General features: G+C 51.1%; 47 protein-coding genes and 1 riboswitch (1 of these 48 cut by a window edge). Of the genes, 12 read left to right on the top strand and 35 right to left on the bottom strand.

Going from position 1 to position 57671, the window contains the following annotated elements; genetic code table 11:
• The 5 genes from uvrA to gpr all read right to left on the bottom strand — a co-directional run.
• Positions 1-2686, bottom strand: the 5' portion of a protein-coding gene (uvrA, locus tag DWZ44_RS02205) for an excinuclease ABC subunit UvrA (RefSeq protein WP_117509506.1). The gene continues 143 nt to the left of window position 1, outside the view; the window shows 2686 of its 2829 coding nt (coding positions 1-2686); it begins with the start codon at positions 2684-2686; the stop codon falls past the left edge of the window.
• A gap of 124 nt (positions 2687-2810) precedes the next feature.
• The gene (hemW, locus tag DWZ44_RS02200; protein WP_117804123.1) at positions 2811-3944 is read right to left on the bottom strand and encodes a radical SAM family heme chaperone HemW; all 1134 of its coding nucleotides are present in this window, start codon (positions 3942-3944) and stop codon (positions 2811-2813) included.
• Positions 3945-4032: 88 nt separating this feature from the next.
• Positions 4033-5847 carry a translation elongation factor 4 gene (gene lepA, locus DWZ44_RS02195; protein WP_022462217.1) on the bottom strand — a complete coding sequence of 605 codons (1815 nt, stop codon included), beginning with the start codon at positions 5845-5847 and terminating at the stop codon, positions 4033-4035.
• Positions 5848-5958: 111 nt separating this feature from the next.
• Complete coding sequence (locus DWZ44_RS02190; RefSeq protein WP_243002019.1) at positions 5959-7365, bottom strand: stage II sporulation protein P; 1407 nt, start codon at positions 7363-7365, stop codon at positions 5959-5961.
• A 23-nt stretch (positions 7366-7388) separates the two neighbouring features.
• Positions 7389-8276, bottom strand: coding sequence for a GPR endopeptidase (gpr, locus tag DWZ44_RS02185; RefSeq protein ID WP_055218620.1), 888 nt, complete (start codon positions 8274-8276; stop codon positions 7389-7391).
• Positions 8277-8457: 181 nt separating this feature from the next.
• Here gpr and rpsT point away from each other — a divergent pair, with 181 nt between their 5' ends.
• The gene (gene rpsT, locus DWZ44_RS02180) at positions 8458-8721 is read left to right on the top strand and encodes a 30S ribosomal protein S20 (protein ID WP_022462214.1); all 264 of its coding nucleotides are present in this window, start codon (positions 8458-8460) and stop codon (positions 8719-8721) included.
• Positions 8722-9048: 327 nt separating this feature from the next.
• Here rpsT and holA read toward each other — a convergent pair whose 3' ends face one another.
• From holA to argC, 11 genes are all read right to left on the bottom strand, one after another.
• Positions 9049-10032 carry a DNA polymerase III subunit delta gene (holA, locus tag DWZ44_RS02175; RefSeq protein WP_055227342.1) on the bottom strand — a complete coding sequence of 328 codons (984 nt, stop codon included), beginning with the start codon at positions 10030-10032 and terminating at the stop codon, positions 9049-9051.
• Positions 10033-10103: 71 nt separating this feature from the next.
• Positions 10104-12377 carry a DNA internalization-related competence protein ComEC/Rec2 gene (locus tag DWZ44_RS02170; protein ID WP_117804122.1) on the bottom strand — a complete coding sequence of 758 codons (2274 nt, stop codon included), beginning with the start codon at positions 12375-12377 and terminating at the stop codon, positions 10104-10106.
• On the bottom strand, positions 12374-13297 hold the full coding sequence (locus DWZ44_RS02165) for a GerMN domain-containing protein (RefSeq protein WP_117804121.1): 924 nt from the start codon (positions 13295-13297) through the stop codon (positions 12374-12376). Before DWZ44_RS02165 ends, DWZ44_RS02170 begins: the two co-directional genes overlap by 4 nt.
• A gap of 12 nt (positions 13298-13309) precedes the next feature.
• A complete protein-coding gene (locus DWZ44_RS02160) occupies positions 13310-14788 on the bottom strand; it encodes a sensor histidine kinase (RefSeq protein WP_242998406.1) in 1479 nt (492 codons plus the stop codon).
• Positions 14733-15422 (bottom strand): response regulator transcription factor, encoded by a 690-nt coding sequence (locus tag DWZ44_RS02155; protein ID WP_022462209.1) that lies wholly within the window; start codon positions 15420-15422, stop codon positions 14733-14735. Before DWZ44_RS02155 ends, DWZ44_RS02160 begins: the two co-directional genes overlap by 56 nt.
• Positions 15423-15439: 17 nt before the next feature.
• A complete protein-coding gene (locus tag DWZ44_RS02150; RefSeq protein ID WP_117804119.1) occupies positions 15440-16144 on the bottom strand; it encodes a helix-hairpin-helix domain-containing protein in 705 nt (234 codons plus the stop codon).
• Between the two features lie 113 nt (positions 16145-16257).
• Positions 16258-16689 (bottom strand): DMT family transporter, encoded by a 432-nt coding sequence (locus DWZ44_RS02145; protein WP_117804173.1) that lies wholly within the window; start codon positions 16687-16689, stop codon positions 16258-16260.
• A 292-nt stretch (positions 16690-16981) separates the two neighbouring features.
• Entirely contained in the window at positions 16982-18172 is a 1191-nt protein-coding gene (locus DWZ44_RS02140; RefSeq protein ID WP_022462205.1) for an aspartate aminotransferase family protein, read from the bottom strand.
• On the bottom strand, positions 18159-19055 hold the full coding sequence (gene argB / locus DWZ44_RS02135) for an acetylglutamate kinase (protein ID WP_022462204.1): 897 nt from the start codon (positions 19053-19055) through the stop codon (positions 18159-18161). Before argB ends, DWZ44_RS02140 begins: the two co-directional genes overlap by 14 nt.
• 48 nt (positions 19056-19103) lie before the next feature.
• Positions 19104-20327 carry a bifunctional glutamate N-acetyltransferase/amino-acid acetyltransferase ArgJ gene (argJ, locus tag DWZ44_RS02130; protein ID WP_022462203.1) on the bottom strand — a complete coding sequence of 408 codons (1224 nt, stop codon included), beginning with the start codon at positions 20325-20327 and terminating at the stop codon, positions 19104-19106.
• 52 nt (positions 20328-20379) lie between these two features.
• A complete protein-coding gene (gene argC / locus DWZ44_RS02125) occupies positions 20380-21420 on the bottom strand; it encodes an N-acetyl-gamma-glutamyl-phosphate reductase (RefSeq protein WP_022462202.1) in 1041 nt (346 codons plus the stop codon).
• Between the two features lie 282 nt (positions 21421-21702).
• Between argC and DWZ44_RS02120 the strand changes: the two genes are divergently transcribed.
• On the top strand, positions 21703-22935 hold the full coding sequence (locus DWZ44_RS02120; protein WP_055218598.1) for an argininosuccinate synthase: 1233 nt from the start codon (positions 21703-21705) through the stop codon (positions 22933-22935).
• A 97-nt stretch (positions 22936-23032) separates the two neighbouring features.
• Here the strand turns inward: DWZ44_RS02120 and DWZ44_RS02115 are convergent, their stop codons facing one another.
• The 3 genes from DWZ44_RS02115 to DWZ44_RS02105 are packed head-to-tail and all read right to left on the bottom strand — an operon-like array spanning position 23033 to position 26913.
• Positions 23033-24850 carry an N-acetylmuramoyl-L-alanine amidase gene (locus DWZ44_RS02115; protein ID WP_117804118.1) on the bottom strand — a complete coding sequence of 606 codons (1818 nt, stop codon included), beginning with the start codon at positions 24848-24850 and terminating at the stop codon, positions 23033-23035.
• Between the two features lie 15 nt (positions 24851-24865).
• On the bottom strand, positions 24866-26050 hold the full coding sequence (locus DWZ44_RS02110; RefSeq protein ID WP_117804172.1) for an iron-containing alcohol dehydrogenase: 1185 nt from the start codon (positions 26048-26050) through the stop codon (positions 24866-24868).
• Positions 26051-26073: 23 nt separating this feature from the next.
• Positions 26074-26913 carry a carbon-nitrogen hydrolase family protein gene (locus tag DWZ44_RS02105; RefSeq protein WP_117804117.1) on the bottom strand — a complete coding sequence of 280 codons (840 nt, stop codon included), beginning with the start codon at positions 26911-26913 and terminating at the stop codon, positions 26074-26076.
• 794 nt (positions 26914-27707) lie between these two features.
• On the opposite strand from DWZ44_RS02105, the gene DWZ44_RS02100 reads away from it, so the two are divergent.
• Positions 27708-29471 carry an ABC transporter ATP-binding protein gene (locus DWZ44_RS02100; RefSeq protein ID WP_117804116.1) on the top strand — a complete coding sequence of 588 codons (1764 nt, stop codon included), beginning with the start codon at positions 27708-27710 and terminating at the stop codon, positions 29469-29471.
• Between the two features lie 67 nt (positions 29472-29538).
• A complete protein-coding gene (locus tag DWZ44_RS02095) occupies positions 29539-31323 on the top strand; it encodes an ABC transporter ATP-binding protein (RefSeq protein WP_117804115.1) in 1785 nt (594 codons plus the stop codon).
• Positions 31324-31325: 2 nt separating this feature from the next.
• Here DWZ44_RS02095 and DWZ44_RS18365 read toward each other — a convergent pair whose 3' ends face one another.
• Positions 31326-31679 (bottom strand): hypothetical protein, encoded by a 354-nt coding sequence (locus DWZ44_RS18365; RefSeq protein WP_173815799.1) that lies wholly within the window; start codon positions 31677-31679, stop codon positions 31326-31328.
• Between the two features lie 13 nt (positions 31680-31692).
• Between DWZ44_RS18365 and DWZ44_RS02085 the strand changes: the two genes are divergently transcribed.
• The 4 genes from DWZ44_RS02085 to DWZ44_RS02070 are packed head-to-tail and all read left to right on the top strand — an operon-like array spanning position 31693 to position 34743.
• The gene (locus DWZ44_RS02085; protein WP_242856691.1) at positions 31693-32646 is read left to right on the top strand and encodes a metal ABC transporter substrate-binding protein; all 954 of its coding nucleotides are present in this window, start codon (positions 31693-31695) and stop codon (positions 32644-32646) included.
• Entirely contained in the window at positions 32647-33354 is a 708-nt protein-coding gene (locus DWZ44_RS02080; RefSeq protein ID WP_117804114.1) for a metal ABC transporter ATP-binding protein, read from the top strand.
• Positions 33351-34175: a metal ABC transporter permease gene (locus DWZ44_RS02075; RefSeq protein ID WP_117804113.1), complete on the top strand. Its 825-nt coding sequence runs from the start codon at positions 33351-33353 to the stop codon at positions 34173-34175. Before DWZ44_RS02080 ends, DWZ44_RS02075 begins: the two co-directional genes overlap by 4 nt.
• A gap of 43 nt (positions 34176-34218) precedes the next feature.
• Complete coding sequence (locus DWZ44_RS02070) at positions 34219-34743, top strand: VanZ family protein (RefSeq protein ID WP_117509519.1); 525 nt, start codon at positions 34219-34221, stop codon at positions 34741-34743.
• 97 nt (positions 34744-34840) lie between these two features.
• Here DWZ44_RS02070 and DWZ44_RS02065 read toward each other — a convergent pair whose 3' ends face one another.
• The 11 genes from DWZ44_RS02065 to sigK form a co-directional block, all read right to left on the bottom strand.
• Positions 34841-35551 (bottom strand): peptidoglycan recognition protein family protein, encoded by a 711-nt coding sequence (locus tag DWZ44_RS02065; RefSeq protein ID WP_117761020.1) that lies wholly within the window; start codon positions 35549-35551, stop codon positions 34841-34843.
• A gap of 101 nt (positions 35552-35652) precedes the next feature.
• Positions 35653-37110 carry an IMP dehydrogenase gene (gene guaB, locus DWZ44_RS02060; RefSeq protein WP_117509520.1) on the bottom strand — a complete coding sequence of 486 codons (1458 nt, stop codon included), beginning with the start codon at positions 37108-37110 and terminating at the stop codon, positions 35653-35655.
• 69 nt (positions 37111-37179) lie between these two features.
• Positions 37180-37689, bottom strand: a complete 510-nt coding sequence (locus tag DWZ44_RS02055; protein WP_022462188.1) for a DUF6106 family protein — start codon at positions 37687-37689, stop codon at positions 37180-37182.
• Entirely contained in the window at positions 37682-38353 is a 672-nt protein-coding gene (locus DWZ44_RS02050) for a hypothetical protein (RefSeq protein ID WP_022462187.1), read from the bottom strand. The genes DWZ44_RS02055 and DWZ44_RS02050 overlap by 8 nt, the downstream gene beginning before the upstream one ends.
• A 268-nt stretch (positions 38354-38621) precedes the next feature.
• Positions 38622-40247: a chaperonin GroEL gene (gene groL / locus DWZ44_RS02045; RefSeq protein WP_022462186.1), complete on the bottom strand. Its 1626-nt coding sequence runs from the start codon at positions 40245-40247 to the stop codon at positions 38622-38624.
• A 36-nt stretch (positions 40248-40283) separates the two neighbouring features.
• Complete coding sequence (groES, locus tag DWZ44_RS02040; RefSeq protein WP_022462185.1) at positions 40284-40568, bottom strand: co-chaperone GroES; 285 nt, start codon at positions 40566-40568, stop codon at positions 40284-40286.
• 346 nt (positions 40569-40914) lie between these two features.
• A complete protein-coding gene (gene codY / locus DWZ44_RS02035) occupies positions 40915-41736 on the bottom strand; it encodes a GTP-sensing pleiotropic transcriptional regulator CodY (protein WP_022462184.1) in 822 nt (273 codons plus the stop codon).
• Between the two features lie 258 nt (positions 41737-41994).
• Entirely contained in the window at positions 41995-44076 is a 2082-nt protein-coding gene (gene topA, locus DWZ44_RS02030; protein WP_117804112.1) for a type I DNA topoisomerase, read from the bottom strand.
• Positions 44077-44443: 367 nt separating this feature from the next.
• Positions 44444-45313: a DNA-processing protein DprA gene (gene dprA, locus DWZ44_RS02025; protein WP_022462182.1), complete on the bottom strand. Its 870-nt coding sequence runs from the start codon at positions 45311-45313 to the stop codon at positions 44444-44446.
• Positions 45314-45316: 3 nt separating this feature from the next.
• Entirely contained in the window at positions 45317-46840 is a 1524-nt protein-coding gene (locus tag DWZ44_RS02020) for a YifB family Mg chelatase-like AAA ATPase (protein WP_117804111.1), read from the bottom strand.
• 195 nt (positions 46841-47035) lie between these two features.
• Positions 47036-47662, bottom strand: a complete 627-nt coding sequence (sigK, locus tag DWZ44_RS02015) for an RNA polymerase sporulation sigma factor SigK (protein WP_022462180.1) — start codon at positions 47660-47662, stop codon at positions 47036-47038.
• Positions 47663-47798: 136 nt separating this feature from the next.
• Here sigK and DWZ44_RS02010 point away from each other — a divergent pair, with 136 nt between their 5' ends.
• Entirely contained in the window at positions 47799-49850 is a 2052-nt protein-coding gene (locus DWZ44_RS02010) for a HelD family protein (protein ID WP_117804110.1), read from the top strand.
• Between the two features lie 58 nt (positions 49851-49908).
• Here the strand turns inward: DWZ44_RS02010 and DWZ44_RS02005 are convergent, their stop codons facing one another.
• Positions 49909-51453: an alpha-amylase family glycosyl hydrolase gene (locus tag DWZ44_RS02005; protein WP_117804109.1), complete on the bottom strand. Its 1545-nt coding sequence runs from the start codon at positions 51451-51453 to the stop codon at positions 49909-49911.
• Between the two features lie 350 nt (positions 51454-51803).
• Between DWZ44_RS02005 and DWZ44_RS02000 the strand changes: the two genes are divergently transcribed.
• Positions 51804-52271: an AraC family ligand binding domain-containing protein gene (locus DWZ44_RS02000; protein WP_158565813.1), complete on the top strand. Its 468-nt coding sequence runs from the start codon at positions 51804-51806 to the stop codon at positions 52269-52271.
• Complete coding sequence (locus DWZ44_RS01995) at positions 52198-52704, top strand: helix-turn-helix domain-containing protein (protein ID WP_158565812.1); 507 nt, start codon at positions 52198-52200, stop codon at positions 52702-52704. The genes DWZ44_RS02000 and DWZ44_RS01995 overlap by 74 nt, the downstream gene beginning before the upstream one ends.
• Positions 52705-52795: 91 nt before the next feature.
• Here DWZ44_RS01995 and DWZ44_RS01990 read toward each other — a convergent pair whose 3' ends face one another.
• Positions 52796-53620, bottom strand: a complete 825-nt coding sequence (locus DWZ44_RS01990; RefSeq protein ID WP_117804171.1) for a TrmH family RNA methyltransferase — start codon at positions 53618-53620, stop codon at positions 52796-52798.
• A 360-nt stretch (positions 53621-53980) separates the two neighbouring features.
• Between DWZ44_RS01990 and DWZ44_RS01985 the strand changes: the two genes are divergently transcribed.
• A complete protein-coding gene (locus DWZ44_RS01985; protein WP_055218568.1) occupies positions 53981-54439 on the top strand; it encodes a DUF2798 domain-containing protein in 459 nt (152 codons plus the stop codon).
• 111 nt (positions 54440-54550) lie between these two features.
• Here DWZ44_RS01985 and DWZ44_RS01980 read toward each other — a convergent pair whose 3' ends face one another.
• Together DWZ44_RS01980 and DWZ44_RS01975 are read right to left on the bottom strand one after the other, a co-directional pair.
• The gene (locus tag DWZ44_RS01980; RefSeq protein ID WP_022462174.1) at positions 54551-55162 is read right to left on the bottom strand and encodes a hypothetical protein; all 612 of its coding nucleotides are present in this window, start codon (positions 55160-55162) and stop codon (positions 54551-54553) included.
• 139 nt (positions 55163-55301) lie between these two features.
• Positions 55302-56606, bottom strand: coding sequence for a sirohydrochlorin cobaltochelatase (locus DWZ44_RS01975; RefSeq protein WP_117804106.1), 1305 nt, complete (start codon positions 56604-56606; stop codon positions 55302-55304).
• A gap of 294 nt (positions 56607-56900) precedes the next feature.
• A riboswitch (cobalamin riboswitch) is annotated at positions 56901-57094 on the bottom strand.
• Positions 57095-57671: the final 577 nt, after the last annotated feature.

The following is a 57671-nucleotide window of genomic DNA, read 5'->3' as shown; positions in this document are numbered from 1 at the left end:
CATCCAGATTGTGTTCGATAACAACGACGGTATTTCCGCCCTCGGACAGGCGGTGCAGAATCTCCACCAGTTTGTGGACATCCGCAAAATGAAGTCCCGTCGTCGGCTCGTCGAGAATGTAGATCGTTTTTCCCGTGCCGCGGCGGCTCAGCTCTGCTGCGAGCTTGATACGCTGCGCTTCTCCACCGGACAGCGTGGTGGACGGCTGGCCGAGTCGGATGTAGGAAAGGCCGACATCGTACAGGGTCTGTAATTTCCGGAAAATCGACGGTACCGGCCTGAAGAATTCCAGTGCCTCCTCGACCGTCATATTCAGCACATCGTAGATGCTCTTTCCTTTGTATTTGACTTCCAGTGTCTCACGGTTGTACCGTTTTCCATGGCAGACCTCACACGGCACATAGACATCCGGCAGGAAGTGCATTTCGATCTTCAGGATACCGTCGCCGCCGCAGGCCTCGCATCGGCCGCCCTTCACATTAAAACTGAATCTTCCCTTCTTGTAGCCGCGCGCCTTGGCATCCTGCGTTGCCGCAAACAGGTCGCGGATCTGATCGAACAGACCTGTGTACGTTGCCGGATTGGAACGCGGTGTTCTTCCGATCGGGGACTGGTCGATGTCGATGACCTTATCGAGCTGTTCCATACCGATGATGTCTTTGTGTGCACCCGGAATCGTCCGCGCACGGTTCAGATCTCTTGCCAGCCGTTTGTACAGAATTTCATTGACAAGGGAACTCTTTCCCGATCCGGAGACTCCGGTCACGCAGGTCATGACACCGAGCGGGAAATTCACGTTGATATTTTTCAGATTGTGCTCTTTTGCTCCGACTACCTTCAGCCAGCCCGTCGGCTTTCTGCGCTCGGACGGAACCGGAATTTTCAGCTCTCCGCTTAAGTATTTTCCGGTGATGGAATTCGGATTTTTCATCAGATCTTCCGCCGTTCCGATCGCCACCAGCTCTCCGCCGTGCTCACCGGCTCCCGGGCCGATATCGACAACGCAGTCAGCGGCGCGCATCGTATCCTCGTCGTGCTCCACGACGATCAGGCTGTTTCCGAGGTCACGCAGATGTTTCAGCGTCGCGAGAAGTTTGTCGTTGTCTCTCTGGTGAAGACCGATGCTCGGCTCGTCGAGAATATAGGCGACACCGACAAGGCCGGAGCCGATCTGCGTTGCCAGACGGATTCTCTGCGCCTCACCGCCGGACAGCGATGCCGTTCCACGCGCCAGGGTCAGATAGTTTAATCCGACATCCGCAAGGAAGCTCACACGCGCACGGATCTCTTTTAAAATCTGCTTTCCGATCAGCAGCTGCTGTTCGGAGAGTTCGAGGTTCTGCATAAACTTCTGCAGATTGTCGATGGAAAGGGATGTTACTTCAAAAATATTTTTATCTCCGACCGTCACACCAAGCGACGTCGGTTTCAGACGCTGGCCATGGCACGCCTGGCACGGGGTCACACGCATGAAGGTTTCGTATTCCTGTTTTGTAGAATCCGATCCGGTCTCACGGTAGCGGCGCTCTACATTTTTGATCAGCCCCTCAAAAGCCACATCGTACACACCGACGCCGCGCTGACCGCGGTAATGCACCTTGACGGATTTTCCGTTCGTTCCGTAAATCAGGATATCGTGGATTTTTTTCGGATATTCACAGAACGGAGTGGAAAGGGAAAAATCGTACTCCTCTGCGAGCGCATCGAGAATGGCTCTCGTATAGCTCGATTTGTCCGTGCAGGACTGCCAGCCGAGCACGGTGATGGCTCCGTCTGCGATGGATACGGTCTTGTCCGGAATCATCAGATCCTCGTCGAACTCCATCTTGTAGCCAAGGCCGGCACAGCTCGGGCAGGCGCCGAACGGGTTGTTGAAGGAAAAGCTTCTCGGCTCAATCTCCTCCATGCTGATGCCGCAGTCCGGGCAGGAAAAGCTCTGGCTGAAGTTGAGCTGATTTCCGTCCATCGTGTCGACCACCAGAAGGCCGTCCGCCAGATCCAGTACGTTCTCGACGGAATCCGTCAGACGTTTCTCAATGTCCGGTTTGACTACAAGACGGTCCACAATAATGGAAATGTTGTGTTTCAGGTTCTTATCCAGCGTGATCTCCTCGGACAGCTCATACTGGCTGCCGTCGATCATCACGCGGACATAGCCGCTGCGTTTTGCCTGTTCGAGCACCTTTTCGTGTCTTCCCTTGCGGCCGCGCACAACCGGCGCGAGAAGCTGGATTTTCGTCCGCTCCGGGAGTGCCATGATCTGATCGACCATCTGGTCCACCGACTGGCGGCTGATGACTTTTCCGCACTTCGGGCAGTGCGGAATACCGATTCTCGCGTACAGAAGACGGAAGTAATCGTAAATCTCCGTCACGGTTCCGACGGTGGAACGCGGGTTCCGGTTCGTCGATTTCTGATCGATCGAAATAGCAGGCGGCAGGCCTTCGATGCTGTCCACATTCGGTTTTTCCATCTGTCCTAAGAACTGGCGCGCGTAGGAGGAAAGGCTCTCCATGTACCGCCGCTGGCCCTCCGCATAGATCGTGTCAAACGCAAGCGAACTCTTTCCTGAACCGCTGAGGCCCGTAAATACAACAAACTGGTTTCTGGGGATATCGACATTCAGTGCTTTCAGGTTGTTCTCCCTGGCTCCCCGTATTCTGATAAACTCTTTTTTCTCTGCCATAACTGTTCCTCTTATTAATTGGAATCCCTGTCCGGACAGGGACAGGAATCTTGTCTCGTTTTCTCCCATTATAGCACACCGCCGTGCGTTGTGCAAACATTTGTTCTATTTCTTTATCATCTTTTTACAGCAGAAAATCTGCCAGAATCACATTGCTGACGGAAATCCCATCGCGTGTCAGAGCCAGGCGCCCGCTGTGTTCCTGTAAAAGATGCATCGCTTCGTATTTCTTCAGAACCCCGCCGTATACGGCATGGATCTCCTTTCCAAACTTCTCCTCAAACTCCGTCGTCGAGATCCCTTGTGTCATTCGAAGGCCGAGAAACATAAATTCTTCCATGGCATCCTGCCGGGAAAGAATTTCCTCATCCTCACGGATCTTTTCCAGTGCTCCGCACGCTTTCAGATACAAAGATCGATCTGCCGTGTTCGTCCACCGGCGGTTTCCGAATAACGATGCCGCGGAAGGCCCGAACCCCAGATAATCCGTCCTTTTCCAGTAGCCGATATTGTGGCGGCATGCGAAGCCCGGCTTTGCATAATTGGAAATCTCATACTGGAAAAAGCCGTATTCTGCGAGGATTTCCGCCGTTCTGGCATACATTTCGCGTTCTGTGTCCTCATCCGGCAGATCCAGTTTCTGCTCCGCAAACGGGGTTCCCGGCTCCACGATCAGGCTGTAGGCGGAAATGTGCTCCGGAGAAAGCTCCGCGATCGTCCGAAGACTCTCTTCCCATTTCTCTTCACTCTGCTCCGGCAGACCTGACATCAGATCCACGTTGATATTCGCAAACCCGGCATCCCGTGCCAGTGCAAAACTCTCCTGAAATTCCGCAAACGTGTGGATTCTTCCCAGCCGTTTCAGCTCCTCATCGTGAACCGACTGACAGCCGATACTGATCCGGTTGAAGCCGCTCTTCCTGTAACATTTCAGTTTTTCCGCATCCAGCGTTCCCGGATTGGCCTCCAGCGTAATCTCAGCATCCTCTGAAAAAATGTACTTGCTCCGCAGTTTTTCCATCACACGGGCGAGCATTCCGGCATCCACTGCGGATGGTGTTCCGCCGCCGAAAAAGGCGGAAATCACTTCACTTTCTGCCGTCTCTTCCGCTGCATCGATTTCTGCCAGCAGAGCCTCTTCATACTCCTTCTGCATTGCTTTCGTGCCCGGTCCCGAGACAAAATCACAGTAGGCGCATTTCCGGATGCAGAACGGGATATGCACATAGAGTTCCAGTGGTTTTCTTTTTTTATTCATTCTGCTTTTCCTCCGTACGATCGAAAGACCGGCCCCTGCGCTCCCGCAACAGCAGGCGGCGCCGACAGGCCGGTCTCATTTTTATTTCTTAATTTTCATCCAGTTTCAGTACGCTCATAAAGGCTTTCTGCGGAATCTCCACGTTTCCTACCTGGCGCATCCGCTTCTTACCTTCCTTCTGCTTCTCCAGCAGCTTCTTCTTTCGGGAAATATCGCCGCCGTAGCACTTGGCGAGGACGTCTTTGCGCATCGCGCGGACGGTTTCTCTGGCGATAATCTTCGATCCGACAGCCGCCTGGATCGGGATTTCGAAGAGCTGCCGCGGAATCTCTTCTTTGAGCTTCTCGCACATCTTTCTTCCGCGCTCGTAGGCAGATCCCTCGAATACGATGAAGGACAGCGCATCCACTTCTTCTTTATTGACGAGGATATCGAGTTTTACAAGCTCGCTTCTCTCATAGCCGAGCAGCTCGTAGTCGAATGACGCGTAACCTTTGGAGCGGGATTTTAAAGCATCAAAGAAATCGTAGATAATCTCATTCAGCGGGAGATGGTAATGAAGCATCGCACGCGTCGTCTCCATGTATTCCATTCCCTGATACTGGCCTCGTCTCTGCTGGCAGAGCTCCATGATCGGTCCGATGTAGTCGGTCGTCACCATAATCTCTGCTTTTACCAGCGGCTCTTCCATATAATCAATCTCGGACGGGTCCGGCAGATTCGACGGGTTGGTCAGGTCAATGACGGTTCCGTCGGTTTTGTGAACCTTATAGATAACGCTCGGTGCGGTCGTCACGAGATCCAGATTGTACTCACGCTCCAGGCGCTCCTGAATAATTTCCAGGTGAAGCAGTCCAAGGAAACCGCAGCGGAAGCCAAAGCCCAGTGCTGCCGATGTCTCCGGCTCGTAGAAGAGGGATGCATCGTTTAACTGCAGTTTTTCCAGCGCGTCGCGCAGATCGCCGTACTGTGCGCCGTCGGCCGGGTACATGCCGCAGTATACCATCGGGTTGACTTTTTTGTAGCCCGGCAGTGCTTCTGCACACGGACGGTCGGCATCGGTTACGGTATCACCCACGCGGGTGTCGCGCACGTTTTTGATGCTGGCGGTGATATAGCCTACCATTCCGGCGGAGAGCTCGTCGCACGGGATCAGACGGCCTGCGCCGAAGTAGCCGACCTCGACAACTTCCTCGACAGCGCCTGTCGCCATCATGCGGATTCTCGTTCCTTTTTTCACGCTTCCTTCCATCACACGGCAGGAAATGATGACGCCGCGGTATGCATCGTAGACGGAGTCGAAAATCAGTGCTTTTAACGGTTCCGTCGGATCACCTTCCGGTGCCGGAATTTTCTGTACGATCTGTTCGAGCACCTCGTCCACGTTCAGGCCGGTTTTTGCGGAAATCCGCGGAGCATCCTGCGCTTCCAGTCCGATGACATCCTCGATCTCTGCAATTACACGGTCCGGCTCGGCGCTTGGAAGGTCTACTTTGTTGATGACCGGGAACACATCCAGGTCATGGTCAAGGGCGAGGTAGACGTTGGCAAGGGTCTGCGCCTCGATACCCTGCGATGCATCGACAACGAGCAGCGCGCCGTCGCATGCGGCAAGGCTTCGGGAAACCTCATAGTTGAAGTCAACATGGCCCGGGGTGTCAATCATGTTTAAAATGTACTCCTCGCCGTCGGCCGCTTTGTATACGGTACGGACTGCCTGTGCCTTGATCGTGATGCCGCGCTCACGCTCCAGATCCATATTGTCCAGCACCTGATCCTGCATCTCACGCTCGGTCAAAAGGCCTGTTTTCTGAATAATACGGTCCGCAAGGGTTGATTTTCCATGGTCGATATGGGCAATAATACAAAAATTACGAATTTTACTCTGATCTATTCCTGACAAGTTTTTTCCTCCTGCTTTTTCCCTACGATACCAGATTGCTCCATATTTCGTACTCCCGCAATCTGTCTATTTTGTATGATACGAAATTCCACTCAAAAAAGCAAGATAAATTTATCCGCCTGATGCCGGACTTTTGCCCGACAGAACCTTATGCAGGATATCCGCAAACGGCCCCATTGCATTTTTCACCTCCTCGACCGTATTCGTCTGCGCACCAACCTCGAGAAGAACAGATCTCGGGCGGAGATGGAGGTTGTAGCGGTAGCCTTTTAAATAGATACAGCGCGAAAAGCCGGGATAATACTGTTTTGCCTCATACTCCATCTGAAAGGAAAATGCAAGGTTTTCCGCCTGATACGGATTGGGCAGGCTTGTCAGTTCGCCGCTTTCTTTCGTGCGGGAAAGGCCGTTGAAAAACATGATCTGCGCGGTCGGCTTTCCGTTGATTTCTGTCACAAGACGTTTTGAACCATTGACCCCGTCCCGGTGCAGGTCGATCACGACCTGAATGGACGGGTGTTCTTCCAGCGCCGCTGCGATGACCGGCTCCGCGTAGTTGTAGGCGCGGCTCCGCTCGAGACAGCCTTCTTTCATGTCAAATGCCTCTGTAATATGAAGCACTTCGTATCCGTACTGCTTTTCCAGAAGCTCCTGCAGATCATCACCGAGGCCGATTACCGTGTCCGCTCTTTCTCCCGGACGGGAATCGGCGAAGGTTTCCTGCGAATGGGTATGATAGATCAGAATCTGCGGGCCTTCGGCATTTTCCGGCAGGGTCAGGTCTTTTCCGAGCAGGGTGCTGCCGTCGATCTCGCCCGGCAGGACCGAAGTGTTGGGATCGACAACGAAGAAGCGGTTCAGGAGCGCCTGCGGGTCAGCAAGAAGGTCAGGTGAAATTGTCTCCTGAATCGTGTCGGCCTCCGGGTAGAGAATCTCACGCGGTGCGCCGCCGGTTTCGATGGTCTCCTCCGGGACAGACTGCGGCGCTTCGGGTTCTGCCGTTGATGCCGACTCTCCGGCTGCCGGTTCTGTGATTCCTGTTTCCGTCTGCTCCGGCTCCGTGATTTCCATTCCATCTTTTTGAGTTTCATCTTTTTGAGTTCCATCCTTTTGATCTTCCTCAGTTCCCTGCTCCTTCGATTCTGTCTGCCCTCTTTCTGCTCCCGGTCCCGGATTCGAATCCTGCTTCGCCGTATCCGTTTCCGCTGCTTCTGTCCCGGCAGACAGCGTATTTTCTGCCGTGCTTCCCTCCCGAAGCGCCGGTATCTGATCCCGCACTGCCGCGAGGAGATTTTCCATCCATCCCCTTCCGTCCTCTTTTCCGTCATAAAAAAGAAGCGGCATCATCACATCCACGGATAACTGCTCCGCCTGTGCTGCCGCCCGCTGCAGCAGAACTTTCCCCTCTAAGAAATGATTTTTCCGGAGAACCGCTGCACTGCGGAACAGCAGTATACTGCAGGACAGGAAAAGACATCCCCATCCGAACCATCGTCCATTTCGCCTGGCATTCCACATATTATCACCATATTCATGATATGTTACAGTTCCCCGGAAAATGCCTGATTCATACCTGCCGCAAGAACCCCGGCCAGGCGGCGGACCATCTCGTCGATCTCTTTTGTCGTCACGTAAAGGCTTTCGAGCGCCGGTGAAATGACTTCTCCCAGAAATTCATCCATCTCGGACTCCTCCAGCGATTCCAGAACGCCTGCGACGGCATCGTGGACGATCGTTCCTGCCCCTACAACGGTCGGCACACCGATTCCGATGACCGGCACGCCGAGCGTCTCCTGATTTAAGGCATTGCGGTGGTTTCCGACGCCCGAGCCCGGCCAGATTCCGGTGTCGGCAAGCTGGATCGTACAGTTCAGCCGGTGAATACTGCATGCGGCAAGGGCATCCACGGCGAGAATCACATCTGGATGGGTCTGTTCTGCCGTTCCGCGCAGGATTTCCACTGCCTCCATGCCCGTCTGTGCCATAACGCCGGGAGCAAGGGCACTCACTTCCCGGCCCTTCTTTCCGTAGGTGCGCACCAGATGGCGCGTAACGTTAAGCTGCTCCACCGTCTCCGGCCCGAGCGCATCCGGCGTGATGCCGCGGTTGCCGAGACCGGCCACAAGAACGGATCCGCACGCTTCCGGCACCATTTCCATCAGACAGTGGGAAAACTCCTCCGCCGCTTTCCGGCTCTCCTCCTCGTCTGCCGTCAAAAGCAGCGGCGCTTCGATCGTCACATACGTCCCTTTCGGCTTTCCCATCATTTTTGCACCCTGCTCCGATGTGATTTTCACAATGGTTGTCTGAATTTCCGCCTTTCTTTTCTTCTTCTCAATCTCGACCCCGGAGATCTCCACATGGTCCCTCTCAAATTTTTCCTGATTCTCCATCGCCAGGTCTGTCCGCATCCTATACTTTCCTATCATACTTTTCTCCTTCTCCTGTATTTTTGTTGTAGTTTTTGCAATTTTTTCAAAAATATGTATTGACAAAACATGCGAAATATTATAGGATAATAAAGCATGTTTCAGTGGAGCGCCCGTGTCTGTTCCATTGAATAACATCCCTTAAATCACATTAATTTTAAAAATATTGGAGGTGTACAGTTTGGCTAACATTAAATCCGCAAAGAAAAGAATCCTGGTAAATCAGACAAAGGCAGACCGCAACAAAGCAATCCGTTCTGCAGTTAAGACTTCTATGAAAAAAGTAGATGCTGCTGTTGCTGCAAACGATAAAGAGGCTGCTGCTGCTGCATTAGTAAATGCGATCTCTACCATCGACAAGGCTGCTTCTAAGGGCGTTTATCATAAAAACAACGCTGCCAGAAAAGTATCCAATCTGAGCAAAGCTGTAAACTCAATCGCATAATAAAGATATAAACCAAAGAGAACTTAGTCATACCGTCATGTGGCTGGGTTCTTTTTTTATGCTTACCAAAAGAGTGCGCCGCGACAGATCTTTTGATAAACACAGAACAAGGCGTATCGGCCAGTTTTCCTGTACCGGTACGCCTTGTTCTTTTTATAGCAATCCCCGAAAATAATGCAAAAAATTCAGCACCGCAGAGCGTGAATTACTGCGTCACAGATTTTCGTCGTACCCCGGTACGCCTTCAAATCTGTTCCTTGCAATTCGCGCTCAGCAGCACTGCCTTTTTTGCATTATTTTCGGGTCTTGCTATAGAAAACTCTGCTCTTACGCCGCCCTGCTGTATTTCGTAATCAGCAGCTCCACGCTCAGCAGATCGGAAATTTTTCCCGTCTTCACGTCCTCTTCCATCTGCACGCAGTCATTGACCGCCGCTTTTAATTCCTCCGCCGCATACTGGCGCGACATGGGAATATAGTTCCGCACAACGAAGCTCTGCAGTCCCGTCCGTTTTGCGATCGTCGCCTGATCGCAATGCTCTGCCAGCAGCTCTTTGACCTGCAGCAGCAGATTGAACTGGCGTGCCAGCAGAAAGAGAATCCGCATCGGCGGCTCCTTTAAAGCCAGCAGATCCTGATACAGATCGAGCGCTTTCCGCTGCTTCTTCTCCGTTACCGCGCGGATCATCTCGAAAATCCGGTTCGTAATCTGCGTTGTGCAGACTGCCTCGATATCCGCCCGCGTGATCACATCTCTTCCCATCGTATAGCTGAGCAGTTTTTCCAGCTCCTGCGAGATATTTCCCATATCCGTGCCCGTCTTTTCCAGAAAATCTTCCATATCCTGGCGCGTGATCTTTTTTCCCTCTTTTTTCATCATGCCGAGTACCCAGGTCATCAGCGTCTTTTCGTCCTGACGAGCAAATTCCACTGCTCTTCCCTGCTTCTGCACCGCCTTGTACATACGGTTCCGCTTATCGACTTCCTCCTCCACGAAGATCAGCACCAGATAATCCGGCAGGGATCCCATGTAGTCTGCCAGCGCGTCGGCTTTGTTTTTGAAAAATCCTGTATTTTCCAGCAGAATCACACGGCGGTCCGCAAAAAACGGCATCGTCTCCGCAAGGTCAATCACTTTGGGAATCTCGGTTCCTTTTCCCTCAAAGCGGGAGAAATTCATCGTGTCGTCCTCCGGCAGCAGTGCGTTTTTCAGCTTGTTTTTATACTGATGCTTCAGATAGGCTTCTTCTCCGTAGAGCAGGTAGGCCTGCTTAAAATTCTGCGTTTTGATATCTTCTAAAATGCTTTTCATTCCATCCTCTTTCTTTTGTTCCGGCAGAAGCACGTTTGCGCAGTGCCGCAGCAGCCGGAGCTTTTGACCATTCAGGAGACGGGAAATTCCACATCCGACCGGTATCCGTGAACCGCCAGGCGGTCACGCTTCAGCTGTACTGTCACGGCTCCATCCACCGGTGTTCCGTAGATATGGCTTTTGCAGGCACGAAGCCGCTCCAGCAGCTCCCGGTGCGGATGGCCGTACCGTCCCGGCCACGCGCAGGAAATCAGGCTGATCTGCGGCTGTATGCGGTTCAGAAATGCCTCGCTCGTTGAATTTCTCGAGCCGTGGTGCGCCACCTTTAAAATCTGGCACCGCTCTGCCGCCCCCAGGACCTCTTCTTCTCCGCTTCCCTCCAGATCTCCCGTCAGAAGTGCGCGGCAGGCACCGCAGGAAAGCTGTAATACAACACTTCCGGCGTTTTCCTCTCCCGTATAGTCTTCGCCCGCTCCCGGATGAAGTACCGATACGGTGAGTTCTCCTGCACGGATCTCGTCTCCCTTTTTTAGATATTCTACCATAATTCCCGCTTTTTGTGCGGCTAAAATAAAAGGATTTTCTTTTTCGCTTCCTTTCATCCACACAGGCAGGAACAGATGGCGGATGCGAAGCGCCGTTTTCTGCTCCCCGATCAGCTCCAGCAGTTCGAGGATTCCGTTCGTGTGATCTGCGTCCGGGTGCGTGACAACAACGGCATCAAGAGCGGCAATGCCGCGCTGTTTCAGATATGGGAGAATCCTTTTTTCCCCGACCGCAGACGCACTGCTGCTCCCGCCGTCATTCAGCATCACAAAACGGCCGCTCTCCACCACCAGCGAATCGCCCTGGCCGACGTCCAGCGCTGTAATGGAAAACGTTTCCCGGGGACGGTAAAAAAGCAGAACACAGGCAAAAAACATGGTAATACCAAAGAGCATCCGCTCCCGCTTTCGTGCCTGCGCACCTTTTCGTTTTGCCCCATCCGGATTCATCTCCCGTTTTCGTTTTCGCACATACAGTATCACCAGCAGACCGGTCAGAATGATTCCATATCCTGCCATCTGCCATTTTTCCGGCTGACCGCAGATCCACACATTTCCCGGAATCTGTGCGACCGCCGCTGTCATCTGCCGCAGAAGTGTGAGCAGGAACCGCGTCGGAAGCAGAACAACACTTCCCGCTTTCACGCTTGCCAGTCCCGCCAGAAGCCCCGCAGCACCCGTCAGCAGCACCGCCGTCATGACAGCTCCTGCAAACAGATTCGGCAGAAACGCAAAGAGCGGAATCTCATAAAAATACCACGCCTGCAGCGGGATCATGACAAGCTGCAGGGAAAGGTACACCATCGCAGCCTCTTTTCCTTTCGCCGCAAGCTTTTCCAACCCCGTTTTTTCCCCGCGTCTCTTCCGTTCCGCCTTCTCCCCCGCCAGAACCGGATAAACCCCGGAAATGGCTGTTACTGCTCCAAACGAAAGCCAGAACCCGCTCTGCTCCAGATACGAGGGGTTTTCCGCCAGCATCAGAATTGCCGCAAGAGAGAGCGCACTTAAGGAATCATACGTCCTTCCCACTGCGACAGCTCCCATCCGCACCGCAAACATCACCACTGCACGCACGGTCGCCGTTCCGCTGCCGGTAAACATGCCATACAGCACCATACCGGCGGCCGCTGCCAGAGATGCGGGAGTTTTCGGCAGATGCAGTGCCATCAGCAGCCGTCGGAGTGCCATGCCGAGCAGCATCAGATGCATGCCGGAAACGGAAATCAGGTGCAGCAGACCGCTCTGCTGATACGCCAGATACGTCTCCTCCGTGAGTTCCGACCGTTCCCCGAGCAGCATCGCAGAAAGCACACCTGCCTCCTCCTCCGGCATCATTTCTTTTAAAACGGCACAGCACCGCTCCCGCTCCAGCCGGAGCGCTTCGCCGAGATTCCACCGCCCGACATCCACAACTTCCTCCCGTTCCGAAATCACGTAGAACGCACAGCCTTTTCCCTCATAATATGTTTTCTCATCAAACATCCCCGGATTGCGCGGGCTTTCCGGCTTTTTTACAGTTCCGTACACCCGCACAGCGGCTCCGACCGGCAGATCTCCCCGCTTTGCGAGCAGATAAATTTTCCCTTTGCTTCCCTCCCCGCGCAGCACATACCCGTTGTTGCTGCTCTTTTTCTCATACGTTTCAATTGTCCCTGCAATCCACACCTTCCTGCCCTGCTGCGCTTTGTTTTCGTATTTGGGGTCAGAAAAAGGCGTGCCAAGAGGCACGCCCGCAATCCGCAGCAGCACAAGCACCAGCATGAATCCAAGACACGCCAGGCACATGGGCCGTTTTCTCATGTATCTTTTTCCTCCAGATAAGACAGGTCTTCCTCGTAGAACTGATTGAGTTTCATCGTTTCACGGAAGGTTACATCGCTCTCTCCGTTGATGGAAAACTGCACCTTATCCACCTTACAGTTCGCCGTGATGGAATCCACCACCGCGTAAATCGGAATCTGCTCCGCCACACTCGAAAGCGCAGAATCCTTAAAAGATTTGTCAAAATTCACATAGGCAATTCGATCGGATGTCGTGACACTTAAGACATTCATCGTATCCGGCAGCACTGCATAATGGCCGTCTTCTTTCGGTCCCTTCATCAGCTGCTCCACCACGACCCGCTCCAGCGGAATGTTCGTGCTGTACGGCACCCGCCGCGTCTCCTTCACAAGATGATCGCCTGCTTCATTTGCAAAATACAGTGTCAGCGTCGCATACTGATACTGATAAATTTCCCTTCCGGAATTTTCCAGAAAGCTGTCCGCCGTCATCGTTCCGATCTCGCGTCCTTTGGAATCCTTTAACGGATCCCCGTCAATCAGAAGCGTCACGCGCTCCACCTCCGGAACCTGCACAAAGGTACGCACCAGTCCTGCACGCACCAAAACCTCCTGCGGCCGCGCAAGCTCTCCGTACTCTCCACTTAAGTTCAGCGTAAGGAGCCCGTTCTCCAGCGTATACGTCTTGATGGAAATCCCATTGGAAAGAAGTGCCTGGTTTCCGTCCCTGGCAGGTTTCTCCTGCAGCGCGTCAACCAGCTCCTTGATCAGTTTCTGATCCGTTCCTTCTTTTGGTTCATACGGCTCCTGCACCAGTGTTGTGCCGGTTTTGTCCAGGCAGTACAGGTGATACGCCGACTCCTTCTGGCTCTTCTGCCACTGCCCGCAGCCGCTAAGAAGCAGCACGCCAGCCAGCAGTACGCCAAGTATCCGTTTCATGTGCGCCACCTCCTACATCACGTAATTCAGAGGAATCCGCACGGAAAATGTCGTTCCCTCGTTTTCTTTGCTGTATACACGGATCGCTCCCCGGTGCATGACAATCGCGCTCCGCGCAATCGCAAGGCCAAGGCCGGTTCCGCCGATTTCCCGCGAGTGGGACTTGTCCACGCGGTAGAAACGCTCGAAGATATGCGCAATCGACTCCTCCGGGATGCCGATGCCGGAGTCTGCCACCGTCACGTAGAAATATTTGTGATCCGCATTTAAGGATACACGCACCCATCCATTCTCGTTGTTGTACTTGATGCCGTTTTCGATCAGGTTCGAGAACGCCAGCGAGAGCTTCGTCGCATCCACCTCCGCATTGACCGGGCGGAAGCTGTCGAGAATGAGCTCCACATTTTTCTGTGCGGCAATCGGATGAAGCCGCTTCAGCAGCTGCTCTAACAGCTCGTTGATATTGACCTGGGTGATATTGAGGTCTGCCACCTTTTTATCCATCTTGACCAGCGACAAAAGGTCGGTAATAATCTGGTTTTCGCGGTCGATCTCCGAGGTAATATCCTGCATGAACTCCTGATAAAGTTCCACCGGAACGCCCTCCTGCCCGTTCAGCGAATCCGCCAGAACCTTCATGGACGCAAGCGGCGTCTTTAACTCATGCGAGACGTTCGAAACAAATTCCTGGCGGGAATCGTCGAGCGTACGGACGCGGGTCAGCATCTTGTTGAATGCGTCCGTGATCAGCTCTGTCTCGAGGTAATCCGGAACAGAAATGCTTTCGTCGAGATAGCCGTCGGTGATGTCCTCGATGGAACGGGTGACCTTCTGGAACGGCTTCATCAGAATGCCCGCGAGCAGATAGCCAAAGACCAGCACGAGAAGCGTAATGATCGAAAGAATCGTCATTCCCTTCGTCTCCAGAATTTTCATATTCGCACGGATCTCATCCGTCGAAATGCTGACGAGCATAACGCCGAGCGTCTCCTTCGTCTCGGTATTCTGAATCCGCACCGTCATTTCCAGATAGTTGTTTTTCCGGTCGTACTGGCTCGTCTCCTTGCCCTGAAAGCTCTGGATGACCTCCTGCGAGATAATCGTCTTTCCGCGGTCCATATCGTACGTATCTTTGATGACGCGGAAATCCTGGTCGATAATCAGGATTCTGCCGCCGTAGATATTCGTCAGCATACTGAGCTGTCCGTTGATGACATCCGATCCAGGATCTTCCATGTAATTCTGCTGGATGAGCTGGTTGCAGATAATATCGCACTGATTTTTTACGGTAATGCTGCGCACCGATACCGCACGGTCCTCATAGCTGTTTACGATGCTCTTCTCAAGGATCACACACGGTACAATGCCGATGATCACAAGAATCACCGTGATGCGGAAGCGCAGACTCCGCAGAAACTTCCATTTTTCTTTGTTTTTAAGCCTGGAAATAGTAACCAACTCCCCACTTTGTGTGAACGTACTTCGGTTCACTTGGATTTTTCTCAATCTTTTCGCGCAGACGGCGGATATGTACATCTACGGTGCGCACGTCGCCCGGGTACTCATAGCCCCAGACAATATTCAGCAGGTTCTCTCTGCTGTACACCTTGTTCGGATTGAAGACGAGAAGCTCGAGCACATCGAACTCCTTCGCAGTCAGATTGATCTCGCGGTCTCCGATGAAGACTCTTCTGCTCTCGCAGTCGATCCGCAGGTCTTTCACCTGTACGACTTTTGCTTTCTCTTCTTTTGGCTCCTGGCGGGCCGCACGGCGCATGATGGCCTTGATGCGTGCTTTTACTTCCAGAATGTTGAACGGCTTTGTGATGTAATCATCTGCGCCGTATTCCAGTCCCAGGATTTTGTCCATGTCCTCGCCCTTTGCGGTCAGCATGACGATCGGAACGTTGGAAAATTCACGGATCTGCTGGCAGACGGACAATCCGTCCAGCTTTGGCAACATCAGATCCAGAAGGATCATATCGTATTCTTTTTCTTTTGCCATGGAGAGTGCTTCCTCGCCGTCGTATGCGCAGTCAACCTCCATGCCGTCCTGCTCCAGGCTGAAGCGGATTCCTTTTACGATCAGTTTTTCATCATCAACTACAAGAACTTTCTTTGCCATTTCTTCTCCTTCTTGTTCTAAACCTCGATAGAACCCCTTATCTTTTCAAACATCTTTCCCTTGATGCCCTCAATGTTCATAATCTCCTCAATCGAACCAAACGGGCCGTTTGCTTCGCGGTAGGCGATGATGGCATCCGCACGGCTCTCTCCGATGCCGGAGAGTGTCATCAGTTCTTCTTTTCCGGCCGTGTTCAGGTTGACTTTGCCGGAACCGGAAGCCTGCTCCGTGCCGCCCGTATTCTGCTGCGGCGTTTCCGTGATTTCCATGTTTTCTGCCTCCTCGCGCGTCCAGACGGTGATCTGCTCTCCGTCTTCGATTTTCCGTGCAAGATTGAGGATTTTTTCTTCAGCATCCGGCAGAAATCCGCCTGCCGCTTCCACAGCCTGCACTACGCGGCTTCCGCCCGGCAGCGTGTAGACACCGGGGGAAGCGACCGCACCGCAGATATAAACCTGCACCGTTTCTTCCGGTGCTGCCTCCTGTGCCTCACGTTTTTCCGGAATGCCTGTGGTTTCTCCGGCGCTTTTTCCGGAAACCGTCTGCTCCTCATCCACTTCCTTCTGATTCCCGAAAACGTTTTCCGCCGTGCTCCCGCCTGTGCTATCTGACAGTTTGTATTCTGTATCCCTGTGGTTGCATCCGCAGAGCAAAAAAACCAGCATCGCCGCCAGTATTTTTGTATGTTTTCTGCCTCTGTCCTGCTGTTTTTTCAATTTCATGCTGTGTACTCCCTTCCGCTTCGCATCTGACGCGCAAGGGTCCCTTGTGTACGCATAACTACGTTTCTATTGTATCGAAGAAACCATAAAAATACAAGTAGAAATCTTAATCGTTATTCCCACTGAAACACTACAATTCCCACAACTGCCACTGCCATGCCGAGCAGCTTGCGCACGGTGAAATCCGTTTTTTCCATACCGAAAAGGCCGAACAGTTCAATCAGCCACGCCGCTGCGAGCTGGGAAATGACGATCAGCATCGCCGCCTTCGCCGGGCCGAGCCCTGCCATACTCCAGATAACCGTGATCGTGATAAACGCGCCAATTGCCCCGCCGAGCAGCAGATACCACGGCTTTACGCGGAACAGATCCCCGATCGGCTCCCTCCCGGTGATGCACCATACCGCAAGACAGACGGCAAACGCACTAATCTGCACCCAGCCGGCCGCCAGCCATGTACTCGTCTGTTTCGTCACCTCTGTGTTGAAAACGCCCTGAATACTCATCAGTGCGCCGGAAAGCAGCGCTGTTAAAATTCCCGCCATTGATTTTTCCTCCTGCTGTTTTTTTATGTACTCTCGGAGTCTTTCTGCGCTTGATTTTACGAGAAGATTTTTTGTCAGTTGTGCCCAAATTTCTGAGGCGTACGCGGTGCGTACGTTGATGAAATTTGGGTGCAGCTGGCGGAAAATCGGCCGTAAAAGCAAGTGCAGAAAGGCTCCGAGAGTACATTTTATACTATTCCTTTTTTCCCCGTTTTTATACAGAACTCAGGGACAGCAGGAAAACAGCCGACCGGTCTCCTGCCTAGGAAACCAGACGGCTGTCTATTTCACATTACTGTAATGCTTTCTCCAGTTTTTCAATCATCTCATCGATGTCATCTTTCGTAATCACAAGCGGCGGTACCATACGAAGAACGTCGCTTCCGGCGGAAATCACAAGAAGTCCGTTCTCAATCGCGCGGTTGATGACTTCTCCGACCGGACGTCCCGTTACGACAAGGCCCTGCATAAAGCCTTTTCCACGGCGTGCTGCGAGGCAGTCATATTTTTCCACCAGCTCGTCCAGCTTTTTCTCCAGATACGGAGCCGTCTCTGCTACATGCTCTACGACATGCTGTTTCTCATAGCATTCAAATACAGCATTGACAGCCGCGCAGGCCAGCGGGTTTCCGCCGTATGTCGTTCCGTGGTCTCCCGGAACGAGCGAATGCTCTGCCGTCTTTTTATTCAGCACGAAGGCGCCGACCGGAACGCCGCAGCCAAGTGCTTTTGCACACGTCATGACATCCGGCTGTACGCCGTAATCCTGCCATGCGAACAGCTTTCCTGTTCTTCCCATGCCGCACTGGATCTCATCGAGGATCAGCAGAATGTCGTGCTCGTCACACAGATCGCGCACGCCCTGTAAAAATTCTTTCGTTGCCGGATAGATACCGCCCTCGCCCTGTACAGTCTCCATGATGATCGCACATGTCTTGTCGGTAATCTGTGCCTTTACGCTCTCCAGATCATTAAAATCCGCAAATTTAATGCCGCCGATCAGCGGTTTGAACGGATCCTGATAATGCGTATTTCCTGTTACAGAAAGCGCTCCAAGGCTTCTTCCATGGAAAGAATGGTTCATCGCGATGATCTCGTGATCGTTGCTGCCGTCTTTTAAGTAAGCGTATTTTCTCGCTACTTTGATGGCTCCCTCGATCGACTCCGTACCGCTGTTCGTAAAGAATACTTTATCCATGCCGGATGCCTTCGCCAGCTTTTCTGCCGCGGAGCCCATCGGAACATTGTAGAACAGGTTGGAAACATGGATGACTTTGTCCACCTGGTCTTTCACTGCTTTTTTATAATCGTCATTGCTGTAGCCGAGCGCATATACCGCGATACCTGCCGCAAAGTCCAGATATGCTTTTCCGTCGGTGTCATACAGATGAACGCCCTCGCCGTGGTCGATCACAAGCGGGAACCGGTTATAGGTGTGGAGCACGTACTGCTCGGTCTGTTCCATATACTCATTCGTCTTCATGATTGAATTTCTCCTTGTTTTCCCCTAAAATAGCCGTACCAATTCCTTTGTTCGTAAAGATCTCAAGCAGCAGGCAGTGCGGGATTCTTCCGTCCATGATGTGGACTCTCGATACGCCGTTCTCGATCGCATCGATGCAGCCCTGCAGTTTTGGAATCATGCCGCCGCCGACATTTCCATTTGTGATGAGATCTCTTGCTTCCTGTACGTGGAGCTCGGAAATCAGGCTCTCCGGATCCTTCGGATCTTTGTAGACACCCTCGATATCGGTCAGGAATGCCAGTTTTTCCGCATTTAACGCCTCAGCGATGGCGCATGCCGCGTCGTCTGCGTTGATATTGTAAGTATTGAAATCATCATCCATGCCTACCGGGCAGACAACCGGAAGGAAGTCGTTCTCCAGAAGATCGTACAGCACCTTCGGGTTTACGTTCTTGATATTTCCAACGAAGCCGATATCCTCGCCCTTGGACAGCTTCTTCTCTACATTTAAGAGTCCGCCGTCTTTTCCGCTGATGCCGACAGCATTAACTCCGAGTGACTGAATCATGGTGACAAGCTCTTTGTTGACCTTATTCAGCACCATCTCTGCCACTTCCATCGTATCGGCATCCGTTACACGAAGGCCGTTGACGAATTTCGGTTCCATGCCGACTTTTCCGACCCAGCGGCTGATTTCCTTTCCGCCGCCGTGTACGATGATCGGTTTGAAGCCGACCAGTTTCAGAAGAACTACGTCCTGGATGACGTTTCTCTTTAACTCTTCATCCACCATTGCGCTTCCGCCGTATTTGATGACAATGATTTTGCGGTTGAACCGCTGAATATAAGGAAGTGCCTCGATCAGCACATTTGCTTTGTCCAGATACATCTGATTTACCATGATTTTTTCTCCTCTTATGCTCTTTTCCCGTGCCTGTTCCGGATCCGGTCAGGAACGATAATCTGCGTTGATTTTTACGTAATCGTAGGTCAGGTCGCAGCCCCATGCCGTTGCTGTCGCCTCTCCCATGTGGATGTCGGCGGTCGCAGTTACTTTCGGCTCGGAGAGGATCTTCGTTGCCTCCTCCTCGCTGTAGTCAACGGCAACACCTTTCGTGATAATCTGCAGTTTTCCGGCTGCGCTCTCAAAGTAGAGATCTACATTTTCCGGATCGAATTTTGCTCCGGAGTAACCCATCGCGCAGAGGATTCTTCCCCAGTTGGCGTCATGGCCGAAGATTGCCGCTTTCGTCAGACTCGATGTGATGACGGATTTTGCCAGTGTCACGGCCTGCTCTTTGCTCTCGGCTCCCTGAATCGTCACTTCGAACAGTGCGGTTGCGCCCTCGCCGTCGCCTGCGATGTGCATCGCCTGTGTTTTATTGACTTCAAAGAGTGCTTCTTTGAAAATCTTGTAATCCTCGTTTTCTTCCGTAATTTCCGGGTTTCCGGCAAGACCGTTTGCCAGAAGGAGAACGGTATCGTTTGTGGAAGTATCACCGTCTACGGAAACCATGTTGTAGGTGTCCGGTACGACTTCGCTCAGTGCTTTCTGCAGCATCTCTTTCGAAATATTGGCATCGGTTGCCACAAAGCTCAGCATGGTGCACATATTCGGATGGATCATGCCGGAGCCCTTGCACATGCTGCCGATCGTTACGGTTTTTCCGCCGATTTCGATCTGAACAGCAACTTCCTTCGGCTCGGTGTCGGTTGTCATGATCGCCTGTGCTGCTGTAGCTGCGGCTTCTCTTGTAGCTGCAAGCTGCGGTTTCAGCATTTCCACGCCGGCTGCGATCTTATCGATCGGAATCTGTTTTCCGATAACACCGGTCGATGCAACGAGAACGGAGTCCTCTGGAATGGAAAGTGCAGCCGATGCTGCCTCTGCGGTTTTTCTGCAGTAGCCATAGCCCTCCTCGCCGGTGCATGCATTGGCGATTCCGCTGTTGCAGACGATTGCCTGTGCGGTTGGATGGTTGTATACAATCTCCTGGTCCCATTTGACCGGAGCTGCTTTTACGATGTTTGTAGTAAAGGTTCCTGCTGCTACGCACGGTACCTCGCTGTAGACAAGTGCCATATCCTTTACGCCCTGTTTTTTAATTCCTGCTGCGCCGCCTGCTGCCTGAAAACCTTTTGCAGCAGTGATGCCTCCTTCAATCTTTTTCATTCTTTTATCCTCACTTTTCGTAAATTCCGTCTGTTGTCTGCTTCTGTCTTTTTTACGGGAACATCGGCGGCATGCACAGGCCTTCGTTTTCCGGCAGGCCGAACATCAGGTTCATATTCTGTACCGCCTGTCCTGCTGCGCCTTTGACCAGGTTGTCCATCGCACCCATCATGATGATTCGTTTCGTTCTCGGATCAATCTTGAAGTTGACATCCACATAGTTGCTTCCCTCGACCCATTTCGTCTGCGGGCAGACATCCTTATCGAGAACACGTACAAACTGCTCGTTGGCATAATACTTATCATAAACGGCTTTAACCTCTTCGTAAGTCACATCTTTTTTCAGGGATGCATATGCCGTTACGAGAATGCCGCGGTTCATCGGAACAAGATGCGGGGTGAAGTTCAGGGTGATCGGGTAGCCAGCTGCATAGGAAAGCTGCTCCTCGATCTCCGGTGTGTGGCGGTGGCCGGCAACGCCGTATGCCTTGATGTTTTCATTAACCTCGCAGTAGAGGTTGTCCACTTTCGCTCCTCTTCCTGCTCCGGAAGTTCCTGATTTTGCATCAATAATGATGGTGTTTCCATCAATCAGATCTTCCTTTAATAAAGGATAAATCGAAAGAGTTGAGCAGGTCGGATAGCATCCCGGGTTTGCCACGATGCGCGCTTGTTTTACTTTCTCACGGTTGATCTCGCACAGTCCGTAAACCGCCTCGTCGATATACTGCGGGGATTTATGCTCGATCTTGTACCACTCTTCATACGTTTTTACATCTTTAATACGGAAATCGGCGCTCAGGTCGATGACCTTTACTTTCGAAAGAATTTCATCATTTACCAGGGAAGCACAGAGGCCCTGCGGAGTTGCTGTAAAAATGACGTCTACTTCCTTTGCAAGCTGCTCCATGTTGTCGTCCTTGCAGACATCGTCTACTAACTGAAACATATTCTGGTAAACCGACGCATATTTCTTATCGATATAGCTTCTGGAACCATACCATTTAATCTCCACATCTTTGTGTCCCAGGAGAATACGCACCAGCTCGCCTCCTGCATATCCTGTAGAACCGATAATTCCTGCTCTGATCATACCTTTTTCTCCTTTTTTCTTTCGCCCGTTTTCTTGTCTTGCCGGACATTTTTTCTTTTCTCTTTATGATAGCTCAATTATTTTCTTTTTTCAATGAAAAATCTTTGTTTTCTGCTGTCATATACCGTCGACTGCATAAGTATACACCTCAAATGTATATTATGCAAGTTTTTTTTGAATTTCTGAAAAAAAGCTTGCATAATCCTGTCGTATGATGTATATTTTAGTCATTGACGATGCACCGCGCATATAGGTGCACGAGAAATCCAAGGAGGATCTTACATTATGAAAGAAAAAGTTGTACTTGCCTATTCCGGCGGACTTGATACTACTGCCATTATTCCGTGGCTGAAAGAGACCTTTGACTACGAAGTAATCTGCTGCTGCATCGACTGCGGCCAGGGAAACGAGCTGGTTGGCCTCGATGAGAGAGCAAAACTTTCCGGCGCTTCCAAATTATATATCGAAAACGTTATCGACGAGTTCAGTGAAGACTTCATCATGCCGTGCGTAAAAGCAGGCGCTGTTTATGAGAACAAATACCTGCTCGGTACTTCCATGGCACGTCCGGTTATCGCAAAGAAACTCGTTGAGATCGCAAGAAAAGAAGGTGCTGTTGCCATCTGCCACGGCGCTACCGGTAAAGGAAATGACCAGATCCGTTTCGAGCTCGGCATCAAAGCCCTTGCTCCGGATATCAAAGTAATCGCTCCTTGGAGAATGACCGATGTATGGACCATGCAGTCCCGTGAAGACGAGCTGGCTTACTGTAAAGCACACGGCATCGACCTTCCGTTTGATGCAAACCACAGCTACAGCCGTGACCGTAACCTGTGGCACATCAGCCATGAGGGACTTGAGCTTGAGGATCCGTCCAACGAGCCGAACTACGACGATCTTCTCGTACTGACCACTCCTCCGGAAAAAGCTCCGGACGAAGGCGAGTACGTAACCATGACCTTTGAGGCCGGCGTTCCGAAGACCTTAAACGGAAAAGAAATGAAAGTTTCTGAAATCATCACCGAGCTGAACAAGCTGGGCGGAAAACACGGCATCGGTATTGTTGATATCGTTGAGAACCGTGTTGTCGGCATGAAATCCCGCGGTGTTTATGAGACTCCTGGCGGAACCATCCTGATGGCTGCACATGAGCAGTTAGAGGAGCTGATTCTCGACCGTGAGACCCTGAAAACAAAGAAAGATCTCGGAAACCTGCTTGCTGAGGTTGTTTACGAAGGAAAATGGTACACTCCTCTGCGCGAGGCAATCCAGGCATTCGTTGATGTAACCCAGAAATACGTAACAGGCGAAGTAAAATTCAAACTGTTCAAAGGCAACATCATCAAAGCCGGCGAGTCTTCTCCGTACAGCCTGTACAATGAGTCTCTTGCTTCCTTCACCACCGGCGATCTCTACGATCACCACGATGCAGACGGATTCATCACACTGTTCGGTCTGCCGCTGAAGGTTCGTGCGATGAAAATGCAGGAGCTGGAGAAAAACAACAACAAATAAGATCTGATCCTATGGATTCCCAAAAGAAAGCGGACTCGCTCCGCTTTCTTTTTTTGCATGCAAAAAGGACCCGCCCATTTCAGGCAGGTCCCTTTGTTTATTCGTAATATGCGTCGATTCCGTCCGCAATTCCCTGTGCCATCTTGTTTCGGTAATCCTCGGTTGCCATCAAACGGTCCTCGGAAGGATTGCTCATGAAGCCAAGCTCAATGATCGTGACCGGAATGGTACTCCAGTTGATGCCGCTCATGGAATCGGTGTAAATCACATCGCGGTTCTTCGCACCGGTGTCTTTGCAGAATGCTGCGATCATCTTCTGGGAGAGCTTCTGGCTCTTGCTGACCACATCACCGGAAAGATACGTATTTCTGCTGCTCGGTGCCATCGTGAGTGCTCCGTAAACCGACTGGTTCGAATCTCCGTTCGCGTGTACACGCACGAGAATGTCTGCTCCGTTCTGCGCGGCAAGTTTTGCACGCTCGGAGTTGCTGATATTGACGTCGTGCGTCTCGCGGATCATGTAAACATCGTAGCCGCGCTCCTCAAGGATATCGCGTACCTTTAAAGATACCGCAAGGTTCAGCTCATACTCATTGATGCCGGTTGCCACACCGCATGTTCCGGAAGCAACCTTCGCCTTATAGGTCGATGATCCCGGTCCGATCGGCTCTTTCTCGCTGTTTCCTCTTCTCTGGTGTCCTGCGTCGATTGCCACGCAGATATTTTTGCTGTTCCGGCGGACACCGTTTTTATCAACGTAATAGCCGTCGATGTAGGTATCCTTATAGATGCCGCCCCAGCTTCGGAAGTAATACGTTTTTCCGTCCACTTCCTGCCAGCCGTTCTTGTAAATACCGCCCCAGCTCCGGAAGTAATACGTTGCGCCTTTGATCGTTACCCACTGGCTCTTATACATGCCGCCCCAGCTCTGCAGGTAATACCAGTTATTATCATACCACAGCCATTCACTGTGCATCATTTTGCCGTCCTGCCTCAGATAATACCAGTTCTTGTCATACAGCAGCCAGCCTTCCCCTTTGGGGGTTCCGTTGCTGTCCATGTAATACCAGTCACTGCCCTTGGCCGCCCAGGCGTTCACGCGCATGCCGCCCCAGCTTTCAAAGTAATAATCAACGCCGTCAATCGTCTGCCAGCCGGTACTCATCACACCGTCTGCGTCTACATGGTACGTTCTTTTATCATGCACAAACCACTGATTCGTTCTGAGGCTTCCGTCCTCATTCAGATAGTACCATGTTCCGCCGACTTTTTTCCAGCCCTGGAATCCGGCTCCGCCCCAGCTCTCGAAGTAGTAGAGCGTTCCGTCAATCTTCTGCAGTCCGGTGCTCATCACACCGTTTTCATCTACATGGTATGTTCTCTTGTCGTGAACGAACCATTCATTCGTTTTGACGCTTCCGTCCTCGTTCAGATAGTACCATGCCCCGCCGACTTTTTTCCAGCCTTTGTATCCGGCTCCGCCCCAGCTCTCAAAATAATAGAGCTTTCCGTTGACCATCGAAAGACCCGTGCACATGATTTCGTCTGCATTCAGATAATATCTCCGGTTCAGATGGGTGATCCACTCGCTGGCGGCCATCGTGCCGTCCTCTTTTCTGTATTTCCAGCTTCCGTCCTCCTGTTTCACCCAGCCGGCAGGAAGTTTCTCTTCCGGCTCCTGTTCGTTGTCCTCACCTGGAATCGTAACAGCCGGCGTCTCGTTTTCCGAAGTACCGCTCTGCTCCTGCACTGCCGCTTCCTCATCCGAATTCTGCTCGGAACTTTCCGTCTCATCCTGCTGCCAGGTTACGGCCGTGCCGTCATTTTCTGCTGCGCTTACCCTTGCCGGAAGCGCCCAGCCTCCTGCCGCAACGACCGCTGCGATCAGCAGTGCTGCGATTTTCTTTTTTGCCATCTGGTTTTCCTCCTTTTATCGCGCCATCTGGTAAATCTCGTATACTTCCTGTGCGCCCAGCTTGCGGATGCGGGACAGTTTTACAGTGTCCTGCTGTGTTGCATCCATGGAAAGGGCACGCAGATCCTCATCCGACGGGTTCGGGATATCAAGCTCATGCAGGGAGGTCGGCATGCCGAGCGAATGGAAGAACGCTACTGTGCGCTCAATGCCTTCCGTTGCCCGTTTGTGATCGCTTCCCTCTGTGATGCCCCAGACTTTTTCTGCAAACCGTGCAAACCGCCAGAGAACCGTCTCCTCATCGTACTGGTATTTCGCCCAGGCACCCCAGACTGCCGCCAGGGATGCGCCGTGTGCTACATCGTATTTTGCACTTAACGCATGGCCGAATTTATGTACCGAAAAATCTTTGCCGCGTCCGCACTCCGTCAGTCCATTGTGTGACAGGCTTCCGCACCACATGATTTCCGCCATCGCATTGTAATCGGATGGGTTTTCCAGAACCTTCGGTCCGTTTTTGATTACGGTACGGAGGAGTCCCTCTGCGATCTCGTCCGTCATCTCGCACTGGCTCTCCGGAATGAAATAGCGCTCCATCGTGTGCATCATGATGTCGGTTACGCCGCAGGCAATCTGGTATTTCGGCAGGGTTGCTGCCAGCTCCGGATTCATGATGGCAAATTTGCAGCGGTTGAACGGCGTGTTGATGCCGGCCTTTTTGCCGATTGCCTCGTTTGTCAGAACTGCTGAATCGCTCATCTCGCTTCCGGCTGCCGGAATCGTCAGAACCGCTCCTACCGGGAGAGATTTTGTCAGCGGTACTTTTTTCGTCCAGATATCCCAGAGTGCCTCCTCCGGATTTGCAGCTCCGTGTGCAACGGCTTTTGCGGTGTCAATCGAGCTTCCGCCGCCGACGGCAAGAATAAAGTCTGCCTGCATTTCCACTGCTTTTTTCACACCCTCCTCGGCAAGGGCAAGTCTCGGGTTTGGTTTTACGCCGCCAAGCTCTTCAAAGGCAAGGCCCTCTTTTGCAAGAGATGCTTCCACTCGGTCCAGAAGACCGCTCCGTTTTGCACTTCCGCCTCCGTAAACGACGAGCACCTTTGTGCCGCCCCATTTCTTTACCTCAGCGCCTGCCTGGTTTTCGGTCTCTTTTCCGAACACGACTTCCGTCGGGGTATACTGTATAAACTGATCCATCTTCTTATTTCCTCCCTGCATTTTTATTCTTCATAAATCCGTACGTTTCCCGAGCTTACACGGTAAAGATCGTCTCTCCTGTTTTCCAGAGACGGGATTTCATTTCTTGTCCGCTCCAGCACTTCCGGATCCAGCTCTGCGATGAGTACCTGCGGGGTATCATCTGCCTCCGCAAGAATTTCGCCGTCCGGCGCAATGATCATGGAATGGCCGTACGCCTCAAACCGCGCTTTCTGGCCGCACTGGTTGGCGGCGAGCACGTAGCATCCGTTTTCAATGGCGCGCGTGCGCAGCAGTACTTCCCAGTGGCGCTCTCCCGTTGCTTTCGTAAAATCCGCCGCTATCAGAAATGCATCTGCTCCGGAGGATGCCATCAGCCGGTACTGTTCCGGAAAGCGGATATCGTAGCAGATGCTCATGCCGAACAGGCCAAGCGCCGTGTCCGCAAGAACAATTTCATTTCCCGGGCAGATCTCGCGTGATTCTTCGTAGGAGACACTGCCCGGAATATTTACGTCAAACATATGTATTTTGCTGTATTCTGCAATCGTTTCTCCATCTGGTCCGAACAGAAACGACGTGTTGGACGGACGCCCCGGATGGCGCCGTACCGTCATGCTGCCGCAGTGCAGATAGACATCGTACCGTTTGGCAAGGCTGGAAAACCGGCGGCTGACGTAGCCCGGCACTGCACTTGCGTGGCCCGGCATGTCTGCTCCCGTGTATTCTGCGGTCTCCGGGAAAAGAATCAGCTTCGCTCCCTGTTCCGCCGCCTCCCGCACATACTGCTCGGCCATACGCATATTTTCATTCATATCCGGCCCGGAATCCATCTGCACCAGGCCTGCAATTATTTTTTCCATCTTTTTGTCCCCTCGTTTCACATGTTATCTTGTGATTTTTCCGCTTATACTCTCGTTTATTATATCGTTACAGTTCACAGATACCTGCGAACTGTAACATTCGCAGCCCTCATTGAAAGTTTTGCTGCGCAAAAGGAGGGCTGCTCACACCTGAATCACTTTCTTACGCAGCGAAACAGCAAGTGTTTCACTGCTGATTGAACAGTAATATTATATCTCATATTCCCCAAAACAGCTACCCAAATTCGCAATTTTCATACCTTTTGCAGCTTTTATTTTTTAATTTTTGAAAATAACAATTGACAAATCCGGAAAACAGGAGTAGCTTAGAATCATAAGCTGTCGTGTTCGATCAGATGCGGCAGAAAAAATCATGAAAGGAGAACACCACTTATGATCAATCTTATTTATGCATCCAGCGTAAAACAGAATAAACTTCGTACGGCGATCAAACCAGGTGGCTGCCCTTCTTTCGAAATTCTTTGTAAGCATTAACTCTGCATAACAAATCTCTATGCATTCTTTATGCCTGCTATTTCGCACAGAAGGCGCGGTACGTCGATACTGCGGCTTTTTTTATTGCTATAAACAGTACGAAACCGTTCTTTCCGGCTTCGCTCCGTTTCCGGCAGGCAGATTCCGCGGTCTTCTTACCGCATCGATTCCCTTCTTTTATATACAAACGCAGCCTTCGCTTTCGTTTCCCGTTGTTCCGTTCCCACACTTACGGAGCTTTTGAAAGCCTATGTTCTGCCAGACACCCAAACGACATCAATGAGGAGGTTTTAACATTCATGAAGAAAAATCCAATCGGTAAGTACCTGCTCCAGAACTGGTACTACTACGTTTTCGCTTTTGGTTCCATGGCCTTAAGTGTCTTTCTCGATATGCTCGCGCCGCTTGTCACGCTGCACATCGTGGATGACGTGCTGGTCGGTCACAAAATGGAACTGCTCTGGAAATACCTTGCCGCCTTTCTTCTGATCGGTGCCGCAAAAGCCCTGTTTCAGTACATTAAAGAATTTTTATTCGATGTCAGCAGCGTCCGCGTCGCCAGCCAGATGAGGGACAACCTGTTCCGCCACGTCCAGCGGCTTTCGGTGGAATACTTTGACAAAAACAATACCGGCGAACTCCTCGCCCGCGTGCGCGATGACGTCGACCGGATCTGGGATATCCTCGGCTTTGCCGGCATGCTGATCTTAGAAGGCCTGATCTGTATCATGATGGCAATGGTCAGTATGGTCAAACTGGATCTGCCGCTGACACTCGTCTCCGTGGCGATCCTTCCTTTCGTCGCAGGCATCGCAATCCGCCTCGAAAAAGAACTCGACCGTGTCTACGATGCGATCAGTGAGGAAAACGCCGTCATGAATACCGTTGCACAGGAAAATCTCGCCGGTGTCCGCACCGTCAAATCCTTTGCACGGGAACCGTATGAGATCAAAAAATTCCGGAAACACAATCAGAAATACTGCGATCTCAACATGGATCAGGCGCGCGTCCTGATGAAATACGATCCCGCCATCTCGTTTCTTACGAAGCTGATGCGCGTGCTCGTCCTTCTCGCGGGCGGCTACGGTGTCATCCACGGACGCATTACGCTCGGTGTTTTAACGGCCTTTATGGAGTACACCTCCAAGATCACCTGGCCGATCGAAAACGTCGGCTGGCTCGGCAACTGCTTCGCTTCTGCGATTGCTTCCAACAAGAAGCTGAACAAAATTCTCGCAGAGGAGCCGCAGATCGCAGAACCGGAAAATCCGGTGGAGCTTTCAAAACTTCCGGGTGACCTGGAATTCCATCACGTCGATTTCTCCCTGCATGACACACCGATTCTGCAGGATATCGACTTTACCTTAAAGCAGGGCCACACACTCGGCATCATGGGTATGACGGGTTCCGGAAAAACAACCATCGTCAATCTGCTCGAGCGTTTTTACGATGTCACCGACGGTTCCATCTGTCTCGACGGCCACGATATCCGCACCCTGCCGCTGCGCACCGTGCGCGATACTTCTTCCGTCGTCATGCAGGACGTCTTCCTGTTCTCAGACACGATTTCTGAGAATGTCCGCCTCGGCAGCCGCAGCACAATGAAATCCGAAGAGGTACATAACGCCGTCTCCGCTGCGTGTGCTTCCGAGTTCGTCGACCACCTTTCCGATCAGTACGAAACCGTCATCGGCGAGCGCGGCATGGGACTTTCCGGCGGTCAGAAGCAGCGTCTTTCCATCGCACGCGCCCTGGCAAAACAGGCTCCGATCCTCGTACTGGATGATTCCACCTCGGCGCTCGATATGGAGACCGAATACGAAATCCAGAGCCATCTCGCCGAGAAAAAAGATGTTTCCAAGATCATCATTGCCCATCGCATTTCTTCGGTGCAGAGTGCCGATGAGATCCTGTATCTCGATCACGGACGCATCGCCGAGCGCGGCACGCATGAGAGTCTGATGGCACAGAAAGGCCTGTACTACTCCACCTGGGAGGCTCAGTACGGTGATTACCATAAAGCAAAGGCAGCCCTCGAGCAGGCACTTCCTGCCAATGCTTAATTCAATTTAATTTGTTACCCGACAACTTCTGTATTTACTTACCCGTTAAGAGAGGAACAATACGATTATGGCTATCAATTCCAGTAAAGTAGATGAAGAGCAGAAAGAGGTCTTAAAGAGCGCGACCATCCGCCGCCTCTTCTCCTACTTAAAAAATTATAAACGCCAGGTTGCCGTCGTTCTCGTGGTTCTCGCCGTTACCATCGCGATTTCCACTGTGAACCCGCTGCTCCTGGAGTACGCCATCGACGTCAATATTGCGCAGAAAGACTGGCGCGGGCTTGTTGCCCTCTGCGTATTCATGGTTGTGATCAACCTGGTTTACGCGGCCGGTGTCCGCCTGCGGATGCTTCTGATGGCGCGTATTACCAACAACATTCTTCTGGAAATCCGTGACGAGCTCTACACGCATATCCAGACCTTAAGCTTCAGCTTTTTCGATACCCGCCCGGCCGGAAAGATTCTGGCGCGCATCATCGGCGATGTCAACTCGTTAAAGGATGTGCTGAACGACGGTGTCACAAAGCTGATTCCGAACATTCTCACGATCATCGCCATTCTGGCGATCATGATGATCAAAAACATCTGGCTCTCCTTAAGTGCGATTCTCGTGCTGCCGCTGATCGCTATCGGCATGTATTTTATTCAGATCGTCGCACACAAGAGATGGCAGACGTTCCGAAAAAAATCTTCCAATGTTACGGCGTATATCCACGAGGACTTCTCCGGTATCCGCATCATCAAGAGCTTTACCGCAGAGCAGGAATCGCAGGGCGAGTTTGACCGGCTTCTTCTTGAGCATCAGAACTCCTTCATCCATGCGGTCCGCCTGGCGGATGGTTTTTCCGCTGTGATCGAAGTGACATGGGGCATCGGAACGTTTCTTCTGTATTTTATCGGTATTTCCGTACTCGGCGTGGATGCCGTTCCGATCGGTACGTTCACGGCGTTTGCGATGTATCTGACGATGTTCTGGGATCCGATCCAGAACCTGGCCGGTTTTTACAACAAGCTGATCACGAACCTTTCCGCTGCGGAGCGAATCTTTGAGATCCTCGACACACCGGCGGAGGTTGCCGACAAGCCTGGCGTCACAGAACTGCCGCCGATCAAAGGAGAAGTAACGTTCGACCACGTCAGCTTTGCCTACTCCGATGATCCGGACACGCTGGTTTTAAAGGATGTCAGCTTTACAGCGGCTCCCGGTGAGACGATCGCACTCGTCGGCCCGACCGGCGCTGGAAAGACGACCATTGTCAATCTGATCAGCCGTTTCTACAATATTACTTCTGGAACGGTCCGCGTCGACGGCTACAGCCTGACGGATGTCTCCATCAACAGCCTGCGTGCCCAGATGGGCGTTATGACCCAGGACAACTTTCTCTTCTCCGGCACGATTCGCGACAACATTGCGTATGGAAAGCTCGATGCCACGGAGGAAGAAATCATTGCCGCCGCAAAGGCCGTGCATGCCCATGACTTTATCATAGAACTGCCGGACGGCTACGACACCGAGATCAGCGAGCGCGGTGCCCGTCTTTCCAACGGCCAGCGCCAGCTTCTCGCCTTTGCCAGAACGATGGTGTCCGATCCGCGGATTCTGATTCTCGACGAGGCGACGTCCAGCATCGACACACAGACAGAAATTCAGGTGCAGCAGGGAATCGAAAGCCTGTTGAAGGGCCGTACCTCGTTCATCATTGCGCACCGTCTTTCTACTATTAAAAATGCCGACCGGATTTTCGTGATCGACCACGGAAAGATTTTCGAGCAGGGAACCCACGACGAACTGATGGCAAAACAGGGCGCGTACTACCAGCTCTACCAGGCACAGTTCCGCAGGGTATCCTAAAATCAAGAAATTTTCTCAAAACTGCCTTTCTTTTTTACAGGGAAAGGCAGTTTTTTTCCCTCTTTTCTATAACTGGTTTTCCTTTCCTTGACAAATGAATCCTCCCTGCTATATGATGATAACTGATCTTTTTTCGGGGACATTTGTTCCCGTCTGCCGCTTCCCACTCCTGCGGCATTTGTCACGAAACAGTCTGATACGGAGCTTTTTCGAATGCCTCCGTGTTTTCTTTCAGAAAGGAGTATCATGACATTTTTTTCAAAAAAAACGTTACGCCTTCTCCTCCTTCCTGCCCTCCTTCTTCTGACGGGCTGTGCGGGATCCTCAAAAGAGACGGCGGATTCCCAGGAGAACACGAAACTCTCCGCCGTGGCTACGATTTTTCCGCAGTATGATTTTCTGCGCGCCATCGGCGGCGATCATCTCGATCTCCACATGCTGCTTTCCCCGGGTGCGGAAAGTCACTCGTTTGAACCGACACCGGGCGATATGATTACGGTTTCCGAATGTGATCTCTTCGTCTACGTCGGCGGCGATTCCGATGCCTGGGTCGAGACAATCCTTGATTCTGTCGATACCTCGAACAAAGAGGTAGTGACGCTGATGGACTGCGTTGACACCGTTGCCGAGGAAACCGTCGAGGGAATGGAGACCCACGGCCACGCACACGATCATGAGGACGAGGATGCGCACGACCATGAGGACGAAGATGCAGATCACGAGGATGTACACGACCATGAGGACGAGGATACACACGACGAATCTTCCCATGATCATGCGCACGAATCCCACGGCGAACAGGACGAGCACGTCTGGACCTCGCCGAAAAATGCGATGCGGATTGTCCAGAAACTCTGCGATTCCCTCTGCCGCCTCGACCCAGAGCATGCGGATGAATACCAGGCAAACACCGCCTCGTATCTTGCTTCGCTTGCCTCCCTCGATGAGGAATTTTCCGATGTCACCGCAATTGCAAGCCGCCATACCATTGTTTTCGGCGACCGTTTCCCGTTCCGCTACTTTGCGGACACCTACGGCCTCGACTACTACGCGGCGTTTCCCGGCTGCTCCTCGGAATCCGAGGCAAGTGCCAAAACCCTTTCTTTTTTAATTGATAAAATCAAGGAAGAACAGATTCCCGTCGTTTTCCACACCGAGCTGTCCAATGAACAAATGACGGACTCCATCTGTGAGGCGACCGGCGCGAAAAAGCTGCTGCTTCATTCCTGTCACAATGTATCCAAAGATGATTTCGAAAGCGGCGCTACGTATCTCTCCCTCATGGAACAGAACGTTTCCGCATTAAAGGAGGCTTTAAACTAAATGGCTCTACTTACCTGCAGTGATGTCACCTTCTCCTACGAGGGCATCCCGGTCCTGACCGATGTCAACTTTGCCCTGGAAGCCGGCTCCTACCTCTGTATTGTGGGCGAGAACGGTTCCGGAAAAAGTACTCTGATCAAGGGACTGCTTCACTTAAAAAATCCGTCCACCGGCTCGATCACAACCGGCGACGGGCTTCATCCAAGCGAGATCGGCTATCTGCCGCAGCAGACCGCCGCACAAAAGGATTTCCCGGCGAGCGTCTGGGAAGTCGTGCTGTCCGGCCGGCAGAACCACCCGCATTTCCCGCCGTTTTACACAAAGGCAGACAAAGAGGACGCGCTCCGCAATATGGAGCTTCTCGACCTCCTTCCATTAAAGAAACGATGCTACCGTGATCTCTCCGGCGGCCAGCAGCAGCGTGTGCTTCTCGCTCGTGCGCTTTGCGCCACAAAGAAACTGCTGCTCCTCGACGAGCCGGTCACTGGCCTTGACCCGGTCATGACAAACGAAATGTACCAGCTCATCCGCCGCATCAACCGCGAGCAGAACGTTACGATCATCATGGTTTCCCACGATATTCGCAATATTCTGCCGGACGCAACGCACATTCTCCAGCTCGACCAGAAGCAGGTCTTCTTCGGTCCGACGAACGAGTATCTGAAAACCGAGGCTGGAAAACAGTTTTTAGGAGGTGCCGACTTATGATTTCGAATCTGCTGAAAATGCTTTCTTATCCGTTTATGCAGCGTGCCCTTGTGGTCGGTATTCTCGTCTCGTTGTGCGCCGCACTGCTTGGCGTCAGCCTCGTGTTAAAGCGCTACTCCATGATCGGCGACGGCCTCTCCCATGTCGGATTCGGCTCTCTTGCGATTGCAACGGCACTCGGTTTTGCTCCGCTTGCCTTCACAATCCCTGTCGTCGTGCTTGCCGCCTTTCTACTGCTCCGCATGAACGAATCCAGCAAGATCAAAGGCGACGCCGCCATCGGCCTGATTTCAAGCTCTGCGCTTGCGATCGGTGTCATCACGGTTTCGTGGTCGAGCGGCATGAACACCGATGTCAACAACTACATGTTCGGAAGCATCCTTGCGATGAGTGATGAGGACGTTGTTCTCTCCGTAGTGCTCTCCATCGTCGTGCTGATCCTGTTCGTCCTGTATTACAACCGTATTTTTGCCGTCACTTTCGACGAGACATTTGCCAAAGCAACCGGTGTCCGCGCAGAGGTTTACAACATGCTGCTGGCATTCTTAACCGCTATCACCACCGTCCTCGGCATGCGCATGATGGGCGCGCTTCTGATCTCCAGCCTGCTGATTTTCCCGGCACTGACCTCGATGCGTCTCTGCCATACCTTCCAGGGCGTGGTGATCTGCTCCGCGGTTCTCTCCGTGGTGTGCTTCCTTCTTGGCATGTCCCTCTCGTTTTTCCTGTCCTCCCCTGCCGGAGCGACGGTCGTAATCGTGAACCTGCTGGCATTCCTGATCTTTTCTGCGATTGCCGGAATCCGCGAGCATACCGCATAAAAAGTTTCCGATCTGACCTGCTTTGTTTTACTGGAGGTATTTTATGAATCGAATTGTAATTGCATTGTTAAAACCGTTTTCCTTCATCCCGGCGATTCTGATGATGTCGCTGATTTTCTCCTTCTCTTCCCAGAACGGAACGGAATCCTCACAGCTCAGTGAAAAAGTGGCGCGCGGCATTTTCATCACGATCGACCACGTCATGGACCGCGGATGGGATGATGAGAAGATCCAGGAACTGGCTGACGAGTATCAGTACCCGGTGCGGAAGCTGGCTCATATGACAGAGTACTGTCTGCTTGCAATCTGTGTTTCGCTTCCGCTCTACGTCTACGGCCTGCGCGGCTTCGCGCTCACATTTCTTGCCGGCATCCTCTGTGTCGCCTTTGCCGCGAGCGATGAGTTCCACCAGACCATGGTGGCAAACCGCGGCCCGTCCGTAAAGGACGTCGGCATCGACAGCATCGGCGTTCTCTTCGGCATCACGTTTGTACGGCTGTTCTGCTGGATTGCACTCGGCGGAAATACGAAAAAAAGAAAGCGGCGCAGACGGCGTTACTATTACTAAAAATATTGGATAACAGAAAAATCCCCGTTGGAAAAATCATTTCTCCTGAAACTGATTTTCCCAACGGGGATTTTTTCATTTTTCTTAAAAACAGCTCTTAGGAAAGTGAATCCGCATATGCCTGAATATCTGCCTTCATCTGAATCCAGGCATCCTCATGCTCCACGTAGTACAGAGGGCAGAGCTTTTCGGTTACATCATAGTGACGGATCACATCGTCCGAAGTCAGATTGAACCGCTTGCATAAGAAACCGGCGAGCTGGACCACAGAATTGTATGTCTCATCGGTAAATTCACCGCTGTCATCCGGGTGGCAGCATTCAATCGAGATCGTATCGAAATTACGCTGGTTCGATGCATACGACCATTCACTCGTCGGGATACACTGAACGACTTCTCCCTCGATGCCGACGACGAAATGGCTGCTGGCCTGCGCCTCCTGCGTCTCAGGCAGGTTTTCAAAGTAATCACGGTTCTGCATCGCCGTGCTTCCCGGGTTTGCCGTGTAGTGAATAACGATGCCGTCCACCTTTTTCAGCCTCGTCTGCGGTCTGGACCAGCTGTTCGGCGTCAGAAGCTCCACATCAATCGGCGGAGCGCCGGTCCAGTCGGTGATATCGTTGTCCTCATAATCAGAACCGGAATAGTCAACGGCCGTGATATCACTTGCCGTTTTTGCCACACGGCGGATGCCGCTGTAAATGCCGACGCAGATCAGCACCACCAAAACTCCCGTCAGAAACATTCTGCGGTGAAGCTGGCGCTGCCTCTGTTTTCTTGTCGTTTTTCCCCGTCTCTTCTGTGCCATATGTTCTCTCCCCGCTGCAAATAAGCGCTCCCTCATTTGAAAAGGCAGAAGCTGAAAAGTTTCTGCCCTTTCCCCCTTCTGCCTTTTGCGACTTTTTATTCTTATTTATCGTCCACGCTGTAGTTCGGAGCCTCTTTGGTGATGTGGATATCATGCGGATGGGACTCTTTTAAGGATGCTGCGGAAATCTTCACAAATTTTCCGGTCTCCTTTAAGGTCTCAACATCTTTCGCTCCGCAGTAGCCCATACCGGAACGAAGTCCGCCGATCAGCTGGAATACAGTGTCCTCTACGAGGCCTTTGTATGCTACACGGCCTTCCACACCTTCCGGAACCAGTTTCTTGGCGCCGGTCTGGAAGTAACGGTCTTTACTTCCGTTCTCCATAGCTGCAATGGATCCCATTCCACGGTATACTTTGTATTTTCTTCCCTGGAACAGTTCGAAATCTCCCGGGCTCTCATCGCATCCTGCGAAGATGCTTCCCATCATGCAGACATTGGCACCGGCTGCGATAGCCTTTGTCATGTCTCCGGAGTACTTGATACCGCCGTCGGCGATGATCGGAGTTCCGGTCTTCTTTGCTTCCTCATAGCAGTCCATAACGGCTGTGACCTGCGGTACACCGATACCTGCAACGACACGGGTCGTACAGATAGAACCAGGTCCGATACCGACTTTAACAGCGTCTGCTCCGGCTGCGATCAGGTCTCTTGTTGCCTCTGCGGTTGCCACGTTTCCGGCGATTACCTGCAGATCCGGATAATGCTCTTTGATGAGACGAAGTGTTTTGAAGATATTTGCGGAATGTCCGTGAGCGGAGTCGATGACGATCACGTCTACGTGTGCTTTTACCAGCGCATCGACACGATCGAGCACGTTTGCCGTGATGCCGACTGCGGCACCGCAGAGCAGACGTCCCTGCTCATCCTTGGCGGACAATGGGTACTTGATGGTTTTCTCGATATCTTTGATGGTGATCAGACCTTTGAGGTTGAAATCGTCATCGACAATCGGAAGTTTTTCTTTTCTGGATTTTGCAAGGATTGCTTTTGCCTCGTCCAGCGTAACGCCTACTTTTGCAGTGATCAGGTTTTCGCTGGTCATGGACTCTTTGATTTTCTTGGTGAAATCAGTTTCAAACTTCAGATCACGGTTTGTAATAATACCAACCAGTTTTCCGTTCTCGGTAATCGGGACACCGGAAATACGGAATTTTGCCATCAGATTATTGGCATCTTCCAGGGTGTGCTCCGGAGACAGATAGAACGGATCGGTGATAACACCGTTCTCAGAACGTTTTACTTTGTCTACTTCTTCTGCCTGCTGCTCAATCGACATATTCTTGTGGATAATACCGATTCCTCCCTGACGTGCCATGGCAATTGCCATACGGTGTTCTGTAACCGTATCCATGCCGGCGCTCATCATCGGGATGTTCAGCTTGATCTTCTTGGTCAGATGCGTAGTCAGATCTACCATGTTTGGGGTTACTTCAGAATACTGCGGAACCAGAAGCACATCATCGAAGGTAATACCATCACCAATAATTGTACCCATTTTCTTATCTTCCTTTCTTCTTAAGTCTTTTTGATTTATCACCTAATTTAACACAAAACAAAAAAGCTGTCAATCCATAAATACTTTTCTTGGTGCGCGGTTGCGGATATCTTTTAACATCACTTCATCCGGTTCGAAGATCACCATCTGCATTGTGTTGTCCTTGGAGATCACAAATGCATACGGTTTGTGGCCCTGTCCTTCGATTCCGGAGGAATAGTTGTAACGTTTGATGCTCTGATTGTTTTTGTAGGAATCGAGCTGATGGGACTGGTACGGAGCCAGGATTTCCATGTTGGAAAGCTCATAGCTTGCGGCTCTTTTTCTTCTTGACTGCGAATAGATACGGTCGATGTCGAGCTCGCCGTTGACGTACAGATACTCAAACTCTACCGAAAGCTTCGGGATAAAAATATAGTCTACGATTCCAAGTACCAGCGCAAGAAGCAGAATCAGCGGATTCATCATAATTCCTGCGGCTGCAAAAAGAACGGTAAAGAAGATCAGAACTCCTTTGATCGCCTTGTCTTTTCCTGTCTGCTGTTTTTTCACCAGCACTTCTGTGTACAGATCACTCATTTACTCCATCCTCCTCAAGATATTCGATCAGTTTTGCTGCATTGTCCGTGTTCTTGGAGTTGACCACAACGGTCAGGTAACACGGCTCATAGTACGTAAGGCCCATATCCTGGTATTTCTTCAGCTTGGAAATATCGAGGCAGGTATCTCCCGCCTTTATCCCGTACTTCTCACACGTCGCTTCGTCAAACAGTGTGGACAGATCCAGAAAATAATCGTCTTTGCTGTAGTTGTCGTACACGGCCTGTGAACAGATCAGAACATCCATGCTCTGTGCGGCAATCACGGCTGTGAATTTCATCAGCGTGTTGTAATCCGCGTTTTCCAGGTTTTCACCGAAGCTGTAGCTCGTATCGATGCTTACCTTTTCGTACTTATCTCCGGTTCCGAGCGCTTCTTTTAGGTCCTCCTCGATCGGACTTACATCCTGCAGTCCTGCGTAATCCACTACGGCAATGCTCACGAGGTCATAATACTTCGCATTTTCATGGATATTCACAATCGTGCCGATGATGAAGATAACAGCGATGATGCCGAAAATGACAGCCTTGTAGTATTCCCAGATATAGGCCAGTTTCTCTTTAAAATTCATTTTCGACAGCTTCTCTTTTTCGAGCTGCATCTTCTCCTTCCTTGTCATGTCGGATTCATAACGACTTGCCATGTGTGTTTCTTCTCCTTTGTTGTATTTCCCCCAACATCCTACAAATTAGTATAGCATAAAACGCCGGAAGCGTCCATATACGCCGCCCGGCGAAAGCATGAAAACTTTCTGAAATTTTTTGTAACGATTCAGAGCCATGCGAAATGGAAGAAAAACTTTCCACTAAAAAACCGGCCGGCAAAGACAGGACTTCGGAACCCATGTTCCGCTACGGTCTTTGCCAGCCGGTTTTCTTATTTTGTTTTACCAGACATTTTTATCCCGGAAATTACATCATTCCCATTCCGCCGTCTGCGCCTGCCGGCATAGCCGGAGCCGGCTCTTTGATGGTGGAAACTACGGACTCGGTGGTCAGCAGGGTTGCGGAAACGCTGGTAGCGTTCTGCAGTGCGCTTCTGGTAACCTTAACCGGATCAAGGATACCAGCCTGGATCATGTCTACATACTCTTCGTTGTATGCATCAAATCCAACACCTACTTTGGACTCTTTTACTTTGTTGATCACAACAGCGCCTTCCAGACCTGCGTTTGTTACGATGTGGAACAGAGGAGCCTCGAGTGCTTTCTGTACGATTCTTGCACCGATCTTCTCGTCGCCGTCCAGGCTGTCAATCAGCTCTGCAAGCTGTGTTGTTACATGAATGTATGCAGAACCGCCGCCTGCGATGATACCCTCTTCTACGGCTGCTCTCGTTGCATTTAAAGCATCCTCCATACGGAGTTTTTCTTCTTTCATCTCGGTCTCGGTTGCTGCACCTACACGGATAACAGCTACGCCGCCTGCCATTTTTGCCAGTCTCTCCTGCAGTTTCTCTTTATCGAACTCAGAAGTGGTCTCCTCGATCTGGGATCTGATCTGGCCGATTCTTGCTGCGATGGCATCTTTTGCGCCGGCGCCGTCAACGATAACGGTGTTCTCTTTCTGAACTTTAACAGATTTTGCACGTCCGAGCATTTCCAGAGTAGCGTCTTTTAATTCCAGACCAACTTCCTCGGAGATCACCTGGCCGCCGGTCAGGATTGCGATATCCTCGAGCATTGCTTTTCTTCTGTCGCCGTATCCCGGTGCTTTGACAGCTACTACGTTGAAGGTTCCGCGCAGTTTGTTGATCACGAGTGTCTGGAGAGCCTCGCCCTCTACGTCCTCAGCGATGATCAGCAGTCTTGCGCCGCTCTGTACGATCTGCTCCAGCAGCGGAAGAACTTCCTGAATGTTGGACAGTTTCTTATCGGTAATCAGGATATATGGATTGTCGAGAACGGCTTCCATTTTCTCCATATCGGTGCACATGTAAGCGGAGATATATCCACGGTCGAACTGCATACCTTCTACCAGCTCCAGCTCGTTCTGCATGGTCTTGGACTCCTCGATGGTGATAACGCCGTCTTTGGAAACTTTTTCCATAGCGTCAGCTACCATCTGGCCTACTTCTTCGCTTCCGGAAGAAACAGCTGCAACTTTTGCAATCTGCTCTTTGCCTGCTACCGGCTGGCTCATCTCTGCAAGGATCTGAACAGCTTTATCGGTTGCTTTCTTCATTCCCTTACGAAGAACGATCGGGTTCGCACCTGCTGCCAGGTTTTTCATTCCTTCGTTTACCATAGCCTGTGCCAGAACGGTTGCGGTTGTGGTACCATCACCTGCTACGTCGTTGGTCTTTGCAGCAACTTCTTTGATGAGCTGTGCGCCCATGTTTTCAAAGCCGTCTGCCAGCTCGATCTCTTTTGCAATCGTAACACCATCGTTTGTGATGAGCGGAGCGCCGTACTGTTTGTCCAGAACAACGTTTCTTCCTTTCGGTCCAAGGGTTACACGTACGGTATCTGCAAGCTGGTTTACACCATTCTGAAGAGCGTTTCTTGCCTCTGCTCCATATTTAATCTCTTTTGCCATGATTGTCATGCCTCCTGATTTTTACTTGATTATTCTTTATTTTACAACTGCCAGAATGTCATCCTGTTTTACGATGATGTACTCTTCATCTTCCAGTTTGACGTTGGTTCCTGCATATTTGGAATAGATTACCTGATCTCCGACTGCAACTTCCATTTTTACTTCTTTGCCGTCTTCTACTTTTCCAGGTCCTACTGCGATAACCTCAGCCTGCTGCGGTTTCTCCTGTGCCTGTCCCGGAAGTACGATACCGGATTTTGTGGTTTCCTCTGCTTTTAACTCTTTTAATACAACTCTGTCACCTAAAGGTACTAACTTCATTTATGTTTCCTCCTTCAAGATTTCATTCAGTTTTATTTATTAGCACTCAGTTCATTCGAGTGCTACTTGATGGTTCTTACTATAGTGTTTTCCACCTCATTTCGCAAATGCATGAATTTTGTAATTCTCTTTTTTTCTCTCGTAATAACTCTTAATTTCTCTTATTTCCTCGTTTTTTCTTATTTTGGCAATTTTTTCATATTTTATACTCTCTTTAGAATCTAATTATAGTTTATTCCTAAAAACGGGAATGATACCATTTTTTTCCGCTCCCCGAATGCTTTTTGCACAAAAAGAAACGGCGCCATTCTTAAACGGCTCCGATTCTTTTCTACATTCCACTTTTTTATTTTTTCGCCTCGTCCGGATGGGCATCGCCCTTTCCTTTCAGGTTCTTTCTTGCTTTGATCTCGTCGAGTTCATCAAAGATATAATCATTTAATACCTTGATATACGTTCCCTTCATACCGCTGGAACGGGACTCGATGACGCCTGCGCTCTCGAATTTGCGGAGGGCATTTACGATGACGGATCTTGTGATGCCGACGCGGTCTGCAATTTTGCTTGCAACCAGAATGCCCTCATCCCCGTTCAGTTCATCAAAGATATGGATGATGGCTTCCAGTTCGGAGAAGGACAGCGTGTTGAATGCGGATTTAACCACCTGAACCTTGCGGTTTTCCTCCACATTTTCCTCGTTGACGGAACGCATCATTTCCAGTCCGACAACGGTTGTGCCGTACTCACTGACGATGATATCGTCGATATCGTACTGCGGGGTGCAGCGGTACATAAATACGGTACCAAGGCGTTCTCCGGCGATCTCGATCGGGCAGATAATTGCGGTGTAGCGCTCTACACCAGGCCGCTCAAAGCCGAGGGTCTGTAAATTGACGTTCTCTTTTGTGGAGAGTACGCCGAGGAGACGCTCGTTTAATGCGGCATCGACATAACCGCCCACCTTATCCTCGATCAGCTCCGTAATTTCTTCCACGCCCGGGCAAAGGCTGATGCCCAGCACTTTTCCTTTTTTACTGATCACCAGGATATTGGAACTTAACGTTTCCATCAGGACTTCACAGATATCGTTGAACACGACCTTCGTGGAGTGATTGTTATGAAGCAGTTTGTTGATTTTTCTGGTTTTATCCAGCAGTTGTACGCTCATGTTCTTCTCCTTTCTTTATTTTCTGCATTTTTTGGCGTATCCGCCGAAAAAAATGCACACTGATGCCTTTTTCAGACAACCCTTAAAACTAAGCTCATTCTATCATGTAGTTTTCCGGAAATCAATATATTTTTCAGAAAACTATAAATTTTATAAAAATTCATGCTAAATTTTTTCGGATCTTCCTGTTTTTCCGCCGCGATAAGCAAAAAAACGGCCTGCACCAGTTTTTCACCAGTACAGACCGCTTTGTCATTCTCAGTCTTCGTCTTTCTTTTCGCGTGCTTCTACATAGCCGCACTGCTCGTCCGCGCAGACCAGCTTATTGCCTTTTTCCAGCATATAGCCGCCGCACTGCGGGCATTTCTTGGCAGACGGTTTCTGCCAGGACATGAAATCGCATTCCGGATTGTTTTCGCATCCATAATATTTCCGTCCTTTTTTCGTCTTGCGCAGGATCACTTCTTTTCCGCACTTCGGACACGGAACACCGATCTTTTCCAGATACGGCTTCGTGTTCTTGCAGTCCGGGAATCCCGGGCAGGCGAGGAATTTTCCGTGCGGGCCGTATTTGACCACCATGTTGCGGCCGCAGTTCTCGCAGATGACATCTGTCACCTCATCCTCTACCTTAACTTCTTCGAGGTTCTTTTCTGCCTCTGTGACCGCCTCATAGAGATCCGGCCAGAAGTTCTCGACTACTGTCTTCCACGGAACACTTCCATCTCCAACCCTGTCGAGCAAAGCTTCCATCGTTGCCGTAAAGTTGACATCCACGATGCTCGGGAATGCCTCTTTCATCATGTTGTTGACCACCTCGCCGAGCTCTGTCATGTAAAGGTTCTTGTTCTCCTTTGCCACGTAACGGCGGTTGATGATCGTTGTGATGGTCGGCGCATACGTACTTGGACGGCCGATACCGAGTTCCTCAAGTGTTTTGACAAGGGATGCCTCGGTGTAGTGTGCCGGCGGCTGTGTGAAGTGCTGCTGCGGATCCATCTTTTCCAGTGCCAGCTCCGTTCCTGCCTCCAGGCTCCGGACAGCGGCGTTTTTCTCTTTCTTTTCCTCATCCGGATCGGTGTAAACGGACATGAAACCATCAAATGCCAGACGGGAGGAAGCTGCTGTAAAGAGATACTCTCCTGCATTGATCCGTGCGGAAATTGTCTCATAGACGGCTGGCTGCATGCGGCTTGCCACAAAGCGTTTCCAGATCAGCTGATACAGGCGGAACAGATCTCTTGGCAGGGATTCTTTTACCATTACCGGTGTATTCGTCACATCGGTCGGACGGATGGCCTCGTGCGCATCCTGTGCCTTGCTGTTTTTATTCTCCGTCGTGTCCCCGCTTGCGGTATATTTTGTGCCGTACTGCTCCTGGATAAAGGAACGTGCTGCCGCATCGGCCTCCTCGCTGATTCGTGTAGAATCGGTACGCAGATAGGAAATCAGAGCGATCGTTCCCTTTCCCTTTACTTCCACGCCCTCGTAGAGCTGCTGCGCCAGACGCATCGTCTTCTGCGTGGAGAAGTTCAGCACCTTCGATGCTTCCTGCTGCAGGGTACTCGTGGTGAACGGAAGCGGCGCTTTCTTGGAACGCTCTCCTTTTTTCACTTCGGATACGGTAAAGGTCTCATTTTCCAGTCCCTTTAAGATTTCATCGAGCTGCTCTTTCGTCTCGACCGCCATCTTTTCACTGCCTTTTCCGTGGAATTTTGCGACGAGCGGTTTCTTCTCGCCCGGAATTTTCAGATCTGCTTCCAGTGTCCAGTATTCTTTCGGAATGAACGCATTGATCTCATCCTCGCGGTCGCCGATGATGCGCAGTGCAACGGACTGCACACGGCCGGCGGAAAGTCCGCGTTTGATTTTCTTCCATAACAATGGACTGATTTCATAACCTACCATACGGTCGAGGCAGCGGCGCGCCTGCTGCTCGTCCACCAGGTTCATATCGATGTCGCGTGCCTGTTTGATCGACGCTTTGACTGCTGATTTTGTGATCTCGTTGAAGGTGATGCGGCGCATCTTGTTCTCATCGAGATTCAGCGCAATCGACAGATGCCAGGAAATTGCCTCTCCCTCGCGGTCAGGGTCAGTTGCGAGATAAACTTTATCTGCTTTTTTTGCGGCTTTTCGAAGAGATGCCAGAAGCTCTCCTTTTCCGCGGATGGTGATATATTTTGGTTCAAAGTCATGTTCTACATCAATTCCAAGCCGGCTTTTCGGCAGATCGCGCACATGGCCCATAGATGCTGCAACTTCGTAATTTGCCCCGAGATACTTTTTCACCGTCTTGACTTTTGCCGGTGATTCCACTATTACAAGATATTTTGCCACCTCTGATGCCTCCTGAATACATATTTTTATAACTGTCCAGATCTATATTGCGTTTTTCATATCGCATAGTTCTGCATCATTACAAATTCCAGAATAATTCCTAAATTAGTCGTAACTTCCACTGACTATACACCAAAAAGTTTTTTCTTGCAAGTGTTTTCCATTTTTAAAATGTACCATTTTTCGATGTTTCCCGACAAAATAACAGGATTTTTTCTATTTTTTAACGATTTTTCCTGATTTTTTTCTTTTCTTTTTCCTTTTTCAGACATGCACGCGGCGCAGAAGAGCCCCCTTTTTTCTTTTTCTTCTATTATAATTGTGCACCGGGCGGAATATCACAAAACCTTTCTTTTCCTCGTCCCTTTTACGATAACGCCATGTACACGCCCGGCGGATTTTCCGCAATAACGCCGTCAATTTCGAGTGCCAGCAGAATGCCGGTCAGCTCCTGCAGCGGGATTCCGGTGCTGCCGGCAAGCTGTGCAAGATTCTGCGGTTCTGCCGCGAGTGTTTTCAGAACCATTTCCGCCTCTTTTCCATAGCGCGGACGCGGTGCGGCTCTTTTTGTCCCGGCCTTTTTCACGCCCAGCTCCTCGAGAATCGTTTCGGGTGAAATCGCAATTTCCGCTCCCTGCGCGATCAGGCGGTTGCAGCCGCGGCTTGTCGCATCCGTTGTCCGTCCGGGCAGGGCAAATACCGTTTTTCCCTGCTCCAGCGCGTAGTCCGCCGTAATGAGCGAGCCGCTCTTCTCTTTTGCCTCAATTACCAGAACGACATCTGCCAGCGCACTGATCACGCGGTTGCGGATCGGGAAATGCCACGGAAGCGGCTCTGCGCCCGGCGGAAATTCGCTTAAGACACCGCCTCCGTTTTCCAGCATCCGCCGCATCAGCGGGTAATTCTGTTTCGGATAGCAGATATCCACGCCGCAGCCAAGCACGGCAAACGTCTTTCCCTTTCCACGCAGTGCCCCCTCGTGCGCCGCCGCGTCGATTCCGCACGCCAGTCCGCTGATCACCGCCACGCCGTTTGCCGCCAGCACCTGCGCGAAAAAGGCCGCCTGGCTCTTTCCGTACGCCGTACATATCCGCGCGCCCACAATCGCCGCTGTTTTCTGCTCATCCGCCGGCAGCGCGCCCCGCACGAAAAGGCGGGACGGCATGTCCGCGAACGGCATAAGCCGCTCCGGATAGCCCTCCTGCCCGCGGCCGACTGTAAAGATTTCCATCGCCATACGTCAGATCCTCCATATACTTTTGTCGGCGCTCCGAAAGCAGATCGCCTCGCTGATATGCGGCACGCCGATTTTGACCGCCCCGTCCAGATCCGCAATTGTCCGCGCGGTGCGGATAATCCCGTGGTAGGAACGCGCGCTGAGGCGCAGGCGGCGGAAGGCATCCTCTAAAAGCTCTTCCGCTGCCTTTTCCAGAATACAGTATTTCTCGATCTGGCCTGCTTTCAGTTCGCTATTGAAATGAATCGACTCCTGCCGGTAGCGCGCCGCCTGAATTTCCGCCGCTGCCGTCGCTTTTTCCCGCATCTTGGCCGAGGATTCGCACCGCCCCTCGCCGTGCAGATCCTCGTAGGAAAGTGCTTCCACCTGCACGCAGAGATCCATGCGGTCGAGGAACGGCTGGCTGACTCTCGAGAGATACCGGCTGATGTCGCCGGGTGCGCAGGTACAGCGCGATAAGTCGGGGTAAAAGCCGCAGGGGCAGGGGTTCATTGCCGCCACCATCAGAAATGACGCCGGGAACACATAGTTTCCGCTGACACGGGAAATCACAATCCGGTGCTCCTCGAGCGGCTGGCGCAGGATCTCAATGGTTGTGCGCGTCATCTCCGGGAGTTCATCAAGGAAGAGAACGCCGCGGTGTGCCAGCGTAATTTCGCCCGGGGACGGCTGTTTTCCGCCGCCTGCAAGAGCCTGCGGCGATATCGTGTGATGCGGAGCACGGAAGGGCCGCTCCCGGCGGACACCCTCTCCTTTGGCAAGCATTCCGGCGATGCTGTAGATCCGCGTTACTTCCATCTGCTCCTCCTCAGACATCGGAGGCATGATCGTCGGAATCCGCCTTGCGATCATGGATTTTCCGCTGCCCGGCGGCCCCAGCATCAGCAGATTGTGAAATCCGGCCGCAGCGATGAGCGCCGCCCGCCGCGCCGCCGTCTGGCCCTGCACTTCGGAAAAGTCCGGCTCTTTTCCGTCCTCCTTCTTTTGATTTTCTATAGACGGAAGCGACGGCATTTTCCCTTCACAGCAGTAGTTCAAAAGCTCCTGTAAATTCTGGATTCCAACGACGTGAAGCCCGCCGACCAGACCCCCTTCCGCGGCATTTCCGGCCGGAACAAGAAGCGTTGTGCATCCAAGCTCCCGCGCCTTCGCCGCTGCCGGAAATACACCGCTGATCTCCTGCACATGGCCGTCAAGGCCGAGTTCGCCGAGCACCATCGTTTTCCGGAGTGACCCGGGCGGAATCCGGCCGAGCGTCATCAGAACGCCCGCTGCAATCGGAAGATCGAAACGCGATCCTTCTTTTCGGACGTCCGCCGGGGATAAATTAATCGTAATTCGTTTCGGCGGCAGGGAAATTCCCATGTTTTTGAGGGCTGTCCGCACGCGGTCCTGCGCCTCCTTTACCTGGGCACTCACGTAGCCGACCATCGTAAACTGCGGCATGCCGTCACTGACATCCGCCTCCACCTGCACCGGAATCATCTCCATGCCCGAGACGGTGGCTGATAATACACTGCAATACAAAGAAAACCTCCTTTTCTTTCAGTAGCAGGTCGTATAGTTCCTATTTATTTTTCATTTTGGGAAAATGTCCGGCAAGAACACCGGGAAGATATTATCTTTGATTTTTGTTCGAAAAAGTAAGGATAAGGAAACCTTTTCTGCACCTGATTTCCTTACCCTTTATTATAGAAGCAGTCCGTTTGAAATGTCAAGCATTTACGAAGCGGCAAACCGTAACCGCAACTTTTCAATTGCATTCTTCTCGATCCGCGACACGTACGAACGGCTGATGCCGAGCCGGGCAGCGACCTGTTTCTGTGTGTATTCTGCTTTTCCGCCAAGGCCGTACCGGAGAAGAAGCACCTGTTTTTCCTGCTCTTTTAATTCCGAATCCAGATAACAGTACAGCCGCACCGCGTCCTCTTTCCGGTTGTACTGTTCCGCGATATCCTCCCCGCCGCCCTCCACGATGTCGAGCAGATGGATCTCATTTCCCTCCTTGTCGGTTCCGATCGGCTCGTAGAGGGAAATCTCCCGTGCCGTTTTCTTTTTGCTCCGAAGATACATCAGCAGCTCATTATCAATACAGCGGGCGGCGTATGCGGCCAGCCGGTTTCCTTTTTTCGAATCATATGTCATCACCGCCTTGATGAGGCCGATCGTTCCAATGGAAATCAGATCGTCGAGATCATCGGGCAGGCCCTGATACTTTTTCACAACGTGCGCGACCAGGCGCAGATTCCGCTCGACCAGAATGTCTCTGGCTTTTGTATCGCCCCTCTGATACGCATCCAGACAGCTTTTTTCTTCCTGTGCAGACAGTGGTTTTAAAAAGGGTTCCAAGAAAAGCGGCACCTCAAAGGGGATTTTTCTTTATTTTATGTTTGAATTGCAGGAAACGTGCCTGTCTGCTATACTGATAAGATCAGCCGGGTTTTCCGGCACTCGACATTATATTTTTAAGAGGAGGTTTCCTTTTATGACAGACCAGAAAAACGGACAGGAATATCTTTCTTTTGTGCTGGAAAAGCTGCAGGCGCGTCTTGCCGAGATCAGCCAGTCTCTGCTGGACGGACAGAAAGAGATTGAAAATATGCACGATTATTACTGGCAGAACTATACCGAGATGGACCAGTACGGATATGAGGATTACGACAATCAGCAGGCGCTGCTGCATCAGGTGAATGCGAATCAGGAGCAGCTTCTTCTGCGGAGCCGCTTCCGGAAAATGCTGGATTCTCCGTTCTTCGGGCGTGTGGATTTCTGCTATGACGGGGATGATGAGCCGGAAATTTTCTATATCGGCATCGGCAATTTTGCGGAGCGGCCGGGCGAGCTGCCGCTGATTTACGACTGGAGAAGCCCGGTCAGCGGTCTTTTCTACGATTTTGACCGCGGGCCGGCTTCCTATCTGGCGCCGGGCGGCGAGATGACAGGGGAAATCTGTTCCAAGTGGCAGTATAAGATCCGGGATGGAAAGATGATTTACGGATTTGAGAGTGATGTGAAAATTGATGATGATATTTTAAAGGCGGAGCTTGGCAGCAACGGCGAGGTACAGCTGAAGAATATTATCCGCACAATTCAGAAGGAACAGAATGCGATCATCCGCAATACGAAGGACCGGATTCTGGTAATTCAGGGAGCGGCGGGAAGCGGCAAGACATCGGTGGCGCTGCATCGGATTGCCTACCTTTTGTATCATGACAGACAGAATCTGAAGTCTTCGAATATTCTGATTTTATCGCCGAACGGGGTATTTTCGGATTATATTTCACATATTCTGCCGGAGCTCGGTGAGGAGAATATTCAGGAAATGAGTTTTGATCTCTTTGCTTACCGCAAATTACAGGACACGGCGGCGGACTGTGAGGACCGCTGTGATCAGATTGAGCGGGAGATGCGGGATCCAAAAGCCGCAGAACGGTTTGCTTTAAAACAGTCGCAGGCGTTTGTGGACCAGATGGAGGGATTTGCGCTGGAGCTTGAGGACGAGCTGATGAATTTCTCAGACGTTTCGTATAAGTCGTTTGTGAAGTCAGAATCGGAGATTATTACGCTGTTTTATGACAAGTTTGCGGATATTCCGCTGCTCTCGCGGATGGATGCGGTGGCGGAGACGTTTATTGACGAGATCGAGACGCTGCTGAACCGGGATCTGCCGGAGGAGGAGCGGATTCCGCTCATCGAAAAATTCCAGAAGATGTATGAGACGATGGATTTTTATGTTCTCTACAATCGTTTTCTGAAGGAAGAGGGATATCAGACGCTGCCGCGGCGGCCGTTGGAGAAGCGGAAACTGCGGTATGAGGATGTGTATCCGGTTCTGTATCTGAAGTACCGCCTGTCGCGGCAGGCGGAGCGGTCGAATATTAAGCATCTGGTGATTGATGAAATGCAGGATTATTCGCGGCTCCAGTATCTGATTATCCGGCGGATGTTTTCCTGTAAGATGACGATTCTCGGCGACCGGGCGCAGACGATGGCGGATCAGCAGCAGGATGTACTGCAGTTTTTACCGGGGATTTTCGGGAAGGATCTGCGGCGGATTGAGATGCGGAAGAGTTATCGGAATACGGTGGAAATTGCGTCGTATGCGGCAAATCTCATTGGCGTGACGGATCTGGAGCTGTTTGAACGGCACGGAATGCCGGTGTTGGAACGGGATGTCACGGATCTTGAGGCGGCTCTGCGGGAGGCAGTGGATACGCTGTTTCCAGATGAGAAAACGTATGAGACGGCGGCGGTGATTGTACCGGATGAGAAGACGGCGGAACGGGCTTATTTGATTTTGCGGGAGATTCTGGCAGAAAAAGATTTTGACTGTGAAAAGCGGCTTTCTTGGCTGAACCGTGACAGCTCCAGTTTTAAGAAAGGACTGACGGTTACCACATTTTATCTGGCGAAAGGGCTGGAGTTTGATCAGGTGTTCTCTATTTTCCCGAAGGACGAGAAACGGGAGATAATGATGCAGGCGCAGTATATTGCAGCGACCAGGGCATTGCATGAGCTGAGAGTGTATCATATTTAAAAACAGGGAGATCCTCCGAAAAAATTCGATTGGATCTCCCTGTCATTTTTATTTTCGATCAGATATGATAGAATCCTGCGGACTGTGCCGGGATGGTGATGGTTCCGTCTTTGGATTCTGCTTTTCCTCCGATCGTGTAGAGGGCATCCTTCAGCTCTGCACTGTATGGGAAGGACTGCTCTTTGTCGGATGGGTTGATGATAACGAGGACTTTTTCACCCTCAGCCTCACGGACGTATGCCAGCGGATACTGGTTTTTCTCTGCATAAACGAACTCGATGGTTCCGCGGCTTAAGAGTGCTTTGCTGCTCTGGCGGATCTCGATGAGTTTTTTAACTTCGTGGTACAGGGAATCCGGATCGGCCATCTGTGCTTTGGCGGTCGGACGGTCTTTGCCCGGGTCCATGGTGATGTAGAGGTCACTGGCCGGTGCGCTGGAGAATCCTGCGTTGGTGCTGTCATCCCACTGCATCGGAGAACGGGAACCGGTGCGGTTGTATCCGCCCTCAACGGATTTCAGGCCTTCGACGTAGCGCATACCGATTTCATCACCGTAGTAGATGAACGGCGCACCTGGCATGGAAAGAAGGAAAGCGAAAGCAATTTTCAGCTCATCCCCCTGCAGACGGCGTGCCAGGCGGTCCATATCATGGTTTCCGGACGGGATGCAGATCAGGCCTTTCTGTGCGGTCTTATTGTAGTTGGTTTTGTAGGTCTCTACAAACTCAGAGATATCTCCTTTTCCGCGTTTGGAGAAGAATGGCTCATCGCAGCGGAACAGATCGTTGTAATGGGACGGTCCAAAGTGAAGCAGGAAGTCCATGTGGAAGCCGCCCTGTAAGGATTTGTCCGGCTCGCCCCACTCGGATACCATGGCTGCATCCGGGAACTCGGCGTCGAGGAATTTCCGTACCTGCTGCCACAGGCGGATGGTTCCTTTGCCTTCCTGATCGTTCTTTACCAGGGAGCCCGCCATATCGACACGGAAGCCGTCGCAGCCCATGTTCAGCCAGAATCTCATGACATCTTCCATCGCTGCCAGCGTTGCCTGCGGTCCCTCATCATCAAAGGACTGCTGCCACGGTTTTTCCGGATCCGGCTGATAAAAGCCGTAGTTCAGGGCCGGCTGGTTGGAGAAGAAGTTGATGGCGCAGGCGCCGTCACGCTCGGAAATGCCGCGCAGGCTTCCCATTCCTTCCGGTGCTTCCCATACGTTATTGGTCCATACGTAGCGGTCTGTAAATTCATTGCGGTCTGCTTTCATGGATTCTTTGAACCATGGATGCTCAACAGATGTATGGCCCGGAACCAGGTCGAGCAGAACGTGCATGTCACGTTTGTGTGCCTCTTCGAAAACTCTCTTCAGATCCTCATTCGTTCCGTAGCGCGGTGCAACGCGGCAGTAATCTGCGACATCGTATCCTGCATCACCGAATGGGGACAGGAAGCACGGGTTGATCCAGATGGCGTTGCAGCCCAGTTCCTTGATGTAGTCTAATTTTTCAATGATACCCTGGAAATCTCCGATTCCGTCGGCGTTGGTGTCGTTGAAGGACTGCGGGTAAATCTCATAAAATACTGCGTTATCTAACCATTTTGACATTTTTTCTTTTCCTCTTTCACTCTTATTTCTGCTGTATTTTCGTCGTTGCAGCAAGTGTTTCTATATGATATATTACTACTGTATCCGCTGAAATACCAGTAATTTCCTATTTCATTCTAATACTATTCTATGATTTTAGTTACAGTTCACTGGTACCCAGCGAACTGTAACCTTCGCACCCCTCATTTAAAGTTTTGCTTCGCAAAAGGAGGGCTGCTCACACCTGAATCACTTTCTTACGCAGCGAAACAGCAAGTGTTTCACTGCTGAGTGAACATTAACTGATTTTATCCATGCCACGCTCTGCCATTTCCGGCATTTTACGGACATGCTTTTTGGAGGAGGATTTTATGATGCTTTCTGCTGCGAAAGAAAAACGCCAGCACGGCTCCATGCAGGTTCCCTACAGTTATTATGACTGCCGGATGCCCGACTATTTTCCCGGCGTACCGCTACACTGGCACGGGGAGATGGAGCTGAATTATATCAAACGCGGAACGGGGTATTTTCAGTATGAGGACCGTCTGCTTACGGCGCATGCCGGTGATATTTTTCTGATTCAGCCGAACCTCGTACATGCCATTCTGCCCGCCGAGCAGGAGTCGATGTTTTATGATACGATTGTTTTCCACCAGAATATGCTGATCGGCGGGTATGACGACCGCAGCTACATGGAAATTCTGCAGCCGTTTTTCTCCGCCCGGCGCCGCATCCAGGCACCGATTTCACCCGAACATTCCGGTTATGCTGCACTTTCTGCATCCGTCCATCAGATTTTCCGCTGCATCCGTCCATCAGATTTTCCGCTGCATCCGTGAAAACTCTGCTGTCTCCGATCTTCTGCTGAAAAGTGAGCTGCTCCGCTTCTTCTATCTGCTCGCCGCATCGCCGGAACTCTGCACCGATCGTCCCGCCATGCCTGCGGCTGCTGAAAACCTGCGGCCTGTGCTCGCCTATATCCAGGAGCACTTCGCCGACCCGATTACCATAGAGGAACTTGCCAGGCTGTCGCATTTGAGCAAAAGCTATTTTATGAGCTGTTTTAAGCAGACCTTCGGACTCGGGGCCGTTGAATATCTGACACAGCTTCGGATCAAAGCCGCCTGCGAGGCGCTGCGCAGTACGACGCGGAGTGTGTCCGAAATCGCGTACGACAATGGTTTCCGCAACCTTTCCAACTTCAACCGGCAGTTCCGAAACAAAGTGGGATGTACGCCGCAGATGTATCGGAAGGAATTTCAAAATCCGTAAATTCAAAAAGGGATGCATCAAAATATGCATCCCGAAAATCTATCTCTGATCCTATTTTTATTCCGTAATCTCCGGTACCGACGGAACATCTTTATCTTCTTCCCGCCAGCTCCCAGAATGCGACAGCGCTCGCCGCAGCGACGTTCAGTGAATCCACACCGTGTGTCATCGGAATCAGCACGGTTGCATCTGTTTCAGCGATCGTATCACTTGCCAGTCCGTCACCCTCGGTTCCGAGCAGAATGGCGAGCTTTTCATGCGTTTTTAACGACGGATCATCCATCGGCACGGAGTCTTCTTTTAATGCCATCGCAACGGTATAAAATCCAAGTTCCTGCAGTGCAGCAATTCCCTGCTCCGGCCAGTAACTGCCGCCTGGCAGCACGGTCCACGGGACCTGGAAGACATTTCCCATGCTCACGCGGATGGCACGGCGGTACAGCGGGTTGCTGCAGCCTGATGTGAGGAGCACGGCATCGATGCCAAGTGCGGCGGCAGAACGGAAAATCGCACCGACATTCGTCGGGTTCACGACATTTTCCAGGATCGCCACGCGGCGGGCATTCCGGCAGATTTCCTCCATAGCCGGAAGCGTGCGGCGGTGCATCGCGCAGAGCATGCCGCGCGTGAGGGCAAAGCCTGTGAGCTGTTCCAGCACCTTCGTCTCTGCTGTATAGACCGGCGCGTCCGGGCAGTGCGCAAAGAGTGCTTCGTTTGCGGCAAGTTCTGCGCTTCCGACAAGGAACGAAACCGGTTCATATCCGGCATCCAGCGCACGCTCGATGACACGCGGACTCTCCGCAAGAAAAAGGCCTGGCTGCGGTTCATAATAGTGCAATAACTGCGGTTCTGAAAGACGCGCATACACGTCGAGCTCTGGCGCCGCAAAGTTTTCGATTTTTCTGATCTCTGACATAATATTGATTTCCTTTTGCGTTTTCTCTTTGTTTTCACTATGTTCTATTGTAGCAATCCCGCTCCCGTTTCGCAATCCATTCTTTTTCCCGCCGGTGCCGTTCCCCGCACCATTCGCCAAACCGTGCTTCCAGCACGCATCGAATTTTCTTGTTTATCTGTCTTTTTAAAAAATTTCTCAATTTCCTCTTGCCAAACGCCGCCGGAGACGTTATAATAATCGACGGTTCAAAATTAAAAACTGCAGAAAAGATTGGTATCAGATTGGAAACGGCACAAGTGCATTGCTTGGTTAACGAACAACACATGTGTCTTTTTTGCGCCCATTTTTCAAAAAACGCAAAGAAAAGGAGAACAATCGATGCCAAAAACAAAATTTCAAAACGTTGTATTTACCCTCATGATGTCCTTTCTGATGGTCTATGCCATGATCTGCTACAACATTTCCATGAACATCGGCGGAATGACAAATCAGGTCTTTCTGATGGCGTTTCACGAGATGATGATCATGTGGCCGGCCGCTTTTATCCTCGAGTTTTTCCTCGTGGATCATCTGGCTCACAAATTAGCTTTTTGCATGGTAACACCGCAGGATCGTCCGATCGTAATCACGCTGGCAATTTCCATTATGATTATTGCTATTATGTGTCCGATTATGAGTTTTATTGCAACACTGCTGTTTAAAAATGCCGGAAAAGAATTTGTCGCTGTCTGGCTCCAGACCACGTTCTTAAATTTCCCGGTTGCCTTCTTCTGGCAGCTCATGTACTGCGGACCCTTCATCCGTTTTCTGTTCTGCAAACTGTTTCCGGAGAAATAAGAAAAGATATCCACAAAGGGAACCGTTTTTCCCCTCTCTGTCCACAATTTCTGTGGACAGACGGTGCAAAATGGTTCACCTTCTGTGGATATCTTTTTGTTTTTTCCCGGATTACTCCTGTGGTACCGGATTGGATACGCTGACTACATGATCATACCAGGTTCCTTTTTTACCAATGATCGCAACATTGAAATCCTCGTCCAGTTTTTCTACCGGGATATCAAAGCCGTACACTTCATCTGTGGTTCCGTCAGAATACGTTACCTCATCTGTGGTCGGCTCGATCAGCTCTGCGCCGTCTGCCTGTGCTTCTTCTTTTGTTCCCACAAAGACATTGACAATGTTTTTGGATACCAGGCTGACGTGGATGGTCATTTTTCCGTCTTTTACCGTCAGGACACCCTTTCCTTCTTTTGCTTCATTGACATGGAACATATTGCTGTCTGTATTGAAGTCTGCCGTATACGTACCGTCTTCCAGCTCTGATGCGCTGCTTTCTCCTGCAGTCTCCGCTGCCGATGCGCTTTCTGCTGAAACATCTGATGTGGATGTACTGCTCTCTGCCTTAGATGCATCCTGTACAGAAGCGGAAGATGCGTCTGCCGCAGAAGACGCAGATACTGCAGATGCAGAAGATGACGCTGCATCCTTTCCGCCACATGCGCCGAGCATGGATACAGTCAGTGCTGCTCCAAGAAAAAGAACTGCCAATTTTTTTCTCATAATAAATTTCCTCCTTGTATCACCTTGAAGCGGATCTTTTTCATCCGCTCAACTTAAAATCCGACAGCACACTGAGTCTCTTCAGCCGTACTGCCGGATCTTATTTTACTCTATTTTACGTTCGGAATACAACCCCTAATTATTCAGCATCGTCCTGAACGCCGTTGCCGTCCATAGCTGCCTTGGTGTGCTGTACATACAGCTGCTCAACAGCATCGATTCTTCCAAGACCTTCGATCTGAGTGTCGATCTCATCGAATGCACCGGATGCCTCAAACTGGCTCTTCCAGGAATCCTCATCCTCGCCTGCCATATCGTTGTTTGCGTGGTCACCTGCAACAACCATCAGCGGACGAAGAATTACTTTCTTGTATCCGGCTGCTTTTACTGCCTCGATCACGTTCTCGCAAGCGGTCTCTTCCGGCTCGCCCTCAACGGTTCCGATGAATACGTTTTTGTATCCAAGAGTATCCATCTGTGTCTGCATCTGGCTGTAGGTTACTTTTGCAGTGTGGGAAGTGCCATGTCCCATAAATACGAAAGCAGTGCCGTCCTCTGCTGCTGCATCCAGACTGTCATAATTTGCAGATTTTACTGCCTGTGCCGTGATTGCTTCTGCAACGGCCTGTTTGTCCTCGTTGATTACGGTAGCGTCACTTCCAACCTCGCCAAGCAGCGGCTCTGCGATGGTTACGGACTCAAATTTATCCTTGTAGCCATCTACTGCTTCTTTCAGCTCATCGTACTCTGCTCCGTGCATCAGGTGAGTCGGCTGGATAATCAGGTTCTTCACGCCATTGCTTACGGCTCTTTCCAGTGCCTGATCCACGTTGTCGATCTTCTCGTCATCGCGGGCCTGTACATGGTTGATGATGATCTGTGCGGTGAAGGCACGTCTTACGGACCAGTCCGGATATGCAGCCTGCAGAGCTTTCTCAACGCCTCCGATATCCTCAGCACGGCTGTCGTTGAAGGAAGTACCAAAGCTTACAACCAGAAGCTCATTCTCGCCGATCTCGTCTCCGTTTAACGGATCATCCTTGGATGCATCACCTGTGTCTCTTCCGAAGTAATCCGGATCTGCGTTCTCGCCTTCTACAAGTTCCTTCTGCGCGTCTGTCAGGGCATCCCATGCCTCTTTTGCTTCTTTGCACTGCTCGTCGGTGTTATCATTTCTTTCCTGTACATAAATTGCGTCAATCAAAGCTGCCACTTTATCTGCTGCCTCCTGGTCTGCATCTGCGGATACCTCTTCAGATGCAGAAGATGCGCTTACGCTGCTGCTTGCTACTGTGGTGTCTTCCTCAGATGCGGAAGATGCACTTACGCTGCTTGTTGCTGTGCTGCTTGCGCTGTTGCTGGATGTGTTGCTGCTTCCGCATGCGCCGAGCATAGATGTTACCATAGCTGCTGAAATTAAAGCGACTACAAGTTTCTTTTTCATTTTTGTTTTCCTCCCATTTGCTGGTATCTTTGCAACAACCAATATCGGGGACGTTTTACATTTCAAACTATGAGAAATACGCTCCGCGAGTTTCTCAAGTTATCGCGGCAGTCGCTAAGGTCTCGTGCAAGCACGGACTTTGGCTCGTTGCCCGCGTAAATAGAAAGAAGCCCTTTCGTTTTTCAACGAGGGGCTTCCAGTATTTTCATCACAAAGAAAACCATTTCACCCGCTGTGGGGCAAATGTCCGCTTTCCTGTTTTGTACTGCCAGTTCCTCGTGACACGAACGTAACGTTCCTGTACTGCGAAAGGCAGGTCTCCCGGCTCATTGCTTCAGGATTTGACTCCAGCGCATCGATCTCCTTCCCGGTTTCCCAGTGGATCATTCCCCTGCTTGCAAAATACGGTGACGAGTTCGTGCAGGATTCACACCTGCTTCCCTTTTCACCGGACACGTATGTCCGACACCTTACACATCGATATTTAATTGTCTTTTCTTTAACGACTGTTAGTGTAGCACATCATCTTTTCTCTGTCAAGTGCCGTAAAATCAGGAAATCCGGCCATTTTCCATTTCATATACCACATTCGCGACGTTCATCGTGGACACAATACAAATTATATTTTTATACTTATACAATAATGTAAAGTTTACATTGTTGTATAACATAAATACTAAAATAAAAAGCACTAGAATATTTTCTAATGCTTTTTGTCTAACACTTATTCAAAAATGTTTTTCAACTCACAGACCTAAGTCTGAACTCGCAGAATATCCTCGGTATTTGTATCCTGCCCTTTTATCTTACCATAAATTCCGCCAACGTCAATTAGTTATTCCTCCCTTCAAATCCTCTAAGTTAGCAACCACCAGTTCAACTGGTGGTTTATTATTAGCCCTCCAAAGGGCTATTGTTACTATTCGCCCCAAAGGGCGGTATCGCAAGCACTTTTGCTGGCCCGCTATAAAGCGGTACTACTCGAATCTTCTCGTCTCGATTCTTCTGCTTGCTCTTTTATATACTTTTGAACTGCTTCATCTGTTATATTGCCAATCGTTTCAA

The organism is Blautia sp. AF32-4BH (genome assembly GCF_003460565.1).
Lineage (GTDB): Bacteria > Bacillota > Clostridia > Lachnospirales > Lachnospiraceae > Fusicatenibacter > Fusicatenibacter saccharivorans.
This window is presented reverse-complemented; position numbering and strand designations above follow the sequence as displayed.

Bases quoted from the DNA above. Each gene is read 5' to 3' on its own strand.
- DWZ44_RS02005 (WP_117804109.1), bottom strand. From the start codon at position 51,453: ATGTCAAAATGGTTAGATAACGCAGTATTTTATGAGATTTACCCGCAG.
- DWZ44_RS02105 (WP_117804117.1), bottom strand. From the start codon at position 26,913: ATGGAAAAAATAATTGCAGGCCTGGTGCAGATGGATTCCGGGCCGGAT.
- DWZ44_RS02000 (WP_158565813.1), top strand. From the start codon at position 51,804: ATGATGCTTTCTGCTGCGAAAGAAAAACGCCAGCACGGCTCCATGCAG.
- codY (WP_022462184.1), bottom strand. From the start codon at position 41,736: ATGAGCGTACAACTGCTGGATAAAACCAGAAAAATCAACAAACTGCTT.
- DWZ44_RS02095 (WP_117804115.1), top strand. From the start codon at position 29,539: ATGGCTATCAATTCCAGTAAAGTAGATGAAGAGCAGAAAGAGGTCTTA.
- DWZ44_RS02140 (WP_022462205.1), bottom strand. From the start codon at position 18,172: ATGAAGACGAATGAGTATATGGAACAGACCGAGCAGTACGTGCTCCAC.
- dprA (WP_022462182.1), bottom strand. From the start codon at position 45,313: ATGGCGATGGAAATCTTTACAGTCGGCCGCGGGCAGGAGGGCTATCCG.
- hemW (WP_117804123.1), bottom strand. From the start codon at position 3,944: ATGAATAAAAAAAGAAAACCACTGGAACTCTATGTGCATATCCCGTTC.
- DWZ44_RS02190 (WP_243002019.1), bottom strand. From the start codon at position 7,365: ATGTGGAATGCCAGGCGAAATGGACGATGGTTCGGATGGGGATGTCTT.
- argC (WP_022462202.1), bottom strand. From the start codon at position 21,420: ATGATCAGAGCAGGAATTATCGGTTCTACAGGATATGCAGGAGGCGAG.
- argJ (WP_022462203.1), bottom strand. From the start codon at position 20,327: ATGAAAAAGATTGAAGGAGGCATCACTGCTGCAAAAGGTTTTCAGGCA.
- DWZ44_RS02145 (WP_117804173.1), bottom strand. From the start codon at position 16,689: ATGGCGGGAATTTTAACAGCGCTGCTTTCCGGCGCACTGATGAGTATT.
- gpr (WP_055218620.1), bottom strand. From the start codon at position 8,276: ATGATAGGAAAGTATAGGATGCGGACAGACCTGGCGATGGAGAATCAG.
- DWZ44_RS02070 (WP_117509519.1), top strand. From the start codon at position 34,219: ATGAATCGAATTGTAATTGCATTGTTAAAACCGTTTTCCTTCATCCCG.
- DWZ44_RS02050 (WP_022462187.1), bottom strand. From the start codon at position 38,353: ATGGCAAGTCGTTATGAATCCGACATGACAAGGAAGGAGAAGATGCAG.
- argB (WP_022462204.1), bottom strand. From the start codon at position 19,055: ATGGTAAATCAGATGTATCTGGACAAAGCAAATGTGCTGATCGAGGCA.
- DWZ44_RS01980 (WP_022462174.1), bottom strand. From the start codon at position 55,162: ATGAGAAAAAAATTGGCAGTTCTTTTTCTTGGAGCAGCACTGACTGTA.
- DWZ44_RS02010 (WP_117804110.1), top strand. From the start codon at position 47,799: ATGACAGACCAGAAAAACGGACAGGAATATCTTTCTTTTGTGCTGGAA.
- DWZ44_RS02115 (WP_117804118.1), bottom strand. From the start codon at position 24,850: ATGGCAAAAAAGAAAATCGCAGCACTGCTGATCGCAGCGGTCGTTGCG.
- DWZ44_RS02055 (WP_022462188.1), bottom strand. From the start codon at position 37,689: ATGAGTGATCTGTACACAGAAGTGCTGGTGAAAAAACAGCAGACAGGA.
- DWZ44_RS01975 (WP_117804106.1), bottom strand. From the start codon at position 56,606: ATGAAAAAGAAACTTGTAGTCGCTTTAATTTCAGCAGCTATGGTAACA.
- DWZ44_RS01990 (WP_117804171.1), bottom strand. From the start codon at position 53,620: ATGTCAGAGATCAGAAAAATCGAAAACTTTGCGGCGCCAGAGCTCGAC.
- DWZ44_RS01995 (WP_158565812.1), top strand. From the start codon at position 52,198: ATGCTGCACTTTCTGCATCCGTCCATCAGATTTTCCGCTGCATCCGTC.
- DWZ44_RS02080 (WP_117804114.1), top strand. From the start codon at position 32,647: ATGGCTCTACTTACCTGCAGTGATGTCACCTTCTCCTACGAGGGCATC.
- DWZ44_RS02155 (WP_022462209.1), bottom strand. From the start codon at position 15,422: ATGGCAAAGAAAGTTCTTGTAGTTGATGATGAAAAACTGATCGTAAAA.
- DWZ44_RS02150 (WP_117804119.1), bottom strand. From the start codon at position 16,144: ATGAAATTGAAAAAACAGCAGGACAGAGGCAGAAAACATACAAAAATA.
- DWZ44_RS01985 (WP_055218568.1), top strand. From the start codon at position 53,981: ATGCCAAAAACAAAATTTCAAAACGTTGTATTTACCCTCATGATGTCC.
- DWZ44_RS02065 (WP_117761020.1), bottom strand. From the start codon at position 35,551: ATGGCACAGAAGAGACGGGGAAAAACGACAAGAAAACAGAGGCAGCGC.
- DWZ44_RS02170 (WP_117804122.1), bottom strand. From the start codon at position 12,377: ATGAGAAAACGGCCCATGTGCCTGGCGTGTCTTGGATTCATGCTGGTG.
- groES (WP_022462185.1), bottom strand. From the start codon at position 40,568: ATGAAGTTAGTACCTTTAGGTGACAGAGTTGTATTAAAAGAGTTAAAA.
- guaB (WP_117509520.1), bottom strand. From the start codon at position 37,110: ATGGGTACAATTATTGGTGATGGTATTACCTTCGATGATGTGCTTCTG.
- DWZ44_RS02165 (WP_117804121.1), bottom strand. From the start codon at position 13,297: ATGAAACGGATACTTGGCGTACTGCTGGCTGGCGTGCTGCTTCTTAGC.
- DWZ44_RS02075 (WP_117804113.1), top strand. From the start codon at position 33,351: ATGATTTCGAATCTGCTGAAAATGCTTTCTTATCCGTTTATGCAGCGT.
- groL (WP_022462186.1), bottom strand. From the start codon at position 40,247: ATGGCAAAAGAGATTAAATATGGAGCAGAGGCAAGAAACGCTCTTCAG.
- holA (WP_055227342.1), bottom strand. From the start codon at position 10,032: ATGAAAAGCATTTTAGAAGATATCAAAACGCAGAATTTTAAGCAGGCC.
- DWZ44_RS02110 (WP_117804172.1), bottom strand. From the start codon at position 26,050: ATGGATCAGTTTATACAGTATACCCCGACGGAAGTCGTGTTCGGAAAA.
- DWZ44_RS02100 (WP_117804116.1), top strand. From the start codon at position 27,708: ATGAAGAAAAATCCAATCGGTAAGTACCTGCTCCAGAACTGGTACTAC.